Here is a 55,659-nt window from a genome sequence, read left to right as displayed (position 1 = left end):
GTCTTGCCCGAGCCGGAAGGGCCGATCAGCGCCAGCTTTTCACCCGGCATCACCTGCATCGACAGGTCGTCCAGCACCTTCAGCGCGCCGAAGCTCTTGCTGATCGCGTCGATCTTGATGATGGGCGAAGCCATGCATTCCCCATGTCCGTCAGGAGTTGCCCTTACGATGAGGAAGGCCAGAAATCATGTCAATTGGAAAAATAATATCATGACAATATTCCCGAATCCGCACAATTAACGGGCATGTCCGCCTAGATGGCGAGCAGCAGATGCTCGGGATCGGCAAGCAGAAGCTTCGCGACCACGCCAAGCCCGACGTTCAATTCCGCCTCGTCGGTGGAGCCCAGCGAGATGCGCACGGCCGGCGTCCATGGTGCGTCGGATGTGCGGAATGATACGCCGGGCGCGATCGCCACCCCCTGGAGCCTTGCCTGCGAGACGAAACCATCCTCGGCCCGCCCGCCGGGCAGCGGCAACCAGATATGCAGGCTCTCGGGATGCGAGCGGAAATCGACACCGCCCAGCACTTCGGCTGCAATGGCATGGCGGCGGCGGATTGCAGCGCGCTGCCATTCGACCAGTTCGAGCGCCGTGCCGTCCTGCACCCAGCGCGTCGCGATCTCGGCCACCATGGGCGTCGCCATCCAGTTGGACACGAGATGGCGGTTGGCGACCGAGGCGACGAAGCGGTCCGGCGCGGCAAGGTAGCCGATCCGAAGGCCGGGCACGGTGATCTTGGTGAAGCTGGTGACGTACAGCGTACGCTCCGGCGCCAGCGCGGCAACTGGAGGCGGACGATGCTCGATCAATGGACCAAGCACGTCGTTCTCGATGATGGCCAGATCGTGCTTGCGCGCCACCGCCACCAGTGCGGCCCTTCGCGCCTCGCTCATCAGCGTCGCGGTAGGGTTGATGACCGATGGCTGGAGGAAGACGGCGCGGATGTCGGCGTGCACGCACGCCTCGTCCAGCGCCTCGGGAACCAGCCCTTCCGCGTCGATAGGCAGTCCTTGGAGATGGAAGCCGAGATAGGTGGCCAGCGGCACCAGCGTATGGTGGCCGATGGCCTCGGTCGCCACCGTCGATCCGGGCGGCGCGGCGGCCATCAGCGCCACCGTCATGCCGGCGGTGGCGCCATTGGTGACGCTCACATTGAGCGCGGAGACCTGCAGGCTGCACAGCCGCAGCCATTCCACCGCCGCCGCGCGGTGGCGCGGGAACACGACGTTCGGCCGGAAGGACAGCGCCGAACTCGCCGGCAGGTTCTCGGCCAGCCAGCCAAGCGCCTGCTTCATCTTGTCGAGATGCATCGGCTCGCACACGGGCTTGAGGATCGACAGATCGATCACCTCGCCCAGCCTTTCGGGCAGATAGGGCGGGTCCGGTTCCGGCCGCTGCGTCTGCACGAACGTACCCCGCCCGATCTCGCCGGCGATCAGGCCGCGGCGGATCAGTTCCTCATAGGCGCGGCTCACCGTTTGCACCGAAAGCTTCAGGTCATCGGCAAGCCGCCGATGGGTGGGCAGGCGCGCTCCGGTCTGGAGGCGTCCGTCGTGGATCGCGCGGGCGATCTGGTCGGCGAGCGAAAGGTAGGCGGGCCTTCGGATGAGAGACGAATCTGGACGCCACATTGTCATGACTTCATTAGAGAACAGAATCAGTGCAATTGACAATCGAAATCGCGCCGTCATGGTGGCGGAAATGAAAGCGCGCGGACCATGACGGCACTCAAGCTCGACCCGATCGACCTCAGGATACTGGACGCGATCCAGCGCGACGGGCGCATCACCAAACTGGCGCTGGCAGAAAGGGTCGGTCTCTCGCCCACCCCGTGCTGGATGCGGCTGCGCCGGCTTGAAAAGGCGGGCATCATCTCGGGCTACCACGCGCGCGTCGAACCGCGGCTGGTCGCTCCGATCGCGACCGTGCTGATGGAGGTGACGCTCGCAAGCCATCGCCAGGCCGATTTCGACCGCTTCGAGCGTGCCGTGCGCGCCAGCCCCGAAGTGGTGGCCTGCTGGTCTGTCGGTGGGGGTATCGATTACATGCTCAAAGTGGTCGCGCGCGACATCGACGCCTACCAGCGCTTCGTCGACGCACTGCTGGAACGCGAGATCGGTATCGACCGCTACTTCACCTACATCGTCACGCGGACCGTGAAGGACGAGCCGGCGTTGCCCATGGATGCGCTGCTGCCCACCGGAAATGCGGCATAGAGAAACTCTCTCTCGCGGCCTTTGAGGAAAGACAGATTGTCTCTCTTGGGGCGCCGGAACAGCCTCGATCTCTCGAAAGGCTGACCTACGCTTCGCTGATCCTTCAATCGCGAGGCCCCGATGTCCGCCCAGCTTGCCCGCACACTTCGTCACGACGCGCTCGACGGTCTCGCCGACCGAAGGCTTCTTCGCGAACTCGCCTATGTCGGCGGAAACTGGAAGGCCGGCGAGACCGGACAAAGCTTTGAGGTGACCGATCCTGCCACTAGGGCAACCATCGCCTGGGTGGCGTCGCTTGGCGAAAGCGACACGACCCTCGCGGTCGATGCGGCCGCGGCTGCCTTTGCAGGTTGGCGCGGGCTACTGCCCCAGCAACGCTCGGCCATCCTGCGCCGCTGGTTCGACATGATCGTCGCGGCGAAAGACGATCTCGCACTGCTGATGACGCTGGAACAGGGCAAGCCGCTGAAGGAGGCGCTGGGCGAGTTCGACTACGCCGCCTCCTTCGTCGAGTGGTATGCCGAGGAGGCCAAACGCGTGAACGCCGAAAGCGTCACGAGTCACCTGCCGGGCGCGGAGATGATCGTGCGGCGGGAGGCGCTGGGCGTCGTAGGCCTAGTCACACCGTGGAACTTTCCCTCCGCCATGCTGACGCGGAAGGCCGCGGCCGCCCTTGCTGCGGGCTGCACAGTGGTGGCGCACCCATCATCCGAGACGCCGCTTTCCGCGCTGGCGCTTGCCGAGCTTGGTGAGCGCGCTGGCCTGCCTGCCGGTGTCTTCAACATCGTCACGGGCGATGCGAAAGTCATCGTCGGCACCCTGTGTGACGATGCGCGCGTCCGGGCAATGAGCTTCACGGGCTCAACCGAGATCGGCCGGCTCATCGCTGCGCAATGCGCGCCGACGATGAAGCGGCTGGTGATGGAACTGGGCGGCCATGCGCCGCTGATCGTGTTCGACGATGCCGACATCAACCGGGCGGTTGAGATCGCGATCGACGCGAAGTTCGCGACCTCGGGTCAGGATTGCCTCGCCGCCAACCGCATCTACGTGCAACGCGCCCTCTACCAGCGGTTCTGCGCGGCGTTCGCAGCCCGCATCGAAGAACTCAAGGTCGGCCACGGCCTCGAGGATGGGGTGGAGATCGGCCCCCTGATGCATGACCGCGCGGTCAGCAAGGTGGAAGAGCAGGTGGCCGATGCCCTTGCGCGCGGCGCGCGGCTTCTTGCAGGCGGTGGCTGTCACCCCGCCGGCCCGCGCTTCTATCGTCCCACCTTGCTTGCCGACGTTCCTGATGAAGCGCTCATCATGCGCGAGGAAACATTCGGTCCGGTCGCCGCTGTTGCGCCGTTCGATAACGAAGACGAGGTCGTCACCCGCGCGAACGCTACCGAATACGGCCTCGTCGCCTATGTCGTCACCCAGAACGGGGCGCGGCAGTTTCGCATGGGTCGCGCGCTGGACTACGGCATGGTGGCCGTCAACCGCATCAAGATCACCGGCGCGCCGATCCCGTTCGGTGGCGTCAAGCAGTCCGGGCTTGGCCGAGAAGGGGCGCGCCACGGCCTCGAAGCCTTCACCGAACTCAAATATCTCTGCCTCGATGCAGCCTGAAGAAGGAAGAACGACGATGCTCGACCGCTCCAACGAACTGACCGCGTGGGATCGCGACCATTTCTTCCACCCGTCGACGCATATGGGTATGCACGCGCGCGGCGAGAGTCCGACTCGCGTGATCGCGGGCGGCGAAGGCGTGTGGATCACCGACACGTCCGGCCGAAAGAGCCTGGATGCCTTCGCCGGTCTCTACTGCGTCAATGTCGGATATGGCCGCACGGAGATCGCGGATGCCATCGGGGAGCAGGCGCGGGAACTGGCCTACTACCACGCCTATGTCGGCCACGGCACCGAGGCCTCGATCACGCTCGCCAAGATGATTATCGACCGCGCGCCTGAAGGCATGAGCCGGGTCTATTTCGGCCTCTCGGGATCTGATGCCAACGAGACCAACATCAAGCTGATTTGGTACTACAACAACGTTCTAGGCCGGCCGGAAAAGAAGAAGATCATTTCGCGCTGGCGGGGCTATCACGGCTCGGGCGTCATGACCGGCTCGCTGACGGGCCTCGAACTGTTTCACAACGCGTTCGACCTGCCTCGCGCGCCGATCCTGCACACCGAGGCCCCATACTATTTCCGCCGCTCGGACCGCTCGATGAGCGAAGAGCAGTTTTCCCAGCACTGCGCCGACAAGCTCGAGGAAATGATCCTTGCGGAAGGTCCGGACACGGTCGCGGCATTCATCGGCGAGCCAATACTGGGCACTGGCGGCATCGTGCCGCCGCCTGCGGGCTATTGGCAGAAGATCCAGGCCGTATTGAAGAAGTACGACGTTCTTCTGGTCGCCGACGAGGTGGTCACGGGCTTTGGCCGATTGGGCACCATGTTCGGTTCGGATCACTACCGCATGCAGCCCGACCTCATCACAATCGCCAAGGGGCTCACCTCGGCCTACGCGCCACTATCCGGCGTGATCGTCTCCGACAGGGTGTGGCAGGTGCTCGTGCAGGGTTCCGACCAGCTCGGCGCGCTCGGCCATGGATGGACCTATTCGGCCCATCCGATCTGCGCTGCGGCTGGCGTCGCCAATCTCGAGCTCATCGACACGCTGGATCTCGTGACGAACGCCGGCGAGACGGGTGCGTATTTCCGCAAGGCGCTGGCGGATGCCGTCGGCAGCCACGCCAATGTCGGCGATGTGCGTGGCGACGGCTTGATGGCCGCGGTCGAGTTTGTCGAGGACAGGGACGACCGCCAATTCTTCGACCCGTCCCGCAAAATCGGCCCGCAGGTCGCCGCCGCGCTGCTGGAGCGCGGCGTCATCGGCCGCGCCATGCCGCAGGGCGATATTCTGGGTTTCGCGCCTCCGCTCTGCCTGACGCGCGAGGAAGCCGACATCGTGGTGGAGCATACCGCAGATGCCGTGAAGCACGTCTTCGCATCGCTGTAAGCCGGCGTCGGCGGCCCGCATCGATGCGCGGGCCGCTCATTGCGTTGCTACCGGTTTAGTCCCAGCTCAGCGCGCCGCCGTTCTGGTATTCGATGACGCGGGTCTCGAAGAAGTTCTTTTCCTTCTTCAGGTCCATTGCCTCCGACATCCACGGGAACGGGTTTTCGACCTCCGCAAACACCGGCGCGAGACCGAGTTGTGCGCAGCGGCGGTTGGCGATGAAGTGCATGTACTGCTCGCAAAGCGCGGCATTGAGCCCGAGGAAACCGCGCGGCATGGTGTCTCGTCCGTAGGCCGCTTCCAGTTCGGCGGCGTCGGCGATCATGCCGCGCACCTCGTCCTGGAACGCCCTCGTCCACAGATGCGGGTTCTCGATCTTGATCTGGTTGATCACGTCGATGCCGAAGTTCAGATGGATCGATTCATCGCGCAGTATGTACTGGTACTGCTCGGCGATACCGACCATCTTGTTGCGCCGTCCGAGCGACAGGATTTGCGCGAAGCCGGTGTAGAACCACATGCCCTCGAAGATGACGTAGAACGCGACGAGGTCGCGCAGGAACGACTGGTCGGCTTCCGGCGTACCGGTCTTGAAGTCCGGATTGTCGAGGTTCTGGGTATGCTTCAGCGCCCACGCCGCCTTGTCGGTGATCGACGGCACCTCCCGATACATGTTGAACAACTCGCCCTCGTCCAGCGCCAGGCTTTCCACGATGTACTGGAAGGTGTGCGTGTGGATCGCTTCCTCGAACGCCTGACGCAGCAGATACTGCCGGCATTCCGGATTGGTCAGATGGCGGTAGATCGCCAGCACGATGTTGTTCGCCACCAGCGATTCCGACGCGGCGAAGAAGCCGAGATTGCGCTTCAGCATCCGGCGCTCGTCCTCGGTCAGCCCGTCTTTGGATTTCCACAGCGCGATGTCCGCCTGCATCGACACCTCGGTCGGCATCCAGTGATTGTTGCAGCCGGAAAGATATTTTTCCCACGCCCAGCGATATTTGAGCGGCAGCAGCTGGTTCACGTCCGCGCGCGCATTGATCATGCGCTTGTCGTCCACCGACACGCGCGCCGCACCCCGTTCGATCTCGCCGAGGCCGGTGGCGTCGGTTTCAGGGACGTTGGCGAGCGGTGGGATGGATGGAGCGGCCTTTGGTTCTGACCAGTCGAGCATTTTTTTGTTCCTTCAAATCGTGTCCGAGGCGTGTTGGCCGCCTCAAGCGCCGAAAATGGCGAAATGTGTGTTATCGGCACCACACCCACCCCGTCCTCTCAAGGGGAGATTCTGAGGCGTTTCCGCCTCCCTCCCCCTTGTGGGGAGGGGTAGGGGGGTAGGTAGCGGCGAGGGCGTCCGCCCTACTGACAGGCCTCGCACTCGGGATCGTCTACGGCGCAGGCCTTGCCCCACGCCGCATCGGGATTGATCGCGATGGGAGCCGCAGCCACCGTTGAAGACACGGCATTGAGCTTGCCGTCCGTGCCTTTCAGCGTCGATTTCTCGACATGCGTGGCCGAGCGAGAGCGGAGGTAGTAGGTCGTCTTGAGACCCTTCTTCCATGCGAAGCGATAGAGTTCGTCCAGCTTCCTGCCGCTCGGATTGGCGATGTAGAGGTTGAGCGACTGCGCCTGGTCGATCCATTTCTGCCGGCGCGATGCGGCCTCGATCAGCCAGGCTGAGTCGATCTCGAACGCGGTCGCATAGATCGCCTTCAAATCGTCGGGAATACGGTCGATCTGGCCGACGGAGCCGTCGAAATATTTCAGATCCGACACCATTACCTCGTCCCACAAGCCGCGCTGCTTCAGGTCGTGAACCAGCTGAGCGTTCACCACGGTAAAGTCGCCCGACATGTTCGATTTGACGAACAGGTTCTGGTAGCCGGGCTCGATAGACTGCGACACGCCGCAGATATTGGAGATGGTCGCCGTCGGCGCGATCGCCATCGTGTTGGAGTTGCGCATGCCGGTTTTCTTCACCCGTTTGCGCAAGGCGTCCCAGTCGAGGGTCGAGCCTGCATCCATCTCGACACCCGGCCGCGCGTCCTCCAGCAGCTTGATCGAGTCGATCGGCAGAATGCCCTTCGACCACAGCGAGCCCTCGAAGCTGGCATAGCGTCCACGCTCGGCGGCGAGTTCCACCGAGGCAGAGATCGCATGGTAGCTGATCGCCTCCATCGAGCGGTCGGCAAATTCCACCGCTGCATCCGAAGCATAGGCGATGCGCAGCTTCTGCAAGGCATCCTGGAAGCCCATCAGCCCGAGGCCGACCGGCCTGTGCTTGAGGTTCGAATTGCGTGCTTCGGGGATCGTGTAGAAATTGATGTCGATGACGTTGTCCAGCATCCGCATCGCGGTGCCGACGGTCCTCGCCAGCCGGTCGAGATCGAGGCCGTTTTCGCTGATATGGTTCAGAAGATTGACGGAGCCGAGATTGCACACCGCCACTTCGTCCCGCGAGGTGTTGAGCGTGATCTCGGTGCACAGGTTCGACGAATGCACCACGCCGATGTGTCCCTGCGGCGAGCGGATGTTGCACGGGTCCTTGAAGGTGACCCACGGATGCCCGGTCTCGAACAGCATGGTCAGCATCTTGCGCCACAAATCGAGCGCGCGAACCTTGCGGAACACCTTCAGCCCGCCGGAAGCCGCCTTTGCTTCATAAGCCTCGTAAGCCGCCCTGAAAGCCTTGCCGTAGAGGTCGTGCAGCTCAGGCGTCTCGTCGGGCGAAAACAGCGTCCACTCGCCGTCGCTTTCCACACGCTCCATGAACAGGTCCGGCACCCAGTTGGCGGTGTTCATGTCGTGGGTGCGACGGCGGTCGTCGCCGGTGTTTTTGCGCAGGTCGAGGAATTCCTCGATATCGACGTGCCACGTCTCCAGATAGGCGCAGACCGCGCCCTTGCGCTTGCCGCCCTGGTTGACGGCAATGGCCGTGTCGTTGGCGACCTTCAGGAACGGCACCACGCCCTGGCTCTCGCCGTTGGTGCCATTGATGTGGGCGCCGAGACCGCGCACCGGTGTCCAGTCGTTGCCGAGCCCGCCGGAATATTTCGCCAGCAGCGCGTTGTCCTTCACGCCCTTGAAGATGGCGTCGAGGTCGTCGCCGATCGTCGTCAGGAAGCATGAGGAAAGCTGCGGCCGCGTCGTGCCCGAGTTGAACAGCGTCGGTGTCGAAGCCATGAAGTCGAACGACGAAAGCAGGTCGTAGAACTCGATGGCGCGTGCTTCGCGGTCGATCTCGCGGATCGCCAGCCCCATAGCAACGCGCATGAAGAACGCCTGCGGCAGCTCGAAACGCTTGCCTTTCGTGTGCAGGAAATACCGGTCGTAGAGTGTCTGGAGGCCGAGATACTGGAAGTTCAGGTCGCGTTCCGGCTTCAGCGCCGCACCCAGCCGCGCAAGGTCGAACCGCGCCAACTCGGGATCGATCAGTTCGGCATCTATGCCGGTTTTCACGAAATCGGGGAAGTAGCTCGCATAGCGCGCGCTCATATCCGCCTGCGTTGCCTGTTCGGAGCGGCCCGAGACGAACGACAACGCCTCGCGGCGCAGCCGGTCCATCAGCAGGCGCGCGGAAACGTAGGTATAGTTCGGCTCCTGCTCCACCAGCGTGCGCGCCGCCAGGATCGACGCAAGCGAAAGCTCGTCCAGCGTGATGCCGTCATAGAGGTTTCGCTTCGCCTCCGTGACGATCGGAGCGGCCGAAACTGCGTCCAGCCCCTCGCAGGCTTCCTCCACAATGCGCGCCAGACGCAGCTCGTCCAGCGGCAGAAGCGTCCCGTCCTCGGCCTTCACACGCAGCGATGGCAGGGCGGGTTCAGCCGCCGCCGCCTTCTCCGCCGAGCGCTCGCGGGCGCGTTCCTCGCGGTAGAGCACATAGGCACGCGCGACCTTGTGGTGCTCGCCGCGCATCAGCGCGAGTTCCACCTGGTCCTGCACATCCTCTATATGGAAGAGGCGGCCCTCGCCGACCCGGCGGGTGAGGGCGGAGAAAACCTGCTCGGCAAGATCCTCCACCACATCGTGCACACGCCGCGAGCCTGCCGCGGTCGAGCCCTCGACGGCCAGGAACGCCTTGGTCAACGCAACCGTGATCTTGGTCGCATCGAACGGCGTGACCGCGCCGTTGCGGCGTATGACGCGATAGCCCGGCTGTGTAGGCGCGGCTTCCCGCAGGTCGATCGAAAACGGAGCCGTTGCGGCCCCGCTGGCTGGGTGGGTGGAAGTTGCAGGCATCATGTCCCCGTGGCGTTGTGGACGGGGATTGCGAGGGACGCATGCCGACGCGTGACGGCAGGGCCGCCACGCCAGTCAAGCGCACCTTCGGGACACCCCGCCCGAGGTTCGTTCATGTCGCGTCACGGCAGGTCTCCTGGCTCGCAGGTCGCCGCTTTCGTCGGCCTTCCCGATGCTGAAGCATCAGTGGCGTCACTCGACTCAAGCTCACTGCTTACAGTTGCGGGGGCAGCGCCGGTGTCGCACCGGCTTCCCTCTTAGCCTCCTCGCCGAACCCGACTCGGAAGACCATGACGACTACATCTAGTATGCCGATCGATCTGAATGTCAAATGGATGTGGTTGGGAAAAGCGCTCTCCCACAGCCCAAGAAATTGGGTGGGATTTTTCGGGACGCGCGAAGGACGGCTGGGCAGCAATCAAATGGCGGAGAGAGAGGGATTCGAACCCTCGATACGGTTTCCCGTATACACGCGTTCCAGGCGTGCGCCTTCAACCACTCGGCCACCTCTCCGCAGCACGTCCCCGCAGGTGCGGGGCGGTCGATGGCGCTCATCTAGTCGATCCTCGGCGGAATGCCAAGCCGTCAAAGCACTCTTTCGTTGCTTCATCACACGGGGTTGTCCGCAGCGGACGCGTCATGGGCCCACCGGGTGATTGCCAAGCGGCCCCGGGATGCCTATCTGATGGGACAAGAAGCCCGCTGCCGTGCCGGATCGGGCCAATGGTCGAGCCTTGCATGTTCAGAGCCCTGCTGCGCCTGCTTTCCATGGTCCTGCTAGCGGTTGCCGTCATCATGGCGGTGCTGGACGCGACGCGGTCCATCGCGGCCAATTCGATCGTGGCGACGCCTCTGTGGGCGTCCTGGGCGACGACGTCGCCGACGACGCTTCAGAGTTTCGAGCAGTCGGTGAGCGAGCGTCTGCCCGCTTTCGTACAGGACACGGTAATCGACGGGATACTGACGCTGCCCGGCTTCGCGGTGTTCGGCGCGCTGGCCCTGCTGTTTTACCTCGCAGGGCGCAGGCCCTCGCGCCGGGAAAACCGGTTCGCCGTGCAGCGCTGAAACGGCCCGGAAGGGCGGAAGGAGAGACGACATGTTCTTTCTGAGCGACATGCTGAACAAGAAGCTGAAACTGCCCACGCCGCAGGAGGCGCTGCCCGGACGCGACCGGCCGATACCGACTGCCACGAAGCACCACGTATCGAAGCGCCCGCTGCTCGGCCCCTACCCGGACGGGCTGGAGGCGGCTTATTTCGGCATGGGCTGCTTCTGGGGGGCGGAAAGACTTTTCTGGGAGACGCCGGGCGTGTGGGTAACGGCCGTCGGCTATCAGGGCGGGGTCACGCCCAACCCGACCTATCAGGAAACCTGCACCGGCCTGACCGGCCATGCCGAGATGGTGCTCGTCGTCTACGATCCACGGGAAGTGTCCTACGGCGAGTTGCTGCGCATTTTCTGGGAAAGCCACGATCCTACGCAGGGCATGCGGCAGGGCAACGATGTCGGCACGACCTACCGCTCCGCGATTTACACCACCTCCGATGCGCAGCTTGCCGAGGCGCTGGCCTCGAAGGAAGCCTACGAGGCGGCGCTGGGTGCGGCTGGCCGCTCGCGCATCACCACCGAGATCGCGCCGGCGGCCCAGTTCTACTTCGCCGAGGCCGAGCACCAGCAATATCTCGCCAAGAACCCGTTCGGCTATTGCGGGCTGAAGGGAACCGGCGTCGCATGTGCAGTGCCGGCATCCGCATCGGCATAGGCCTGACCGGCGGAGCTGTTCGCCCCGTCCGGCGCCGGGCTGTCCATGTTTTCCAAAGGGTCAAAATTCCGCGTGAATTTTCCCTTCGCCCGTGCAACAGTGAAATCTGAGCGGGGGCTCAAACCCCTGCCGGACGGGGCTCGGCGGCTTCCACGGCGGCTGCAGACCTTCGTTGCCAAACCAAAAAGCAACCGACAGGGTGTGGATCACATGAAGCGTTTTGTTCTCGGCCTTCTGGCCGCCACCGCGATGACCGCTACGGCCTTCGCGCAGGAAGATATCAAGCCGGGTCTCCTTTTCGACCTCGGCGGCAAGTTCGACAAGTCGTTCAACGAGGCCTCCTTCAACGGCGCCGAGCAGTTCAAGAACGAAACCGGCATCGAATATGTCGAGTTCGAGATTTCCAACGACGCCCAGCGTGAGCAGGCGCTGCGCCGCTTTGCAGAGGATGGCCGCAACCCGATCGTCATGGCCGGCTTCTCCTGGGCGTCCGCCCTCGAGGTCGTGGCCGAGGAGTTCCCGGAGACCAACTTCGCCATCATCGACATGGTCGTCGACAAGCCGAACGTTCGCTCGGTCGTCTACAAGGAGCAGGAAGGCTCCTACCTCGTGGGCGTGCTGGCCGCGATGGCGTCCGAAACCGGCACCGTCGGCTTCGTCGGCGGCATGCAGATCCCGCTGATCGGCAAGTTCGAGTGCGGCTACGCATCGGGCGTGATGGAAACCAACCCCGAGGCGACCGTCATCCGCAACTACACCGGCGATACGCCGGCTGCATGGAACGATCCGACACGCGGTGGCGAAATCACACGCTCGCAGATCGACCAGGGTGCAGACGTCGTCTATCACGCAGCCGGCGGCACGGGCGTTGGTGTCCTTCAGGCTGCTGCCGACGCAGGCAAGCTCGGCATCGGCGTCGATTCCAACCAGAACGGCCTGCACCCCGGCTCCGTTCTGACCTCGATGCTCAAGCGCGTGGACGTCGCCGTCTACAACGCCTTCACCGACGCGAAGAATGGCGAGTTCACGCCCGGCTTCAACGTACTCGGCCTGGCCGAGGACGGCGTGGGCTACGCGGTGGACGAAAACAATGAATCGCTCATCACCGAAGAGATGAAGGCTGCGGTCGAAGAGGCCAAGGCGAAGATCATCGCGGGTGAGATCGAGGTCCACGACTTCATGAGCGACAATTCCTGCCCCTACTGATAGGCAGCGACATTGGATCGAACCGCCGGGCATTGCCCGGCGGTTTTTCTTTGGCGCATGGCGTTCGGGTCGACCGGCTGTGCTGCCACGCAAGTTGATTTATGGTCCGCGCCATGACCGCTGATTCTGCCGCCATACCCGACCGCTCCGCGCGCCTCGCCGCGATCGTCCTGATCCTGCTCGCCGGTGTGCTCACCGGCGCGCAACTCGGCAAGATCGCGCCGCTGATACCGTGGTATCAGGCCGAGCTGGGCCTTTCGCTGGTGGCATCCGGCTGGCTGGCCGCGATCCTCGGTATCTTCATTGCGGTCGCCGCACTTCCGGCCGGCTGGGCGATCGATAGGCTGGGCCTTGCGCGCTCTATCCAGATCGGCGCCGTGGCGCTCGCCATCGGTGGCATTGCGCTGTCGGCTTCCGCGTCGCCGGCTGCCATCTTCGCCGCCCGGCTGGTCGAGGCCATTGGCTATCTGGCGCTGTGCGTCGGGCTCCCGGCAGCACTCAACGCGATCTCGCCCGTCAACTGGAAAGGCCCGGTTCTGGCGATCTGGTCCGGCTTCGTGCCGCTCGGCTTCGCCACGTCCGATTTTCTCGCCGCCTCGATGCTGCCCGCAGCGACGCCTCCGGGCTTCCTTCTGACCATCGTGCTGGTGTTCGCCGTCTTCGCGACGGCCGCTCTCATCCTGCTGCGCGGCTTCGACCTCAACGTTTCGGCCGGTGCCGCCGGCGGCATCAGGCAGACGCTGTCGCGTGAGGTGGTGCTGCTGGCGGTCTCGTTTGGCGCCTTCGTCGTCCTGTCGGTATCCATGTTCACCTTCCTGCCGTCCTTCGTGGCGGGCGAGGGCGCGCACTACCTTGTTTCGGCGGGCGCGGTGGCGCTGTCGGTACCGCTCGGCAACGTGGCGGCGAGTGTGCTGGTGCGCGGCAAGGGGCCGGCGCAGATGGCTCGGCTTGCGATCTTCGGTTTTGCGATCAGCGCGCTGACGGCGGTGCCGGCTTTCACGCTGGCAAGTCCGCTTCTGGCGACCCTCAGCGCGCTGCTGCTCGCCATCTCGGGCGCGCTGGTGGCCTCGGCGCAGTTTGCCGCGATCCCCTTTCTGACCCCGCGCGGCGGCTCGGTGTCGGTCGCGTTCGGCCTTGTCGCTCAGGCAGGCGGCATCGGCACGGTTTTCGGCCCGCCACTTGCCGCCGCCGTTGCCGAGAGCTTCGGCTGGGCGGGTTTCGGCTGGTTCCTGGCGGCTACCGCGCTGGTCGGCCTGGCCTGCATGCTGCCGATTGCGGGACGCCGCACCCTCAGCGCGGCGGGGTGATCGCCTCGCCGCTCAGCAGCGTGACGCCGGCGGGCTGCCCGGTCGTTGATCCCGGCGCATATTCCAGCGTGATTTCGTACACCTGACCAGCCACGGCGGCCGGAAGCTCGGGCCCCTGAAAGGTGATTTCGCTCGATCCGTCGAATGTGCCCAGCGGGGCCGGCGCGCCGTTGCGCCATGTCCACAGTTGCAGCACCTTGCCGGCGGGAACGTCCAGTGCGCTCAGCGGCAGGAAGCGCAGCGAGTAGTTGCCGTAGGTTTCTAGCATCGCGCTGCGCGCGCCGTTCTCGTCCTGCAGCAGCGTGACGGCTACGGGTTGCGGTGCCGGTGCGGAAGCCTGCCCGGCGAGATAGCCGACGACCATGGCCGCAACCAGCGCACCTGCCACCACGGTTCCCCGCCATCCGGCAAACTGGTGCGCGCCCGGCCGCTTGATGCGCAACAGGCCCTTCCGGTCGTCGTCGGGCGAAGGCACGCCCATCGCGGCCATGCGTGCCGCGACCTCCTTTCGGCCCATCTGGGGCATGTCGGAGATGCGCGCCGTGATCTCGTCCCACGTGTCGTCGGACATGGGCATCGGCCCCTTGGCGCGGTGCAGCTTGCGCAGCCTTTCGCCAAGCACCATCACGCAGTCGCGAAACTCGGCATCCACCTCCATGTCGCGCTCGGCGCGTGCGCGCTCGTGCTCGTCCATCAGTCCGAAGACGTAGTCTTCCGCGCGCGCCATGCGATCCTTGAAGCTCATCGCTTCCACTCCCCTGCGCCACGTTACCAGTGCGGCGGTTTCGTTACCGGCACGTCGGGCGCCGACTGCTCCTCCAGCGCCAGAAACCGCGTTGTCAGTGCATCGAGCTTGCGCTGCATTCTTTCCATGGTCTTCCATTGCTCGGCGATCTGCTCGGACAGCTCGGCAATGGTCTTTTCCTGCTCGGCAGCAAGCATCTCCAGTTGCACGATGCGTGCGTCGTCACTCATGCGGCGATGCCTTCCAATGCGCTGCGCAGCTTTGCGCCCAGCGGCTTCGGCTTTCTGGTTTCGCTGTCTACATAGACATGGATGAAGAAGCCTTCGGCTGCCGCGGTTTTCTCGTCATTGCGAAACAGCCCGACCTCGTAGCGCACCGAGGACGTACCCAGCCTGGCGACGCGAATGCCGGCGGTTACGACGTCTGGAAACGCCATCTCCGCGAAGTAGCGGCAACCGGTCTCGACCACAAGGCCGATCTGGTCGCCCCGATGGATGTCGAGCACGCCCTGCTCGATCAGCCAACCGTTCACTGCGGTGTCGAACAGCGAGTAATGGACCACGTTGTTCATGTGGCCGTAGGCGTCGTTGTCCATCCAACGCGTCGCGATGGTGCGGAACGCGCGATAGCCCTCGCGGGCCGATGGGGTTGCGCGGTCGTTCACCATGCGGCCCTGTAGATCGCGAGCGCATCGGCCTCGCCCACCTCGCGCGGGTTGTTGACCAGCAGGCGCTGCTGCTTCATCGCATCGGTCGCCATCTTGGCCAGCGCGTCCTCGCCGATGCCGACATCGCGCAGGCGCGGTTGCAGGCCGACGCGCGCGGACAGGGCCGCCATTTCCTCGATGAACGCCGCACAGCGCCCCTGCACGCTCTCTTCCCGCTCCAGATGCGGGAAGGCGTCGGCGGCGATCTCGGCATAGAGGTGTGCTGCGTCGGGCGCGTTGAAGCGCAGCACATGCGGCAGCACCAGCGCATTGGAAAGGCCATGCGGGATGTGAAACGTGCCACCGATGGGATAGGCAAGCGCATGAACGGCCGCCACCGGCGAATTGGCGAAGGCCTGTCCCGCCAGCATAGAGCCAAGCAGCATCGCGCCGCGCGCTTCCATGTTCCGCCCGTCCGATACGGCCGTCTCAATGTTGGCGCCCAGCAGTTGCAGCGCCTGTCTTGCCAGCATCCTCGACAGCGGATTGTTGTTTGCATTCTTCGATGCGTATGCCTCGATCGCGTGCACCATCGCGTCGATGCCGGTTGCTGCCGTGATGGAGGGCGGCAGGCCGAGCGTGAGTTCCGCATCCAGCACCGCCAGATCGGGCAGGATCACCGGGCTCGACACGCCGCGCTTTTCTTCCTCGCCCACGGTGATGATGGAGACTGGCGTCACCTCTGAGCCCGTGCCGGCCGTGGTGGGTACCAGAACCAGCGGCAGACGCGGCCCCTTGGCCTGCGCCACGCCCCACGCTTCGTCCAGATCCTCGCCCGACCCGATGAGCAGCGCCGCAAGCTTGCCCACGTCGAGCGACGAGCCGCCGCCGAAGCCGATCACGCCTGTCACACTTGCTGCGCGGCCGGCTTCCACCGCCTTCATCAGCGTCGAGCGGGAAGGGTCCGCCTCCACCTCGTCGAACACTGTGGCGATGATGCCGGACGCCTCCAGCGACGCAAGCGCCCGGTCGCATAGGCCCAGCCTTCGAAGCCCCGGATCGGTCACGAACAGCACGTTCGCGCCGAGCCTTTTCCCCGCAATCGTGCCGAGACGCTTGGTCGCGCCCGGCTCGAAGACCACCGACGGGGTCGTATTGAACGCGAAGGGAGCAAAAGCCTGTGTTTTCATGGCGGCGAAATTGACAAGCGCGCGCGCATTTGTCGAGAGTGAAGCGGGAGGGCGCATGCGGGTCGGATTGGCAAGCGCGAAAGCGCCATGCTAGATGTCTTGACCAAACGATAAAAACAAGAGTTCAGAGGGGTTGATCGGGCATATGGCAGACGCTGCGATCGAGCTTGCAGGCATAAACAAGAGTTTCGGCGCGGTTCACGCCAACCGCGACATTCATCTCGAAATCCCGCGCGGCACCATCCACGGCATCATCGGCGAGAACGGCGCGGGCAAATCGACGCTTATGTCGATCCTGTACGGGTTCTACCAGGCCGATAGCGGCGAAATCCGCGTCAACGGCAAGCCGACGACCATCAGCACCCCCAACGACGCCATAGCCACCGGCATCGGCATGGTTCATCAGCACTTCATGCTGGTTCAGAACTTCACGGTTCTGGAGAACGTCATGCTGGGCGCCGAGGGCGAGGCGCTGCTCAAATCGTCCATCGCCAAGGCGCGCTCCGAGTTGATCCGGCTGGAGAAGGAATACGGCCTTGAGGTCAACCCCAACGCCATCATCGAGGAACTGCCTGTCGGTCTCCAGCAGCGCGTGGAAATCCTCAAGGCGCTCTATCGTGGCGCCGACATTCTCATCCTCGACGAGCCGACGGGCGTGCTTACGCCGGCAGAGGCCGACCACCTGTTCCGCATCCTCGCCCAGCTCAAGGACGAGGGTAAGACGGTGGTCCTCATCACCCACAAGCTGCGCGAGATCATGGCGATCACCGACAACGTGTCGGTCATGCGGCAGGGCCAGATGGTCGCCACCCGCAAGACATCGGAAACGACGGTGGAGGAACTGGCCGAACTGATGGTCGGCCGCCGCGTGCTGCTGCGGGTGCAGAAGGACGAGGGCAAGCCCGGCGATTTCAAGCTGTCGGTGAAGAATCTGACTGTGAAGGATTCGCGCGGCGTCACCATGGTCGATGACGTGTCGTTGGATGTGCGGGCGGGCGAGATAGTCGGCATCGCGGGCGTGGCGGGCAACGGACAGTCCGAGCTGCTGGAGACGATCGCCGGCATCCGCCGGGCCGAATCCGGCACGGTGCTTCTCGACGGCAAGCCCATCGACGTCACCGGAACGGCCGATCCCGGCGAGCTTCGCGATCGCGGCCTGGCCCACGTGCCGGAAGACCGCCACTATGTCGGTCTCGTGCTGCCGTTCGAGGAGTATGAAAACTCCATCCTCGGCTATCACGACCACGCGCAATATCTGAAGGGCCCTTTTCTCGACATCGAGGCGATCCGGGCCGATGCGCGCGACAAGATCGAGAAGTACGATATCCGCCCTTCCAACGAGCGGCTGAAGACGGCCAACTTCTCCGGCGGCAATCAGCAGAAGATCGTGCTGGCGCGCGAGATCGAGAAGGATCCCGGCGTCCTCATCGTTGGTCAGCCGACGCGCGGCGTCGATGTGGGCGCGATCGAGTTCATCCACAAGCGGCTCATCGCCATGCGCGACGCCGGCAAGGCCGTGCTTCTGGTTTCGGTCGAGCTAGACGAGATACGTTCTCTGTCCGACCGCATTCTCGTGATGTTCGACGGCCGCGTCGTCGGCGAGCGTGACGGTGAAGCCAGCGAAGGCGAACTCGGTCTTCTCATGGCAGGTGTCGAGCGGCAGGAGGCGGCGCAATGAGCACGCCTTACGCCAGACTGCCCGCCTGGGCCGATTACGGTCTCATCCCCGTCATCAACCTCATCGTCGCTTTCGCGGTCGCCGGCCTCGTCGTGCTGCTGGTCGGCGAAAACCCCTTCCGCGCCGCCGCCATCATGGTGGAGGGCGCGTTCGGCTCCGGCCGCAACATCGCCTACACGCTCTACTATTCGACTTCCTTCATCTTCACCGGCCTGGCGGTGGCGGTCGCCTTCCATGGCGGGCTCTTCAACATCGGCGGCGAGGGGCAGGCCTATATCGGCGGGCTGGGCGTGGCGCTGGTGTGCCTAACTTTCGATTCCATCCTGCCGTGGTGGCTCACCTTCCCGCTCGCCATCATCGGTGCCGCCGCAGTCGGCGCTGCCTGGGCCTTAGTGCCGGCCTATCTTCAGGCAAAGCGCGGTTCGCACATCGTCATCACGACGATCATGTTCAACTTCATCGCGGCCAGCCTGATGGTCTACCTGTTGGTCGGGCCGCTCAAGCCGCAAGGCTCCATGGCCCCGCAGACCCGCACCTTCCTCGAGGGCGGCCAGCTCCCCAAGCTGAACTGGCTGATGGAATCCTTCGGCTTCGCCGTGCGATCCTCGCCCTTCAACATCTCGTTCCTGCTGGCTCTCGTCTGCGCCTTCCTCGTCTGGCTGCTCATCTGGCGCACGCGGCTCGGCTACGAGATCCGCACGCAGGGTTTCAGCCCGAAGGCCGCGCGCTATGCCGGCATCGGCGAGGCGCGCATCATCATCATCACCATGATGATCTCCGGCGCGCTGGCCGGCATGATGGCGCTCAACCCCGTGATGGGCGACCAGAACCGCCTGCAACTCGACTTCGTGACCGGCGCCGGCTTCGTCGGCATCGCGGTCGCGCTCATGGGGCGCTCGCATCCCGCCGGCATCGTGCCCGCGGCCATCCTGTTCGGCATGCTCTATCAGGGTGGTGCGGAACTCGCCTTCGAGATGCCTTCCATCAGCCGCGACATGATCGTCATCATCCAGGGTCTGGTAATCCTGTTTGCGGGCGCGCTGGAGCACATGTTCCGGCCCTCCATACAGGCTCTGTTCGCGAGCATCAGTCCACGGTCGGCGGGCGTCGTCGCCGCCAAGCGCGAGGGGGCGTGAGATGGAGTATTTCAATGCCCTCGTCGTCATCCTCGACTCCACAATCCGTCTGTCGATCCCGCTGCTTCTGGCCTGCCTCGCAGGTCTCTATTCGGAGCGCGCCGGCGTGTTCGATATCGGGCTCGAAGGCAAGATGCTGGCCGGCGCGTTTGCTGCCGGCGCGGCCGCGGCGGTCTATGGTTCCGCATGGTACGGGCTGGGTGCGGCCATTCTCGTGTCCGGCTTTCTGGCGCTAGTGCACGGCTTTGCCTCGATCACCCATCGCGGCAACCAGATCGTGTCCGGCGTGGCGATCAACTTCATCGCCGCCGGCTCCACCATCATTCTGGGGCAGGCATGGTTCAGCCAGGGCGGGCGCACGCCGTCGCTCGGCGCTGACAGCCGCTTCGGCGCGATCACGCTTCCCTTCGCCGAGGCCGCCCGCGACATACCGATCGTCGGCTACATCTACTACGAGCTGATTTCGGGCCACTCGATCATCGCCTATTTCGCCTTCTTCATGGTGTTCGCGACATGGTGGGTGCTGTTCCGCACCCGTTTCGGCCTGCGGATGCGAGCGGTCGGCGAGAACCCGTCGGCGGTGGACACGGCGGGCATTTCGGTGACGTGGCTGCGCTATCGCGCCGTCCTCATCACCGGCGCGCTGTGCGGCTTTGCTGGCAGCTACCTGGCGCTCACGCAGAATGCCGGCTTCGTCAAGGACATGACGGCCGGCCGCGGCTTCATCGCGCTTGCCGCTCTCATCTTCGCCAAGTGGCGGCCGGTGCCTGCCATGTTCGCCTGCCTGCTCTTCGGCTTCCTCGACGCGCTGGCGATCCGGTTGCAGGGAACGCCGCTGCCGCTGGTCGGCCGCGTTCCGGTGCAGTTCTTCCAGGCGCTGCCCTATGTGCTGACGGTGATCCTGCTTGCCGGCTTCATCGGCAAGGCCATCCCGCCGCGTGCCGGCGGTGTGCCCTACGTCAAGGAGCGTTGAGCATGACCCCGAAAAGTGCAGGCCGGTTTTCGGACCGGATCATGCGGAGGAAATAGCCATGTCGCACGATCTGTTCGAGGCCGCCACGGCGGCGATGGCGAAGTGCTATGCGCCCTATTCGAAGTTCCCGGTCGGAGCGGCGATCCGTACCGAGGATGGCCGCATCTATTCGGGCGCCAACATCGAGGTCGCGTCCTTCCCCGAGGGGTGGTGCGCCGAGACGACCGCGCTCGGCCACTACATCATGGGCGGCGGCGGCAGGATCACCGAGATCGCCGTCGTGGCCGAAAAGATGGCGCGGATCACGCCCTGCGGCGGGTGCCGTCAACGTCTGGCTGAGTTCGCCGGACCGGACGCGAAGCTGCATCTCTGCGACGAGACGGGCATCGTCGAGACATGGACCATGGGCGAGATACTGCCGCTCGGATTTGCCGGAGACACTTTGAAATGAATCGCACCATAGCGAAGATTACCGAAATGCTCGAAGGCCGGACGCCCAAGACGGCGCTGGTTCTCGGCTCCGGCCTCGGCGGGCTGGTGGATGAGGTGACGGATGCGGTGCGTATCCCCTACGGCGAACTGCCTGTGTTCCCGCAAAGCGGGGTCACCGGCCATGCTGGCCAGCTCGTCGCAGGCGATCTGGCCGGAACGCCGGTCATCATGCTCGCAGGCCGCGCGCATTATTACGAGCACGGCAACCCGGCCGCCATGCGGCCCGCGCTGGAAGCGCTGGCGGGCATCGGCATCGAGAAGCTGATCCTCACCAATGCGGCCGGCTCGCTGGAACCCGACATGGGCCCGGGCTCGGTGATGCTGATTACCGACCACATCAATTTTTCGGGCACCAATCCGCTCTTCGGCGAGCCGACCGACAAGCGCTTCGTCGGCCTCACGGAAGCCTACGATGCCGGCATCCGCGCCGCCTTCGAGAAGGCCGCCGAGGCCACCGGCACGCCGCTGCACCAGGGTGTCTATATGTGGTTCTCCGGGCCTTCCTTCGAGACCCCGGCCGAAATCCGCATGGCGCGGGTGATGGGTGCGAACGCGGTGGGCATGTCCACCGTGCCCGAAGTGATCCTTGCCCGTTTCCTCGGCCTGCGGGTCGCGGCCTGCTCCGTCGTCACCAATCTTGCCGCCGGCATGACGGGACAGGAGCTGTCGCATCAGGAAACCAAGGACATGGCCCCGCTCGGCGGAAAGCGGCTGGCTGCGATATTGAAGAAGATGTTCGCCGACGGAATGCTGGACGAATAGGCATAGCGATGCTGCCGCAGGAAATCGTCAGGAAGAAGCGCGATGGCCAGCCGCTGTCGAAGGCGGATATTGCGGCGTTCGTGACGGGCCTTAGCAAGGGTTCGTTCTCCGAAGGGCAGGTAGCCGCGCTCGCCATGGCCGTTTTCCTGAATGGCATGGAGCGCGACGAGGCGGTGGCGCTGACGCTGGCGATGCGCGATTCCGGCACGGTTCTCGACTGGTCCGACCTTCCGGGGCCGGTTACCGACAAGCACTCAACGGGCGGCGTCGGCGACAACGTCTCGCTGATGCTGGCGCCTATCGTCGCCGCCTGCGGTGCTTACGTGCCGATGATTTCGGGCCGGGGGCTGGGGCACACCGGCGGCACGCTCGACAAGATGGACGCGATACCGGGCTACGTAAGCCAGCCCGACAAGGCGCTGTTCCGCAAGGTAGTCCGCGAGGTTGGCTGCGCCATCATCGGCCAGACAGCGGATCTCGCTCCTGCCGACAAGCGGTTCTACGCGATCCGCGACGTGACCGCGACGGTCGAGTCCATCCCGCTCATCACCGCCTCGATCCTGTCGAAGAAGCTGGCGGCCGGCCTGCAGTCGCTCGTGCTGGACGTGAAGGCCGGCAACGGCGCGTTCATGGCGACCACCAAAGGCGCGGTCGCACTCGCTTCCAGCCTCGTCGAGGTGGCCAACGGCGCAGGCCTGCCGACCACGGCACTGATAACCGACATGAACCAGCCGCTCGCAAGCGCCGCCGGCAACGCGGTCGAGGTGGCCAACGCGGTCGATTTCCTGACCGGCCGCTTCCGCGACGCACGGCTTGAAGAGGTGACGCTGGCGCTGGCCGCCGAGATGCTGATGTCGTCAGGCATTGCCGGCACCCAGAAGGACGGCCTCGCGATGGCCCGCAACGCGCTGAATAACGGCCGGGCCGCCGACGTCTTCGGGCGCATGGTTGCCGCACTCGGCGGGCCCCGCGACTTCGTCGAGAACCACGCGAAATATCTGCCAAGGGCCGCTGTCGTTCGCCCGGTCAAGGCGCGCGAAGCAGGCTTCGTCACCGCGATCCGGTCGCGCGACATCGGCATCGCGGTCGTCGCACTGGGTGGCGGACGCACCAGGCCGGAAGATGCGATCGACCATTCCGTCGGCATCACCGCCCTGCTGCCCATACGCGCGGAGGTCGCAAGGGGCGAGACGCTGGCAATTGTTCATGCCGCGAATGAGGACCAGGCAGCGGCGGCGGAGGCCGCGGTGCTCGACGCTTATACGCTTGGCGACGCCCGGCCCCGTGCCGGCAAGACGGTTTTGCGGCGCGTGACGCCGTAGCTTCCCATCATCCCCAGCAACGCATCCGAGGTTACCGGAAAAGCACCTATCCTCGCCAAACCGTAAACCGAACGGTTGACTATTTTCGTGGCGACCCTTAATTAAACCGAATGGTTGAGATTGATCCCGTTCGGCTCGACGCCGTCTTCCACGCTTTGTCGGATACGACCCGTCGCGCGATGTTGCGGCAGCTGGCGACGGGCGAACGCAGTGTCGGCGAACTTGCTGCCCCCTACGCCATGTCGCTGGCCGGCGCTTCAAAGCATGTGAAGGTGCTGGAGGCGGCCGGTCTGGTACGCCGCGAGGTTAGGGGACGCACCCATCTGTGCCGGCTGGACGCGGCGCGGCTGGCGGAGGCGGAAGCGTGGCTCAGCTATTACGAGCGCTTCTGGACCCGCCATCTCGATGCGCTGGAAGGCCTGTTGCGCGCGGAAGATGCCGAAGGAGAAAAAGGATGACCCAAAACACCGTCTCTTTGCAGGTGACGCGACGTTTCGATGCAGCGCCCGAGCGCGTGTTCGACGCATGGCTGGACGTGGAGGTGGCGCGCCACTGGCTGTTCAGGGACGAAACCGGCGAGATCGTCGCGGCGCGAGCCGACCCGCGCGTGGGCGGCACGTTCAGCTTCGTCAGGCGCGATGCCGAAGGCGCGGATCTGGAGCATGTCGGCGAATATCTGGTGATAGACCGGCCGCGCAGGCTCGTCTTCACCTTCGCCGTACCGTCGATCAGCCCGGAATATGACCGCGTGACCATCGACATCGAGCGCCTGGACCGCGGCTGCGAACTCACGCTGACCAGCGAGATGTCGCCGGAAATCTTCGCCGAATGGGGCGAGCAGACGAAGGAGGGCTGGACGAAGTTGCTCGGCGGTCTTGCAGCACAGGTCGAAGGCTGATGTCGATGCGTGATCCTGAGAGCGACGGTCAGGGCATCGTCACCGAGCCCCGCACCGTGCGCATAGAGCGCCTGCTCCCCGGTCCCGCCGAGCGCGTGTGGGATTATCTGACGGATCCGCAAAAGCGCGGGCAGTGGCTGGCTGCGGGGCCCATGCAGGCTCATGCCGGCGGCCGCGTCGAGCATCTGTTTCGCCATCGCGAGCTTTCGCACGAGGAAACGCCTGCGCGCTACCGCGGCTTCGAGAACAGCCCGCCGATGTTCGGCGAGGTGACGCAATGGGACCCACCGCGCGTGCTCGCCTACACATGGCCGGGCGACAACGGATCGAGCGAGGTGACGTTCGAGCTCTACCCCGAGGGGCGCGACGTGCTGCTGGTGCTGACCCACAGGCGGCTCGCCGACAGCGACACGATGGTCAGCGTTGCTAGCGGCTGGGATGCGCATCTGGGCATCCTGATCGACCGCCTGAAAGGCGACACGCCACGCGGCTTCTGGAGCGCGCATGCCCGGCTCGAAGGCGTCTATCGCTGCCGCTTCCGTTTCCTGTCCGAACAGGGAACGACCCCGCAGCACGCGGTTCGGGTCGAGCGCGAATTCGATGCCACGCCCGCCGCACTTTATGCGGCATGGACGGACCTCGCAGTCATGAACCTCTGGTTCGGCCGCGTCGAGGCCGACATTCGCGTCGGCGGCAGCTATCGTGTCGAAAGCGACGGCGACGACGGCGAAGTCTTCGCCCACAAGGGCAAATATCTGGCTCTGGAGCCCGGCCGTTTCGTCAGGATGACTTTCGCGGTCGATACCGATGAGCCGAATCCGTACCTCGACGAGTTCATCCTGATCTCGTTTCACGGGAGGTCCGAGGGCCGCACGCTGCTGCGTCTCGACAATGGCTGGGATGGCCTAGGGCCGACCGAGCAGGATGTGGAGGCGGCAAGGGAGGGTTGGTCGATGTGGCTCGATCTCCTCGACCGGATGTTCGATCATAAACCCGAATTGAGGCAGCTACTGTGACGACGAATTTCGAAGGCGGGCGCAACATCGCGCTCAAGGTGCCGCCCCATCAGTATGACGACACCGTCCGGTTCTATCGCGAGACGCTGGGGCTCAGGATGATCGAAGGACACGAGCCGGCGGTTGGCTTCCACTTCGGCGCCAACCAGCTCTGGATCGACCGGATGCCGGGCATGAGCCAGGCCGAACTCTGGCTCGAGATCGTCACCGACGACATGGACACGGCAGCGGCTCATCTCGAACAGGCCGCCGTGGTGCGTTGCGACGAGATCGAGCCGTTGGGACCGAATTTTCGAGGGTTCTGGGTATCGAGCCCGTCCTCCATCATCCATCTCGTGGACGAGAAGGCGGGAGCCTGGTGAAATCGAGGGAGTAAGGCAATGATACGGTGCAACCTGTCCGACGTGATGGTTCTCGACCAGCAGAAGGCGGAAGACTTCTACGTCGGCAAGCTGGGTTTCGTGAAGAAGCACGACGTGCCTGCCGGCGGCGCGCGCTGGCTCACGGTGCAGGCCGCCGACGGTTCGGGCGTGGAACTGTTGCTGGAACCTGCGGGCATGGATTTCGCGCGGGAATACCAGAAGGCGCTCTACGATCGCGGCATCCCTTTCACCCAGCTTGGATGCGACGACGTGCAGGCAGAATACGAGCGTCTGACGAAGCTGGGTGTCACGTTTCGCAGCGAACCTGCCGCGCCGGCGCCGGGCTTGCCGGTGATGGCGACCTTCGAGGATGGCTGCGGCAACCTCATCTTGCTGGTCGAGGGCTAGAAATGCGGGCGGCGGCGGAAGTGGATCACCGTCGAGCCCAGATGCGGGCCGCGCGCTGTCTCGCGAAAGCCCAGCCGGTCGGCGAGGCTTATCGAGGCCGTGTTGCCTTCGCTGATGATGCAACTCTGCGGCGTTTCCGGATGGTGCGCATCGGCCCATCCCAGCACTGCCGTCATCGCCTCCCGTGCCAACCCGCGCCCGTGGGTGGAGGGAAGCAGCGCCCAGCCCGCTTCCAGCGTCCCGTCCAGCGAAGGCGTCATGTCCCGCTTGGCATCCATGATGCCGGCCTCGCCGATCACCTTGCCGCTTTGCCTGTGCTCGATGATCCAGAAACCGTAGCCGATTACCGCCCACATGCCGCGAAAGCGCAGGATGCGCGTCCAGCATTCCGCCCGGTCGAGCGGCTTGCCGGTGATGAACCGGACCACCTCGTGGTCGCTCCACAGCGCGGCATAGTCCGCTAGATCGTCCTCGCGATGCTCCCGCAGCACCAGACGTTCTGTGTCGAGAACGGGGACCGCGCTCATTCGCCCGTCAGCCGCTCTGCGATCAGCGCTGCAAGCCGCGCGGCAACCTCGTCCTTGGTCATTTCGGGCCACTCCTCGACACCATCGGCAGACACGATGCGGACGAGATTGCGGTCTCCTCCCATGACGCCGGTCGCGTTGACGCCGCTGTCGTGGGACACGTCGTTGGCGACGATGATGTCGGCTCCCTTCTTCGCCAGCTTTCTGCGTGCGTTGTCGACGAGGTTCTGCGTCTCGGCGGCAAAGCCGACAATCAGCCCGGGCCTTTGCGGGTGGTGGCCGATGGTGGCCAGTATGTCGGGGTTCTCGACCATCTGAAGGGCAGGTGGGGCCTTGCCCTCTTCCTTCTTGATCTTCTGGCCGGTCTCGCCCTCGGCTCGCCAGTCGGCGACGGCTGCGACGAAGACGCCTGCATCGGCAGGCAGTGCCGCTTCCACGGCGTCCTTCATCTGGCGGGCCGTCTCGACATGGGCGACCTTCACGCCGGCAGGATCGGGAACGTTGACCGGGCCGGCGACGAGCCGGACGTCTGCGCCCAGTCTCGCAAGCGCTGCCGCGATGGCGTGGCCCTGCTTGCCCGACGAGCGGTTGGCGATGTAGCGCACCGGGTCGATAGGTTCGTGGGTGGGGCCGGAGGTCACGACGATCCGCCTGCCGGCCAGCGGCCTTGCCGAAGGCGCCAGCCGCCCCTCAATGGCCGCTACGATGTCGAGAGGTTCGGCCATGCGGCCTTCGCCCGCCTCTCCGCTTTCGGCCATTTCACCGCGCGCAGGTCCGACGAAGGCGATGCCGTCGGCTTCCAGTGTCGTGCGGTTGCGCGCGGTCGCAGGATGGGCCCACATGCGCGGGTTCATCGCCGGCGCAACGAGCACCTTCTTGTCCGTCGCCATCAGCACGGTCGAGGCGAGATCGTTGGCAAGCCCGTTCGCCATCTTGGCCATCAGGTCGGCCGTCGCGGGCGCGACGACCAGCAGGTCGGCCTCCCGCGACAGGCGGATATGGCCGATATCGTGTTCGTCCTGCCGGTCGAACAGGTCGGTGAAGACGTGGTCGGCCGAAAGTGCACCGACCGCCAGCGGGGTGATGAACTCCTGAGCGGCGGATGTCATCACGCAGCGCACCGAAGCCCCGCGCTCGCGCAGGCGGCGGATGAGGTCGAGGCACTTATAGGCCGCGATGCCGCCACCGATGATGAGCAGGATGCGTTTGCCGGAAAGGGTCATGTCTGCGCCGCCTCAGGCCGGTTTGAGGGCCGGTTCGATGTCGGTATGGACGAAATCGTCGCCCTTGAACAGGAGCGGCAGGTTTCGCGATTTCGCCAGCGCGTAGGAGAAGCAGTCTCCGAAGTTTAGGCTGGCCGGATGTCCGGAACCGCGACCGTAGCGGCGATGTGCCTCGACACCGAGCAATGCCTGCCGTTCGTCGACTGGGACGAGTTCCACCCGCAAGTGTGCGAGGAGCGCGCGAAACTCCTTCATGCCCCGGTCGCCGAGCTTGGAGCCGATAACTATCGCGCATTCGATGTACGAACCGACGCTCATAAACAGTCGACGTTCTTCGGCAAGGGCTCGCGCGATCAGACCCGCATCCGACTCCTGCTTGAGGATTGCAACAATCGCAGAAGAATCAAGTGCGATCATTCGCGCTCAAGATATTCATAGAGTTCGTCGAAAACCTGCTTCTGGTCGAATTCGACGTTGGGTAGGCGCCGACCGAATGCAAGGATTTCATTGACCCTCGTCTGAACATCCACACTGTCGGAAGTAGGCACCTCGGCTTTCTCCGACTCCTGCAGCGGTCTGCGCAGACGGTCGCGCGCTTCCTGTTCCATGGATACGCCGCGCTTTGCCGCGCTGATCCGCAGGTCGCGCATCACCTCGTCATCGATCTTTCGAACGGTCATGCTGCCCATGGCTGCCTCCTGTCGATCGACAAGATATGACCGATAGGGTTTGATTGCAATGCTATCAATGATGGCGTTGCAATCACGTGATCTGCCAGGCAATGAACACGAGCGTCGCGGCAATGACCCAGAGCGCCACGCGTCCGGAGCGGGTGTGGCGTGCCTCGGCCTTGCCGATCCGCGCCGCCGTGTCGTCGTCGAAACGTAGCCCGTTTTCCGCCATCGCATCGATCTCGCGCGACAGCCTTTCGGTGCGCGCGGCGATCTCCGGGGCCTGGCGGGCGAGAGACAGAAGCGCTCCCGCACCATCCCTTGCATCCTCAAGAAGACCGCGGGGACCCAGATTGGCCCTGATCCAGTCGCCCACGACCGGCTCCGACGCCTTCCACATGTTGAAGGCCGGGTCCAGCGTGCGCGCCACGCCCTCCACCACCACCATGGTCTTCTGGAGCAGCACGAGTTCGGGCCGCGTCGCCATGTCGAAGAGTTCGGTTACCTCGAATAGCAGGGTGAGCAGGCGCGCCATCGAGATCGTCTCGGCAGGCTGCCCGTGGATCGGTTCGCCGATGGCGCGGATGGCCTGCGCGAAGGCGTGCACGTCATGGCTGCGCGGCACGTAGCCGGCCTCGAAATGCACCTCTGCCACGCGCAGATAGTCGCGCGTGATGAAACCGTAGAGGATTTCGGCGAGGAAGCGGCGCTCCTTCTTGCCCAGCCGGCCGGCGATGCCGAGGTCCACCGCCACGATGGTGCCGTCGGCTTCCACGAACAGGTTGCCGGGATGCATGTCGGCATGGAAGAAGCCGTCGCGCAGCGTGTGGCGCAGGAACGACTGGATCAGCGACGCCCCCAGTGCCTTCAGGTCGTGCCCTGCCGCTCGCAGCCCCTCGATGTCGTTCATCTTGACGCCGTCGATCCACTCCATGGTGACGACGTCGCGGCCGGTGCGCTCCCAGTCCACCCATGGCACGCGAAAACCGGGATCGTCCTTCGTGTTCTCGCCGAGCTCGGACAGGGCGGCCGCTTCCAGCCGCAGATCCATTTCGATCTTGGTGGTCTGCGCCAGCGTCTGGGTCACCTCCACCGGCTTCAGCCGCCTGGTGGCCGGCAAGAAACGTTCCTGCAGCCGCGCGGCGAGGAAGTAGCTTTCGAGATCGTTGTAGAAGCGCCGCCGCACGCCGGGACGGATGACCTTGACCGCCACCTTCTGCGGCGCCCCGTCGCGCGCAACCGAGGCCGGATGCACCTGCGCGATGGAGGCGGCCGCGATTGGCTCGTCGAAATGCGCGAAAAGCTCGCTCATCGGCCGGCCCAGCGATTCCTCGATCTCGGCCACCGCTTCCGCCGTCGGGAAGGTCTTCATCCGGTCCTGAAGGTTGGCGAGGTCGGTTGCCACCTCGGCGCCCACCACGTCGGGCCGCGTGGCGAGGAACTGCCCCAGCTTGACGTAGGACGGGCCGAGCTTGTCGATGGCGCGCGACATGCGCAGGCTGCGCTCGCTGCCCTTGGCTCTTCCCCGGGCAAGCAGCTTCGCCATCCGCCAGCCGGACTTGGGAAGGCCGGTGAGCTGGTCTCCGGGCAGGGAGGCGAAGACGCCCTCGCGTGTCAGGATCCAGCCGGCGCGGGCCAGCCGGAAATAGGCTGCTGGTGTGCTCATAGGGCCGGCCGCCTCACAGCTTCCAGCCGGAATGAAGCGCTGCGATGCCGCCCGAATAATCCCGCCACGTCACCCGGTCGAAGCCGGCCTTGCGGATCATCGCGGCGAAGTTCTGCTGGTTGGGGAAGCGAGCGATCGATTCGACCAGATAGCGGTAGGGCTCGCCCTCGCCGGCAACCATTTCGCCGATGCGCGGTATGGCGTTGAAAGACCAGGCCTCGTACGCCTTGTCCAGAAGCGGCATCTGGACCTCGGAAAATTCCAGGCACAGGAAACGCCCGCCGGGCTTGAGCACGCGATAGGCTTCTTCCAGCGCCTTTTCGATGCGCGGCACGTTGCGGATGCCGAACGCGATCGTATAGGCGTCGAAGCTGCGATCCTCGAACGGAAGCTCCTCGGCATTCGCCTCCACGAAGTCGATATTGTCGGCCAGCCCGCGCTTTTGCGCGCGCTCCTCGCCCACCCCAAGCATCGATCCGTTGATGTCGAGCACGGTCGCATGTCCGTTACGGCCGGACGCCTCGATCATGCGAAACGCGATGTCACCGGTGCCGCCGGCTACGTCCAGCACGCGCCAGCCCGGCTGCTTCGGCGGGTTCAGCCATGTCACCATGGCGTCCTTCCACAACCGGTGCAGCCCGCCCGACATCAGGTCGTTCATCAAATCGTAGCGGCCTGCGACCTTGTGGAAAACCTCGTTGACGAGGCCCTGCTTCTCGCCCGCGCCGACCTCGCGAAAGCCGTAGGCCGTTTCCATGCCGCCCGTGGCGGTCGTGCGCTGTTCCGACATATCTTCACCCGTTCGAATTTCGGCGGGACCATAGCCGATCGGGAAACGGGGCGCTATTGTCGATGCCGCGATGAACGGCCGCGCCTCGCGGCAGACGACACTGGAGACTGCGATGGCGCTGAAGGCCGAACTGCATTGCCACATCGAGGGGGCCGCCGCGCCCGAGCTGGTTATCCAGCAGGCGCGAAAATACAACCAGTCTACCGAGCCGTTCATCAAGGATGGCTCGTTCGTGTGGCACGACTTCACGTCCTTTCTGGCCGCCTACGACTTTGCAGCAGACCTTTTTCGCACCGAGGAAGACTATGCCCGGCTTTCCGAGCACTACCTTACCAGCCTTGCCCGCGACGGCGCGATCTATTCGGAGGTCTTCACCTCGCCCGACCATGCGATGAAGGCGGGCCTGTCGCCCAAGGCCTACACCGACGCGCTTGGCGAGGGCATGGCCCGCGCCAAGGCCAAGACCGGCATCGAGGGCAGGATGATCGTGACCGGCGTGCGCCATGTCGGCGTCGAATCGATCGAGAAGGCGGCGCGCTTTGCCGCCACCTGCGGCCATCCGCTGGTCACCGGCTTCGGCGTGGCGGGCGATGAGCGCATCGGTACTATGGAGGACTACGTCCGCGCCTTCGAGATCGCGCGCGAGGCTGGGCTGGGCATCACGATCCACGCGGGTGAGTTCGGCGGGGCGGAAAGCGTTCGCGACGCGCTGGACCATATCCGCCCGTCCCGCATCGGCCACGGCGTCCGCGCCATCGAGGATCCCGATCTCGTCAGGCGCATCGCGGAGGAGGGGATCGTGCTGGAGGTCTGTCCGGTCTCCAACATCGAGCTGAAGGTCTTTCCTTCGTTTGCCGAACATCCGTTCCCGGCCCTGCGCAAGGCGGGCTGCAAGGTCACGCTCAACTCCGACGACCCGCCCTATTTCTGGACGACGCTGAAACGCGAATACGAGGTCGCGGCCGAGCATTTCGGCCTGTCGCAGAAGGATTTGCATGCGGTGACGCGCACCGCCATCGAAGCCGCCTTCGTGGACAGGAAGACGCGCACCGCCCTGCTCGCCAGGCTGGACGCGGCCGCGCCCAAAGCCTGACAAAACTGTGGTTGCGGCAGCCGGCGCGGTATCTCGCCGGCGCATCTGCCGCTACTATCGCGCCGATCAATCTGTTCGGAGAGAAAGAAACATGAAGGGCGTCACGGTCGTCGATCACCCGCTTGTCCAGCACAAGCTCACCATCATGCGCGACAAGGAGACCTCGACGGCCGGCTTCCGGCGGCTGCTGCGCGAGATATCGCTGCTGCTGTGCTACGAGGTCACGCGCGACCTGGATTTGACGACGCGCACCATCGAGACCCCGCTGATGCCGATGGAGGCGCCCACCCTGGAAGGCAAGAAGCTGGTCTTCGCCTCGGTGCTTCGCGCCGGCAACGGGCTGCTTGACGGCATGCTCGATCTCGTCCCGGCGGCGCGCGTCGCCCATATCGGGCTTTACCGCGACCACGATACGCTTCAGGCGGTGGAGTATTTCTTCAAGGCGCCCAGCAATCTGGAAGATCGCCTCGTCATTGTGGTCGATCCCATGCTGGCGACCGCCAACTCCGCCATAGCAGCCATCGACAAGCTCAAGGAGCGCGGCGCGACCAACCTGCGCTTCCTGTGCCTTCTGGCCGCACCGGAGGGTATCGAGCGCTTCACGAAGGCGCATCCGGACGTGCCGGTCTTCACGGCGTCGATAGACGAGAAGCTCAACGAGAAGGGCTATATCGTGCCGGGCCTCGGCGATGCGGGCGACCGCATGTACGGCACCAAATAGCTTCAGGCCACGTCGCTGACCTTGGCGGGGCCGTGCGCCTCGCGGTCGTATACGACCATGCGGTTGCGGCCTTGCCGCTTGGCAGCATAGAGCGCGAGGTCGGCCTTGCTCGCCGCACTTTCCAGCGTATCGGCCGGCTCCACCAGATGCGCGCCGATCGACGTGCCGATGCGCAGCATCGTGCCGTCGAGAAGCTCGACCGGGCGGGCGCGGATCGCGTCGAGGATCTTGCTGCCGATGCCGGCCAGCGCGCGCGCATCGCAGGATTTTACGATCACGACGAACTCGTCGCCACCCCAGCGCGCGCACAGATCCTGCTCACGCGTGACGTCCAGCAGGCGCCTGGCTACCTCGGCGATCACCTCGTCGCCGACGATGTGGCCATGGTTGTCGTTGACCGTCTTGAAGTTGTCGATGTCGAGGATCAGGAGACCGGGCAGGGCCTCGTCGATGGCGAGGCGTCGCTCTTCCTGCGTATAGGCCTCGATGAAGCCGCGGCGGTTCAGCACGCCGCTCAGCTGGTCGACATAGGCGATGCGCTCGAGCTGTTCCGTGCGCTGGCGCACGGCCTCTTCCAGCTCTGCGCGATCCGTGCCGACGGCGAGCGCCATCCGGTTGAGGGCACGCGACAGCCGGGCGATCTCGTCCGTCCCCCGTTCCTCGACCGATTGCGAGAAGTCGCCTGCCTCGATGCGCTGCATCGACGCCTCCGCCCGTTGCAGCCTGTCGAGCACGCTGCGCTTGAACAGCAGGGTCACCAGTGCCGCTGCGGCCAGCATCATCAGGCCCAGCAGGCACGCGATGGGGCCGAACAGGCGGCGATCGATGATCTGGTCGACATCCATGATGGTGACGTTGTACCAGCCCAGCTCGCGCAGATGGCCGATCCCCACCAGCATCTTCGTGCCGTTGACGTTCATGAAGCGCGCCGACGCGGCATCGGTGCCCTGGTCGGTCACCTCGCGCATCATAGCCGCGAAGGCCGTGCGGTCGCCGGCGTTTTCGAGCAGCTGGAAGAAGGTCGTCTTGGCGTCGTCCTCCTTGGTCAGGCTGCGAAAGTCGATGAGGCTCTCGTCGCGGCTGGCCTGCACCGCGCCCGACCGGTCCACGAACATGCTCTCGACGCCGTTCTGGTCGGTCTCGACCACGTTGCGCAGGAACATCGTCAGGTCGATGCCGGTGCCCACGAGCCCGAGTATGCGCCCCTCATGCTCGACGACGCAGTTCATCCACACCTTGGTCACGCTCAGCACGTCGTCATGGTTGACGTTGAGGTGGCAGCCGGGGCCTGCCGCCAGCGTCTTGTAGTACCACTCGTCGTTGGGGTTGGCGGGCGAGACGGCATAGCGCCGCTGCGCGCCGGTATAGGTGCCGTCATGGTCGTTGAAATAGTAGTTGCCGGAAGCGCCGACGACAAAGAAGTAGCTGCGATCCACGAAGGTGCGTCGGAAATGCTCCAGCTCCGCGATGCCGCGCGCGTAGCGGTCGCGGTCGAATTCGTCGAGCGCCCAGTCGATGATGGTGGGTGAGCGCATCAGCGTCTCGGCCAGCGCCACCTCGCGGCGCAGCACCTCCAGCCCACGATAGCGGTCATAGAGAATCTGGCGCTCGGCGAACATGGTGCCCAGCGTCACCACCGTACGATCCACGATCCACACGAAGGCCGCAGCGGCCGGAACGGCAACCGCCACGAAGGCGGCAAGCGTGAGCATCAGGACGCGCAGGCGCAGGCTTGAACCGACTCTGCGGCTGATCGACGTGGTTATGCTGCCTGCCATGTGTTGCCTGTCATGTCGGCGACGATGCGCCACCCGCAACCGCCTAGCTCATTTAGCTGGCCGGAATCTTACGTCGGGTTAAGAAAGTCGGTGCTGGTACATGATCGCGGCCGCTCTGGCAACGCCTCGCGCTTGACGAAACGCGGCGGTGGGAGCAGATCGAAGATGCGCAAGCGTCGCATGCGCCGTCCTGTTCTGCCGGAGATACCGTGACCTATTCGGGCCTGCTTCAACTCGGTGCATCGACCGTGATTTTCGTTCTCGCGGCCAGCGCTGCCAAGGGCTGGACGATGGCGCCCACCCACTGGCGGCTTGCGCTCGTTCTTGCCCTCTACACGGCCGGAAACCTCATCATGCTGCGTCTGATACGCGAGTTCGGCATGGGCGTGGCGTTGAGCCTGTCGGCGGTCATCCAGCTGGTCGCGGTCAACCTCGTCGCCTTCCTGTGGTTCGGCGAGAAGGTGCATACGCTGCAGGGCCTCGGCATCCTCGCAGCCATCGTGGCGATAGGGCTCATCACGGTGGGCCCCTATCTTTCGGCTCGCTGACCGACGCTCACTTGCTGCGATAGAGCAGCCAGCTCTTGGAAAACGCACCCTCGTTGATCGACGAGAACCGCGTGACGCGGTTGCGTCCGGCCGCCTTGGAGGCATAGAGCGCCCGGTCGGCCTTCACGTAGAGATCGTCCGGCCCGCGCGCCTGCGTGGCCATGCATATGCCCAGCGAAACCGTGATCGGGCCGTAATTGGTGCCGTTCGACACGTTGACGAAGGGCGCTTCCATGATGGCCTGCCGGATTTCGTCGGCCAGCCTGTGGGTCGCGTCCTCGCCTGAGCCTTCCAGGATGACGGCGAATTCCTCGCCGCCCGTCCGCGCCACGAACGTCCCATCCTTGACGGTCGAGCGAATGATGCTCGCGACGATCTGGATGATGCGGTCGCCTACCGGATGGCCGAAACGGTCGTTGACGGTCTTGAAGCTGTCGATGTCCGCGAGGATCAGCGCGCCGAAGGCTATGCCCCGATTGCTTTCGTAGATCGCAGACACGGCACGGTCGAAAGCACGGCGATTCTGGATCTGCGTGAGTGCATCGGTGTCGGCCAGCCGCTTGTACTCCTCAAGCTTCGACTTGACCTCGTGCAGCTCCTGCGACTTGTCGGTTATAGACGAAACGATGTTGCTTTGGCTTTCGATCGAGGTGCGGGTGGCCGTGGCCGTCACGCTGACGATCTTTTCCAGGAACTCGCGGGTGATGGCCTGCCGGCCCGTCAGTCCGTTCGAGGTTTCGCCCAGGATTTTGCCGTAGGTCTCCATCGAATTGCGCTCTTTCTTGAGCAATCCGAGGATTTCGTCGAGCTTGGTGCTGATGGTGTCGCGCGCCTCATCGGCCGCATGCTCGTTGCCGCGATTGAGGAAGCGGTGCGCCACCTCGTCGATCTGCTTCTGGGTCGGCCGGCCGCCCAGTGCGGAAAGCGCGTCGGTTAGCTCCCGGTTTCCCGTGGTGACGGCTTCGTAGAACAGCTCGTAGTTGCGCGGCAGCGGCACGATGCCAAGCTGCCTCATGGTGAGCACGACGGTCGTGGCCGTGTCGGGACGGTTGACCATCGTGTCCGCACGGCGTGGTTCAGGCTGTTCCGAGGCCTGCATCATCAGTCTACCTATGCCCAACCCAGTTCCCCGCCACGCAGGGCCTACAGCCCGAGCGCAGACGTTCCTTTGCGCGAGCCCGATCCAGCCGAGCTGCGCCGTTCCATTAAAGCTAACCCTACGTAATTAAACGCTGGTTAAACAGTGAGGCGGGAATGCGATGGCAGGTTTCGCCGTGCCGATCCCGCGCCTCTGTAAGCAGCCTCTAATGCCCCAATCTTTACCAATTGGTATAGCCACTCCCATTTGGCACGTGCCAGGCGGGGCAGCGAGCCTGTGGCCATAGGTCATCACAATAGCGGGTCAACATTCCGTGAGGGGGAACCCCTGCGCCGCGGCCGCCTTACCTGTCTGCCTATCGAACGACAAAATAACAAAAGGACATTGACGATGTTGCGATCCGCATTCCTCATCACCGCTGCGCCGATGGCGCTTATGATCGCCAGCCCCGCCCATGCCGTGGACGAAACATTCGAAACCGAGCGCGGCACGATCCAGGTATCGACGGTCGTCGATGGGCTCGCAAATCCATGGGCCATTGCGTTCCTTCCGGGCGATGAGGGCATGCTGGTGACCGAGCGGGCCGGCGCGCTGCGGCTTGTGGATGCGGAAGGCAATCTGTCGGAGCCGATCGAGGGCGTGCCGCAGGTCGACGCGCGCGGGCAGGGCGGCCTGCTCGACGTCGCCCTCGACCCCGACTTTGCCGACAACCGGCTGGTCTATCTCTCATTTGCCGAGGCTGGCGACGGCGGCAACAGCACCGCGGTCGCACGCGGCCAGCTCAACGAAGATGCCACCGCGCTCGAAGAGGTCGAGGTCATCTTCTCCCAGCAGCCCAAGGTCCAGAGCACTGCCCATTTCGGCTCGCGCCTCGTCTTCGACAATGATGGCCATCTCTTCGTCACCATGGGCGACAGGAGCTCGCGCCAGTTCCGCGACATGGCGCAGGATACGGACTCGCACATCGGCACCATCGCGCGCATCAATCCCGACGGCTCGGTTCCGCAGGACAATCCCTTTGTCGGGCAGGATGGCGCGCTACCCGAAATCTGGGCCTATGGCGTGCGCAACGTGCAGGCGGCAGCCCTTCATCCCGAGACCGGCGTGCTCTGGGAGATCGAGCATGGTCCGCGCGGCGGTGACGAGCTGAACGTGATCGAGCCGGGCGCTAATTATGGCTGGCCGGTTGCCAGCTTCGGAGTGGAATACAGCGGCGACACCATCGGCGAAGGCATCAGCTCGGCCGAGGGCATGGTCGATCCGATCTACGAATGGACCCCGGTGATAGCCCCGTCCGGCATGGCTTTCTACTCCGGCGACGCGTTTCCGGAATGGCAGGGCAATCTTTTCGTCGGCGGCCTCGCCTCGACCGCGCTCGTGAGGCTCGAACTGGACGGCGACAGCGTCACCCACGAGGAGCGGCTGCTGGAGCCGCTGGGCCTGCGCATCCGCGATGTCGCGCAGGGTCCCGACGGGGCGATTTACGTCGCCACCGACGAGGCCAATGGCGGCATTCTGCGGGTCGCGCCGCAGACGGACTGAGCATTCAGTCGCGCAGTGCCGGGTCGCCTGCCTCCGGGCCGCCATGCGTGGCGGCTCCGGCTGGCGGCAAAGGTTCCGGGGCATCGCTCGCCCAAACCACCGCCTTGTAGTCGAAGCCGTAGACCAGCGTCGGCTTCACGATCTGGAAGTAGGGCGACAGGTCGAAATCGCGCGGGGTGTAGAGAGAGTGATGCCGTATGTGCATGATCTCGGCGCGCGAATAGTTCGACTGCGCCGAGGCACGGCCCGGCGCGCGGGTGATTTCGGGCAGGATCGGATAGCCGATCTCGCCATAGGCCTCCGCGATCATCGAGGAGCAGATCGCCCGTGTCGGGTCTCCAGAGCCGAAGGCCAGCATGCGCCTGCGCCAGCGCACCGGCACCGGCGGCGTCGGCAGGAAATAGCGCAGCATGTCGATGATGTTCTTGGTGTCGTATCGCAGGCCCAGCCGCGACACCATGAAATCCACGATGTGCTTCCTGTCCTCGGGCGTCAGGCCGGAGGCGCGGCAGATGCGCGTGTTGTAGCTGCGGTATTTGGATAGCGGGACGGCGACGCAGCCTTCGCCCAGATTGACCTCGACGAGACGCGGCCTCTCCGAGCCGTCCTCCGGCTCGGGCAGCGTGTCGCCGACATAGAGCGCTGCATGCGACCACGTGGACTGCGTCAGGTACTTGATCGCGGCGGAAATCTTCTGGTTGCCCTCGATCAGGAGGATGTCGCCCGATTGCAGCGTCCTGCGCAGCGTGTCCGGATCGGACGGCGTATAGGGCTCGTAACCCGACGATTCGCTTTGCAGCCGGCGTGCGAGGGAACGACCGAGACGGTCGAGCAGCGTGTCCTTTTTCGATGTCATCGATGGCGCGGTCGGTCTTGCTTCGGAAGCGCGGCACGCTATCAAGAGCCGTGGACAAGCGCAAAGCCCAAACGCCCCGTTTGCGGCGGACCTTGATATACGGCCCGGTCTGGTTTATATCAGCGTCAAATTCTTGGTCGGTAAGGCGAAGAGTGGGTCCACCCGGTCCCGCTCTTTTTTGTTAGCCGCCGGCCCTCTGGAGACGAGATGGCTGAACTGCAACAGGGCGACGACCGCCTTATTCGCGAAACCGGTATCGATGCGCGCGTTGCCGCGATCGTCGCGCCCGTGCTGTCTGCGATCGGTTTTCGCCTGGTGCGCGTGCGGCTGTCGGGCCAGAACGGGCTGACGCTGCAGATCATGGCGGAACGCCTCGACGGCACCATGGATGTCGAGGGCTGCGAAGAGGTCAGCCGCGCCGTCTCGCCGGTGCTGGACGTGGAAGACCCCATCGAGAAGGCGTATCATCTCGAGGTTTCGTCAGCCGGCATCGACAGGCCGCTCGTGCGAAAGAGCGATTTCGAGGCGGCTGTCGGCCATCTGGTGAAGATGGAGACCGCGGTCATGGTGGCGGAGCGCAAGCGCTTTCGCGGCAAGATCGCCGCGACCGACGAGGACGGCCTGACGATAGAGCGCGATCAGGCCAGCTACGGCGACGAGCCCGTCGTGCGGGTGCCGTGGGATGCCATCGCGGATGCCAAGCTGATCCTGACCGACGACCTCATCAGCGAGACGCTGAAGAAGGACAAGCAGGCCAAGAAGATGCGCGTGGAGGCCGAGGCCGACGTGCAGGACGAAGACGAAAACGCAAGCTAACGAGCAACCGGCCGCAAGGCCGGCGGAAATGCCCGAGGAGACCGAAATGGCAGTCAGTGCAAACAGGCTGGAGCTTCTGCAGATCGCCGATGCGGTCGCGCGCGAAAAGTCGATCGACAAGCAGATCGTCATCGCCGCGATGGCCGACGCCATCCAGAAGGCGGCGCGCTCGCGCTACGGCCAGGAGACCAACATCCGCGCCGACATCAACCCGAACACCGGCGAGATGAAGCTTCAGCGCCTGATGGAAGTGGTGGAGAACGTCGACGAATACGCCCGCGAGATTTCGCTGGTCGATGCCCGCACGCGCAACCCCGACGCGCAGGTCGGCGACTTCATTGCCGAGCAGCTGCCGCCGATGGATTTCGGTCGCATCGCCGCGCAGTCGGCCAAGCAGGTCATCGTGCAGAAGGTGCGCGAGGCCGAGCGCGACCGCCAGTATGACGAATACAAGGATCGCATCGGCGAGATCGTCAACGGCACGGTCAAGCGCGTGGAATACGGCAACGTGGTGGTCGATCTGGGCCGCGGCGAAGCCATCATCCGCCGCGACGAGCTGATCCCGCGCGAAAACTTCAAGTATGGTGACCGTGTCCGCGCCTATGTCTATGACGTGCGCCGCGAGCAGCGCGGCCCGCAGATTTTCCTGTCGCGCACCCATCCGCAGTTCATGGCGAAGCTGTTCACCATGGAAGTGCCGGAGATTTACGACGGCATCATCGAGATCAAGTCGGTGGCCCGCGATCCGGGTTCGCGCGCCAAGATCGCCGTGATCTCGCGTGACAGCTCGATCGACCCCGTGGGCGCCTGCGTCGGTATGCGCGGTTCGCGCGTGCAGGCAGTCGTCGGCGAGCTCCAGGGCGAGAAGATCGACATCATCCCGTGGTCGCAGGACGCGGCAGCCTTCATCGTCAACGCCCTGCAGCCGGCGGAAGTCGCCAAGGTCGTGCTGGACGAGGATGCCGAGCGCATCGAGGTGGTGGTGCCAGACGACCAGCTTTCACTGGCCATCGGCCGTCGCGGCCAGAACGTGCGTCTCGCCTCGCAGCTCACCGGCTGGGATATCGACATCCTGACCGAGGAAGAGGAATCGCAGCGCCGCCAGAAGGAATTCGTCGAGCGCTCGAACCTCTTCATGGACGCGCTCAACGTCGACGAGATGGTCGGCCAGGTGCTGGCCTCGGAAGGCTTCACCTCCGTCGAGGAAGTGGCTTACGTCGATGCCGACGAGATTTCCTCCATCGACGGTTTCGATGAGGGCACCGCCGAGGAAATCCAGATGCGCGCCCGCGAATATCTGGACCGGATTGAAGCCGAGCACGACGAGAAGCGCCGCGCGCTGGGCGTCGAGGACGAGCTTCGCGAAATCCCCGGCGTAACCACCGCGATGATGGTCACGCTTGGCGAGGACGGTGTGAAGACCATCGAGGACTTCGCCGGCTACGCGGTCGACGATCTCGTCGGCTGGAAGGAGCGCAAGGACGGGGAAACCAAGTTCTTCCCGGGCGTTCTGGCCGATTTCGGCGTCAGCCGCGCCGATGCCGAGCAGATGGTCGTCGCCGCCCGCCTGAAGATGGGCTGGATTTCCGAGGAAGACCTCGTCGCCGAAGGCGAAGAGGAAGAGAACGCAGAGGAAGCGGCCGGGGCATGATTATGCGTCCGGCCGGGAGACCCCTTGAACGAGATGAACGAACGCACATGTATAGTGACGCGCCAGGCGGGCGAGCCGGAAGGCTTGCTGCGCTTCGTCGCGGGTCCCGACATGTCCGTCGTTCCCGACCTCAAGCGGAAACTTCCCGGACGGGGCTGCTGGGTCACGGCTGACCGGCTTCACGTCGAGGAAGCCGCCCGAAAGAACCTGTTCTCCCGCGCCTTCAAGGCCAAGGTGACGCTGCCCGACGATCTGGGCGGCATGGTCGACATGCTTCTGGCGCGCGCGGCGCTGGGTTCGCTGGGGCTTGCGCGTAAGGCCGGGCAGGTCGTGCTCGGCGCTGCCAAGGTCGATAGTGCGGTGCGCACCGGCAAGGCGGCACTGGTGCTTCACGCCGTGGAGGCTTCGCCCGATGGCGTGCGCAAGATCGACCAGGCGCGGCGTGCCGTTGTCTGGCAGGAAGGGCCTTCCATCCCCTCATACAAACTCTTTTCGGAGGCCGAATTGGGTTTGGCATTGGGGGGTACAAATGTGATACATGCAGCCGTGCTCGCCGGAGATACGGGCAAGGCTGTGCTCAAGCGCGTGGTGGCGCTTGACCGATACAGGGGCGGTTCCCCCGAAGACCGGACGATGATTGCGGCAACCGGCGATCTCGATGACGCCGCAGAGGATACGGAATGAGCGATACCAAAGACGACAAGACGCTGAGCGTAAACCCGAAGAAGACGCTGACGATGAAGCGCCCAGGCATGGAGCAGGGCACGGTCCGGCAGAACTTCTCGCACGGGCGGACGAAGGCTGTCGTCGTCGAGACGAAAAAGCGCAAGTTCTCGATGCCCGGCGAGAAGCAGGAGACACCTGCGCCGGCCATCGCGTTGAAGCCGCGCGCCCCGCAGCCCGCCGCTGCTCCTGTTGTCGCCGCACCGCAGGCGCCACAGCCGGCTCCGCGCCCCGCCCCGCCTTCGTCGCGTTCGGGCATGGTTCTCAACGAGCTCTCCACCGAGGAGATGGAGGCGCGCCGCCGCGCGCTCCAGGACTCCAAGGTGCGCGAGGTCGAGGAGCGCAAGCGCGCCGCCGAGGACGCGCAGCGCCGTGCCGAGGACGAAGAGCGCCGCCGCCGCGAGCGCGAGGAAAGCGCGCGCCGTCAGGCCGACGAGGAAGCCCGGCTTCAGGCCGAGGCTGAATCGCGCCGCCGCGCCGAAGAGGAAGCCCGCCGCCGGGCGCCGGCTGCTGAGCCGGTTGTTGCCGAAGAAGAAGACGAGAAACCCAAGGGCGGCGCGGTCAAGCGCGGTCCCATCAAGCCCGAGGTCGCGGCGCCTAAGCCGGTCAAGACCAAGGGCGAGGATGACCGTCGCCGTGGCAAGCTCACCCTGAACGCCGCACTTTCCGGTGACGAGGCTCGCGGTCGCTCGTTGTCGTCGATGCGGCGCAGGCAGGAGAAGTTCAAGCGCGCCATGCATGGCGAGACGCGCGAGAAGATCCAGCGCGAGGTGATCCTCCCAGAGACGATCACCATTCAGGAACTCGCCAACCGTATGGCCGAGCGCGCCGTCGATATCGTCAAGTTCTTCATGAAGCAGGGCCAGATGATGAAGCCCGGCGACGTGATCGATGCCGACACCGCCGAGCTGGTCGCGTCCGAGTTTGGCCACACCGTCAAGCGCGTGGCCGAGTCCGACGTCGAAGAAGGCATGTTCAACATTGAGGACAAGTCCGAGGATCTGAAGTCGCGCCCGCCGGTGGTGACCATCATGGGTCACGTCGACCACGGCAAGACCTCGCTTCTGGACGCGATCCGCAACGCCAACGTGGTTGCCGGCGAAGCTGGCGGCATCACCCAGCATATCGGCGCCTATCAGGTCGAGCAGGACGGGCAGAAGATCACCTTCATCGATACGCCCGGCCACGCCGCCTTCACCCAAATGCGTGCCCGTGGCGCGCAGGCGACGGATATCGCGATCCTCGTGGTCGCCGCCGACGACAGCGTGATGCCGCAGACGATCGAGTCCATCAACCACGCCAAGGCGGCCGGTGTGCCGATCATCGTGGCGATCAACAAGATCGACAAGCCTGCCGCCAACGCCCAGAAGGTGCGCACCGAACTGCTCCAGCACGAGGTGTTCGTGGAATCGATGGGCGGCGAGGTGCTCGACGTCGAGGTTTCGGCCACCCAGAAGCTCAACCTCGACAAGCTGCTCGAGGCGATCCTGCTGCAGTCGGAAATTCTCGATCTCAAGGCCAATCCCGACCGCACCGCGGAAGGCGTGGTCATCGAGGCCAAGCTCGACAAGGGTCGCGGCCCGGTCGCGACCGTGCTGGTGCAGACCGGCACGCTCAAGACCGGCGACATCCTCGTGGCCGGCAACGAGTGGGGCCGCGTGCGCGCCCTGGTCGACGACCATGGCGGCCAGGTCAAGGAGGCCGGTCCCTCCATGCCGGTCGAGGTTCTGGGCCTTCAGGGCACGCCGCAGGCGGGCGACCGCTTCGCGGTGGTCGAGAACGAGGCACGCGCCCGCGAGATTTCCGAGTATCGCCAGCGTCTCGCCCGCGAGAAGTCGGTTGCCCGCCAGGCGGGTCAGCGCGGCTCGCTCGAACAGATGATGTCGCAGCTCCAGACCTCCGGTCTCAAGGAGTTCCCGCTTCTCATCAAGGGCGACGTGCAGGGTTCGATCGAGGCGATCGTCTCTGCACTCGACAAGCTGGGCACCGATGAGGTGCGTGCGCGCATCGTCCATTCGGGCGCAGGCGCCATCACCGAAAGCGATGTGTCGCTGGCGGAGACCTCGGGCGCGGCCATCATCGGGTTCAACGTTCGTGCCAACAAGCAGGCACGCGACGCATCCGAGCAGGCCGGCATCGAAATCCGCTACTACAACATCATCTACGATCTGGTGGACGACATCAAAGCGGCCATGTCCGGCCTGCTGTCGCCGGAGCGCCGCGAGACCTTCCTCGGCAACGCCGAAATTCTCGAGGTGTTCAACATCACCAAGGTCGGCAAGGTTGCGGGTTGCCGCGTCACGGAAGGCAAGATGGAGCGTGGTGCGGGCGTCCGCCTCATCCGCGACAACGTCGTCATCCACGAGGGCACGCTCAAGACGCTCAAGCGCTTCAAGGACGAAGTGTCCGAAGTGCCGGTGGGTCAGGAATGCGGCATGGCATTCGCCAACTACGAGGACATTCGCGCCGGCGATGTTATCGAGGCATTCCGCGTCGAGATGGTGAAGCGCACGCTCTAGCGCTGCCGCACGATACGCATTGCAAGGCGGCGGGGCGACCCGCCGCCCCGCAGGCGTGGAAGGGATGACCGGTTCAAGCCCGGACGCCACGACCGAGGATACCAAGACCATGTCCCGCTTCGACAGTTCAGGACCATCCCAGCGCCAACTCCGCGTCGGCGAGCAGGTGCGCCATGCGTTGTCCGACGTGCTCCAGCGCGGCGAGGTGCGCGACGATCTTCTGGAGACGACGGTGATCTCCATCTCGGAGGTGCGCATGTCGCCCGACCTGAAGATCGCCACGGCTTTCGTCACGCCGCTCGGCGCTGCCGACGACCAAGCCATCATCAAGGCATTGGCAAGAAATGCGAAATTCATCCGCGGCCGGGTTTCGGGTGCGCTGAGACAGATGAAATACATGCCGGAGTTCCGTTTCCGGCTCGACACCAGCTACGACAACATGGCCCGGATCGACGATCTGCTGCGCTCGCCCGAAGTAGCGCGCGATCTCGACACCGACGGCGACGAAAAGGAATAAGGATGGCCCGCCATCGCAAGAAGAAGGGCCGGCCGGTTTCCGGCTGGATGATCCTCGACAAGCCGCTTGGCATGGGCTCCACCGAGGCCGTGTCCAAGATCAAATGGCTTTTCGGCGCCGACAAGGCCGGCCATGCCGGCACGCTCGACCCGCTCGCCTCCGGCATGCTGCCGATCGCGCTGGGCGAGGCGACCAAGACCGTGCCCTACGTGCAGGACGGCGCGAAGGTGTATCGCTTTACCGTGACGTGGGGCGAGGAGCGTTCGACCGACGATCTCGAAGGCGAGGTCACGAAGCGTTCCGACACGCGGCCTACCGAGGCGGAAATCCGCGCGACCATGCCGAAATATACCGGCGTCATCATGCAGACCCCGCCGCAGTTCTCCGCCATCAAGATCGCCGGCGAGCGCGCTTACGATCTGGCGCGAGGGGGAGAGACGATCGAAATCCCCGCCCGCGAGGTCGAGATCGGACGCTTCGACCTGATCGAGATGCGCGGCGACGAGGCCACCGTGTTCGAGATCGAGTGCGGCAAGGGCACCTATGTGCGCTCGCTGGCGCGCGACATGGGCCGCGACCTCGGCTGCTTCGGGCACATCTCCGAGTTGCGCCGCACCGAGGTCGATCCCTTCACCACGGACGATCTGGTCACCCTGGCGGAAATCGAGGAGGCGATGGCCTCCGTGCCGCAGGAAGCCGAACCCGCCGCCGAGGGCGAGGAGCCCCGCAAGCCGCGCCCTGGTCCCGACCAGTGGAAGGTGATGGACGCGCTTCTCATCGACACGGGAGCCGCGCTTGATTGCCTGCCGCAGGTTGTCGTCAACGACGATGCGGCGGCCCGCCTGCGCCTGGGCAATGCGGTGATCGTGCGCGGACGCGATGCGCCGGCGCAATCCGACGAGGCCTGCGCCTTCGCGCGCGGCCGGCTCGTCGCCATCGGAGCCATCGAGGCGGGCATGTTCAAGCCGAAACGGGTCTTCACGGCTTGATTTTTTCTGGCGGCGCACGGCATGTGCGGGCATTGTTTCCACATGACGTGCATCGACGAGCCATGAGATGAGCGCGACCACAGGACAGAGCCCCGACGGGCAGCCCACCGCGCAGCGCGCCCCGGCCAGCGCCTCCCGTCGCTATGGGCATGTTTCCATCAGTGCGATGCTGTCCCTTTTGATGGCGGCGATTATCATTCCCGCCCTCGTCTTCGCCGTCGTTCTCCTGCAGCGCAACAACCAGGCCCAGCAGGCCATGGTGACCACGCTTGCCGAAGCAACCGCCGGGTCGATTACCGAGACGGTTGACCGGCAATTGACCGGTATGCTCACGACACTGCGCGTTCTGGCGACCTCGCGGTCGCTGGGGCAGGGCGACCTGCGCGACTTCTACATGAGGGCCAACAAGGCGCTGGAGGGCACGGACGCCTATCTCATCGCCGTCGATGGCGACATGAACCAGTTGATGAACACGCGCGTCCCGTTTGGAACGCCGCTTCAGCCGATCTCGGATATCGAGACCGCCGAACGTGCGCTGGCCACCGGTGAGCCGGCAATTTCGGACGGGTTCCTCGGGCAGACGGCGCAAAGGTGGGTGTTCAACGTCTTGCTGCCGCTGCCCGACGACGAAAGCCGAGTGCGGCTGCTCATCCTGACACAGGATGCGGAGCGGCTGTCGGGTTCGCTGGCCAGCCAGAACCTGCGCGGCGGCTGGAACGCGGTGCTTGTGGATCGTGCGGGCGCGGTTCTGGCCTCGTCCTACATGTCCTCCGACATCGGCAAGCCGTTCTTCCTCTCGGAAGCGGTCCAGCCCACGGAAACCGCAGTGCGCAGGACGGTTCGGTTCGATGGCCGCGACTACGACACGATACGCGCTTCTTCCCCCACCAGCGGCTGGGAGACCATCGTCTGGGCGCCTACCGCCGTGGTGCAGGGTCCGATGGTGCGGTCGCTTCGGGTGCTGGCGCTTGGCGGGCTGGCCATCATTGCCTTGGGAGGCCTCTTGGCGTGGGTGCTCGGGCGCCAGATCGCCCGGCCCATCCGCAGGCTGGCACGCGATGCCCAGCGTCTGGGCGCCGGCGAGAAGGTGGACGCGATCGAGTATCCGGTCGTGGAAATCGCAACCGTCTCGCATGCACTGGCGCAGGCTTCCAGCGACCGGCAGGCGGCCGAGAACGAAATCCGCTTCCTGATGCGCGAAGTCGCCCATCGCTCCAAGAACCAGCTTACGGTCGTGTCGTCCATCGCCAAGCAGACCGCGCGCCACGCCCGCACATTCGCCGCCTTTCAGGATGCGTTCCAGAAGCGCGTGCACGGACTTGCCCGCTCCACCGACCTGCTGATCGCTGGCGGCGTGGCGGGCGTCGAGCTGCGCGAATTGCTCAGCGTGCAGATAGGACCGTTCCGCCCCAGCGACGCGAGCCGACTGGAGATCGATGGCGAGCCGTTCCGCCTCTCCAATCAGGCAGCCCAGACCATCGGTCTGGCGCTTCACGAGCTGGCGACCAACGCGGCCAAATACGGCGCGTTCGCCTCGACCTCCGGCAGGCTCAAGGTCACGTGGACGCGTGCTGGCGACAATCTGGAACTCGTCTGGCGGGAGGTCGTCCCGCGCCTGCGCCGGCGTGCCGTCACCACCGGCTTCGGCACCGAAGTCATCGAGCGCATGCTGGGCGGCACGCTGGACGCCGAGATCGAGCGCATCTTCCATCGCGACGGGCTGGAATGCCGCTTCACCATGCCGGTGGCCAAGCTGGAGCCTGAAATGGTCGAGAGCGCGGAACCCGAACACGCGTCCTGAGCCGGCGCCGGCGCAATCCTGCGATTTTGCTGGCAATCGCGCCGCTTTTACACTATATGCCGCGCAACATTCGCTCTTGAGCGCATGTTCACCGGCCCCCGCTGGACGACATCCTGGCCGTGGGCGACCCGTTTCCTCAAACATAAAAGGAAAAGCGCGATGTCGATTACCGCAGAGCGTAAGCAGGAACTGATGGGCGAATTCGCGACCCAGAAGGGCGACACCGGTTCTCCGGAAGTCCAGGTCGCGATCCTTTCGGAGCGCATCAAGAACCTGACCGAACACTTCAAGGATCACAAGAAGGACAATCATTCCCGTCGTGGTCTGCTTGCCCTCGTCTCCCAGCGCCGCAGTCTGCTTGATTACCTCAAGCGCAAGGACGAAGGCCGCTACCAGACGCTGATCGAGAAGCTCGGCTTGCGCCGTTAAGACAGTTTGGCCGGCGGGCGCTGCAAAGCCTCGCCGGCCGATCATATGGGCCGCTGAGGCCCGACGGCTCCGCATCGACAAAGGTAGTATCGCGGAGCAGCCCCAGGACAGGGTCATGGGGCAGGATTGCAGGGCGCTTTCGGCGGTTGACCGTCGCCCCGTTCAGAGCATCGTTCCGAAAGGTGGAAGCCGGTTTTCGGACGAAGCGGTGCTCAAATGAAGAAGAGAAGCGTCCCGTTGTCTTGCCCGTGGCTCGTCCTGCAACGAAGCCAGGGATCGTCCCGTGCCGCAACGCGGCGCGGCGCTTTCCCGCATTGAAGGACAAGACATGTTCAATCACCACAAAGTGGAAATCGAGTGGGGCGGCCGTCCGCTCATTTTGGAAACCGGCAAGGTCGCGCGTCAGGCTGACGGCGCTGTGCTGGCGACCTACGGCGAGACCGTTGTGCTTGCCACGGTCGTTTCCGCTAAGGAACCCAAGCCCGGCCTCGACTTCTTCCCCCTGACCGTCAACTACCAGGAAAAGACCTTCGCGGCCGGCAAGATCCCCGGCGGCTACTTCAAGCGCGAAGGCCGTCCGAGCGAGAAGGAGACGCTGGTCTCCCGCCTCATCGACCGTCCGATCCGTCCCCTCTTCGCCGACGGCTACAAGAACGACACCCAGATCGTCGTCACCGTTCTCCAGCATGACCTGGAGAACGATCCGGACGTTCTGGCCATGGTCGCCACCAGCGCTGCGCTGACGCTTTCCGGCGTGCCCTTCATGGGCCCCATCGGCGCTGCCCGCGTCGGCTACATCAACGGCGAGTACGTCTTCAACCCGCACATCGACGAGATGCCAGAGTCGAAGCTCGATCTGGTCATCGCCGGCACCTCCGACGCGGTGATGATGGTCGAGTCGGAAGCCCATGAGCTTTCCGAGGAAGTCATGCTCGGCGCGGTCATGTTCGGCCACAAGGCGTTCCAGCCGGTGATCGACGCGATCATCAAGCTGGCGGAAGTTGCCGCCAAGGACCCGCGCGATTTCACCTCGCCCGACTATTCCGAGCTCGAGGGCGAGATGCTCAAGCTCGTCGAGGGTGAGCTGCGCGAAGCCTACAAGAACACGCAGAAGGCCGAACGCTACGCTGCCGTCGACGCCGTGAAGGCGAAAGTCAAGGCGCACTTCGCGCCTGCCGAAGGCGAGACGCCCAAGTGGTCGCCCGAGCAGGTCGGCACCGTGTTCAAGGAGCTTCAGGCGAAGATCGTTCGCTGGAATATCCTCGACACCAAGAGCCGCATCGACGGCCGCGACCTGTCGACCGTTCGCCCCATCGTGTCGGAAGTCGGCATCCTGCCGCGCACCCATGGCTCGGCCCTGTTCACCCGCGGCGAGACGCAGGCGATCGTTGTCGCCACGCTCGGCACCGGCGAGGACGAGCAGTACATCGATGCCCTGACCGGCACCTACAAGGAAACCTTCCTCCTCCACTACAACTTCCCGCCCTATTCGGTGGGTGAGACCGGCCGCATGGGTTCGCCCGGCCGTCGCGAAATCGGTCATGGCAAGCTTGCATGGCGCGCCATCCGCCCGATGCTGCCGGCGGCAGAGCAGTTCCCCTACACGCTGCGTGTCGTCTCCGAGATCACCGAGTCGAACGGCTCGTCCTCGATGGCAACCGTCTGCGGCACCTCGCTGGCTCTCATGGATGCCGGCGTGCCGCTCCAGAAACCGGTTGCGGGCATCGCCATGGGCCTCATCAAGGAAGGCGAGCGTTTTGCCGTCCTGTCCGACATCCTGGGCGACGAGGATCACCTCGGCGACATGGACTTCAAGGTGGCGGGCACGACTGCCGGCATCACCTCGCTGCAGATGGACATCAAGATTTCCGGCATCACCGAGGAAATCATGAAGATCGCTCTCGAGCAGGCGAAGGGCGGTCGCGAGCACATTCTTGGCGAGATGGCCAACGCCATCACCGAGGGCCGCTCCGAGCTGGGCGAGTTCGCTCCGCGCATCGAGGTGATGCAGATCCCGACCGACAAGATCCGCGACGTGATCGGCTCGGGCGGCAAGGTCATCCGCGAGATCGTGGAAAAGACCGGCGCCAAGATCAACATCGAGGACGACGGCACGGTCAAGATCGCTTCTTCCAACGCCAAGGAGATCGAGGCGGCGAAGAAGTGGATCCACACCATCGTTGCCGAGCCGGAAGTGGGCGAGATCTACGAGGGCACGGTCGTCAAGACCGCCGACTTCGGCGCCTTCGTCAACTTCTTCGGTCCTAAGGACGGTCTGGTCCACATTTCCCAGCTGGCCGCCGACCGCGTCCAGAAGACCACCGACGTGGTCAAGGAAGGCCAGAAGGTCTGGGTCAAGCTGATGGGCTTCGACGAGCGCGGCAAGGTCCGCCTGTCCATGAAGGTCGTCGATCAGGAGACCGGCAAGGAACTCGTCAGGGAAAAGAAGAGCGCCGACGCCGAAGAGGCTGACGCCTGATTTTCTGACGCTTGAAATTTAAGGGGGCGGGCGCAGCCGAAAGGCTTGCGCCCGTTTCTCATGAAGGAATGCCCATGAACGACGGATCGCTCAAGACGCTCTTCCATCCCTTCGAGGCAGGCATGCTCGAAGGTCCCGGCGCCGAAGCGAAAGTGCTCTTCCTCAACGCAGCTCCCGGCTTTGCTCTCCCGGAAGCCTTTCCCGCCGTGCTCACGCTGCAGCAGGATTTCCGCCCGGCCTTCAGGGCGCTGGAGGGTGAGACCCACGCGCTTGCCCCGCAGGCGGAAGGCGAGGGCTACGATCTTGCGATGGTGCTGGCGGGCCGCCACAGGGGGCAGAACGAGTTGTGGGTGGGCGAGGCGCTGAAGCGCACGCGGCCCGGCGGCCGCATCATGGTGGCCGGCGGCAAGACCGACGGCATCGCAAGCCTGCGCAAGCGCATTGCCGGCCTGCTTCCCGGCGACGACCATGCCTCCAAGAACCATGGCGTCGTCTTCTGGCTGACGCGGCCCAACGATGCCGACGCTTTCGTCGAGGCGCTTGAAGCGGCCAACCCCCCGCTTATTCTTGACGGCGGCTTTCTCACGGTTCCGGGCGTCTTCTCGCAGGATCATGCCGACGAAGGCTCGAAGCTGCTCGCCGAGCATTTGCCGGCCGGACTCAAGGGCCATGCCGCCGATTTCGGCGCCGGCTGGGGCTATCTGTCGGTCAAGCTTGCCGAACGTGCTCCGGGCATAAATTCCATCGACCTGTTCGAGGCGAGCTTTCCTGCTTGCGTGGCGGCCAAGGCCAACATGAACACGCTGGTGCGCGACGTCGAGAGCAAGGTGCAGTGGTACGATCTGCTGGGCGAGCCGGTGGAGCGCCGCTACGATCTGGTCGTGATGAACCCGCCCTTCCACCAGGGGCGTGCCGCCGAGCCTTCCATAGGCGAGGGCTTCATCCGTGCGGCGTCCGCAGCGCTTAAGCCGGGCGGCAAGCTCTACCTCGTCGCCAACCGCTCGCTGCCCTACGAGGCCACGCTCGAAACAGGCTTCGCGCGCCACGGCGAACTCGTCCGCGACGAGCGCTTCAAGGTTCTCTGGGCGGTGAGGTAGCTGTAGCCTGGGAAGAGTTAGTGCAGGGCGGCCCTGCGCAGCGGTTCCAGCTGTTCCTTGTTCACCACCAGCGGTCCCGGCTTGCCGAAGAGATAGCCCTGCACGACCTCGCACCCGGCGGCCTTCAGCAGCGTCGCCTGGTTCTCGGTCTCCACGCCCTCGGCGATGGTGTGCACGCCCAGCGCACGCGACAGGCCCACGATCGTTGACACGACCGCGCCCGAGTTGGCGTCGGTTTCCAGCCTTTTGACGAACGACTGGTCGATCTTCAGCTTCTTGAACGAGAAGTCGATCAGATAGGAAAGGTTTGAGTAGCCGGTGCCGAAATCGTCCACCGCGACGGAGATGCCCATGCTGGCAAGCTCGTCGAGTATGTAGGCGGCGCGGACGCGATCCTGCATCATCGCCGTCTCGGTCACTTCCAGTTCCAGCCGATGCGGCTCGATCCCGGTCGCCTCGATCACGTTGCGCACGAGTGCCAGAAAATCCTTGGTCATGAACTGGACCGGCGAGATGTTGACGGCCACGAAGCAGTCGGCCGGCAGCAGGTGCGCGTCCGAGCAGGCCTTGCGCAGCACCCATTCGCCGATGGGGCCGATCATGCCGGTCTCTTCCGCGATGGGCACGAACTCCTGCGGCGGGATCATGCCGCGTTCCGGGTGCCGCCAGCGCACCAGCGCCTCGTAGCCCACGGTCTTGCCCTTCAGCAGGTCGAGCTGCGGCTGGTAGTGCACGACGAAATCGCCCCGCTTGAAGGCGATGTGCAGTTCGGATTCGATCCACTGCCGGTATTCGGCGACCAGCCCCATTTCCTGATGGAACACCGACCAGTTGCCGATTCCGCCGGCCCGCGCGTGCTGGAGCGCGAGGTTGGAGCGGCGCAGCAGGATCACCGGGTCGAGCCCGTCCTTCGGCATGGCGACGATGCCGACCGACAGGTTCACCGACTGCAGGTGAGAGGGAAGCTGATAGGGCTGCATCAGCTTGTCGATCATGTCTTCGACCAGCCGGTCGACAGGGCCCATCTCGGGCGTATCGTGCACCATCACCGCAAACTCGCCGGCGCCGATGCGGCCCATCTCGGTGCCTTCCGGCATGATTTCCTTCAGCCGCTTGGCGAAGGCGCGGATCAGCTGGTCGCCCTGGCTGTAGCCGATGGAATCGTTGATCTGCTTGAAGCGGTCGATGTCGATGTCGATCAGGAAAACGGGTTCGCCCGTGCGGATCGTCGCGGATGCCGCTTCTGCGATCTTGCCGACCATCGCGGTGCGTGCATGCAGCCCGGTCAGCTTGTCGATCTGGGTTTCCTGATAGACATAGCTGGCGGATTCGTCGATGCCTGCAAAGAACGACATGGCGGCCAGCGACGCCGCCAGCGCACATAGCGCGGAGAGCATGCCGCCGATGATCTCGGCCGGCATGCCGGCGATCTCGTTTCCGAAGCCGCCCTTGATGGCCCACAGGCACAGGATGAAGCTGCCAATGCCGGAGACGGCAATGGTCAACAGGCGGAATGCCGCGCTGCGCTTCGGGTTGACGTTTGCATCCATGTCAGGCCGGGGAATCCATTCAACCCTGCCATGATATATCTGCCAGTCCTTAAGAACCGTTTCGATTGATGGTTACAATTCTCGAAACGTGTTCAGCCTTCGTCGGTGCGCTTCAGCTCGTCCAGCGTCGGCATCGAAACGATGTGATAGCCAGAATCGACATAGTGGATTTCGCCCGTCACGCCTGAAGACAGGTCCGACAGGAGGTAGAGCGCCGAGCGGCCCACCTCCTCGTGCGTCACGGTGCGGCGCAGCGGCGAGTTGCGCTGCTGGTAGGAGTACATCAGCCGAGCATCCGAGATGCCCGCGCCGGCCAGCGTGCGCACGGGGCCCGCCGACAGCCCGTTGACGCGGATGCCGCGCGGGCCGTAGTCGTTCGCCAGATACCGCACGCTTGCTTCCAGTCCAGCCTTGGCCACGCCCATCACGTTGTAGTTGGGCATGACGCGCACCGAGCCGGCATAGGTCAGCGTAATCATCGACCCGCCTTCCGCCATCAGCGGCGCGGCCGCGCGCGCCACTTCCGTGAACGAGAAGCACGAGATCACCATCGTGCGCACGAAATTCTCGCGGCTGGTGTCGGCGTAGAGGCCCTTGAGCTCGTTGCGGTCGGAGAAGCCGATGGCGTGTACGACGAAGTCGAGCGTGCCCCACTCCGCCTTCAGCGTGTCGAACGCGGCGTTCACGGTGGCCAGGTCTTCCACGTCGCAGGGCAGCACCAGCTTCGCGCCGACCTGCTCGGCCAGCGGCTTGACGCGCCGGCCAAACGCGTCGCCCTGATAGGTGAAGGCCAGTTCCGCGCCGTGCTCGGCGAGCTGGCGTGCGATGCCCCATGCGATCGAATGGTCGTTGGCGACCCCCATGATGAGGCCGCGCTTGCCTTTCATCAGTCCGTCCATGCGAGATATCCCGATCAGGCGTTGTAGCGCTGGAACACCAGCGTTGCGTTGGTGCCGCCGAAGCCGAAGGAGTTGGAGAGCACCGTGTCGATCTTTGCATTGTCGATGCGCTTGCGCACCACCGGCATGCCCTCGAACTCGGGGTCGAACTCCTCGATATGGGCGCTCTCGCCGATGAAACCGCCCTGCATCATCAGGATCGAATAGATCGATTCCTGCACGCCTGCAGCGCCCAGCGAATGGCCGGTCAGCGACTTGGTCGACGAGATGTTCGGGATCTTGTCGCCGAAGACCTCGCGGATCGCGCTCATCTCCTTGGAATCGCCCACCGGCGTCGAGGTGCCGTGCGTGTTGATGTAGTCGACATCGCCCTTCACGGTCGACAGCGCCTGCTTCATGCAGCGGATCGCGCCTTCGCCGGACGGGGCGACCATGTCGTAGCCGTCCGAGGTCGCGCCGTATCCGACGACTTCGGCGTAGATCGTCGCGCCGCGTGCTTTCGCATGCTCCAGCTCTTCCAGCACCAGCACGCCCGCGCCGCCTGCGATCACGAAGCCGTCGCGGTTGACGTCATAGGCGCGCGAGGCCACGGCAGGCGTGTCGTTGTACTTGGACGACATCGCGCCCATGGCGTCGAACAGGTTGGACATGGTCCAGTCGAGGTCTTCGTGGCCGCCTGCGAAGATGATGTCCTGCTTGCCCCACTGGATCAGCTCGTAGGCATTGCCGATGCAGTGCGCCGAGGTGGAGCAGGCCGACGAGATCGAGTAGTTCACGCCGTGGATCTTGAACGAGGTGGCGAGCGTTGCCGACGCGGTCGAAGACATCGCCTTAGGCACGGCGAACGGCCCGATGCGCTTGGGCGAATTGTTCTTCTCGGTAATCTCAGCCGCCTCGACGATGGTCTTGGTCGAGGGGCCCCCCGAGCCCATGATGATGCCGGTGCGCTCGTTGGTGATGTCGCCTTCCTCGAGGCCCGCCGAGGCGATCGCCTGCTGCATGGCGACATGGTTCCACGCGCCGCCCTTGTGCAGGAAGCGCATGGCGCGGCGGTCCACCAGTTCGGACGGGTCGAGCGTCGGAGCACCCCATACCTGGCACTTGAACCCGTGCTCGGCGAAGTCGGGCGAAAAGCTGATGCCGGATTTGGCGTCGCGCAGCGATGCCTGCACTTCGTCAGCGTTGTTTCCGATGGAGGAAACGATGCCCAGCCCGGTAACGACAACCCGTCTCATATGGCGCTCCTTGAATTGCGTGTGTGCGGATGCCGCTCAGGCGGCTTCCTGCTTGGACAGGCCGACGCGCAGGTCGGTCGCCTTGTAGATCTGCTCGCCGTCGGCCTTGAGCCAGCCGTCGGCCGTGCCGAGCACGAGGCGGCCGCGCATCACGCGCTTGAAATCGACGCCGTACTCCACCTTCTTGACCGAAGGCGTCACCATGCCCTTGAACTTAACCTCGCCGGTGGAAAGCGCCATGCCCTTGCCGGGCTCGCCCAGCCAGCCGAGGAAGAAGCCGGTCATCTGCCACATGGCGTCGAGGCCGAGGCAGCCGGGCATGATCGGGTTGCCCGGGAAATGGCAGGGGAAGAACCAGAGGTCGGGATGGATGTCGAGCTCGGCGCGGATGAAGCCCTTGTCGAACTCGCCGCCCGTCTCGCTGATTTCCGTGATGCGGTCGAACATCAGCATCGGCGGAGCCGGAAGCTGGGCATTGCCGGGGCCGAAAAGCTCCCCGCGCGAGCACGCCAGCAGTTCCTCGTAATCGTAGCTCGACTTCTGTTCGAACATATTGTCTCCGTCCCCTTCGGCCGCTCGCGGCCCGGTCTGGCCGCCTTTCGAGGTCATCCCCTATCACAGTCTGTTTCTGACAGGAAACTGCCGCAGCGCTCTATATCGCACCTTCGGCGGGGTCAATGTGCCGCTATTGATCGCATATCGGCTACCGAATATATATTGACAAGGTGGCGGCACGAAGGTTCTCGCGAATCGTCGGCTGACAGAGGCAAGGAAAGCGCATCGGCTTGATGGAATCTCACGGCAAGCAGGCACCCTGCGTGGAGCAGCGGGTACGCGACGCGGGGCTGAGACCCACGCGTCAGCGCGTGGCGCTGGCCGATCTCCTCTTCGCCAAGGGCGACCGTCACCTGTCGGCGGAAGAGCTGCACGAGGAAGCGGTGGTTGCTGGCGTCGCCGTTTCGCTGGCGACGGTCTACAACACGCTGCACCAGTTCACCGATGCAGGCCTGTTGCGCATTCTGGCGGTGGAAGGGTCGAAGACCTACTTCGACACCAACACGTCGGACCACCAC

At 64.6% G+C, this 55,659-nt stretch carries 54 protein-coding genes, 1 tRNA gene and 1 riboswitch (2 of these 56 only partly in view); of the genes, 33 read left to right on the top strand and 22 right to left on the bottom strand.

The window, feature by feature from the left end; genetic code table 11:
• Positions 1 to 134, bottom strand: partial view of an ectoine/hydroxyectoine ABC transporter ATP-binding protein EhuA gene (gene ehuA / locus FY036_RS23590; protein ID WP_148917124.1) — the 5' portion only. It extends 655 nt beyond the left edge of the window; the window shows 134 of its 789 coding nt (coding positions 1-134); it begins with the start codon at positions 132 to 134; its stop codon lies beyond the left edge, outside the window.
• A 119-nt stretch (positions 135 to 253) separates the two neighbouring features.
• Positions 254 to 1,639 carry a MocR-like ectoine utilization transcription factor EhuR gene (gene ehuR / locus FY036_RS23585; protein WP_148917123.1) on the bottom strand — a complete coding sequence of 462 codons (1,386 nt, stop codon included), beginning with the start codon at positions 1,637 to 1,639 and terminating at the stop codon, positions 254 to 256.
• An 81-nt stretch (positions 1,640 to 1,720) separates the two neighbouring features.
• Between ehuR and FY036_RS23580 the strand changes: the two genes are divergently transcribed.
• From FY036_RS23580 to FY036_RS23570, 3 genes are all read left to right on the top strand, one after another.
• A complete protein-coding gene (locus FY036_RS23580; RefSeq protein WP_148917122.1) occupies positions 1,721 to 2,218 on the top strand; it encodes an Lrp/AsnC family transcriptional regulator in 498 nt (165 codons plus the stop codon).
• Positions 2,219 to 2,338: 120 nt separating this feature from the next.
• The gene (locus FY036_RS23575; protein ID WP_148917121.1) at positions 2,339 to 3,832 is read left to right on the top strand and encodes an NAD-dependent succinate-semialdehyde dehydrogenase; all 1,494 of its coding nucleotides are present in this window, start codon (positions 2,339 to 2,341) and stop codon (positions 3,830 to 3,832) included.
• A 16-nt stretch (positions 3,833 to 3,848) separates the two neighbouring features.
• Entirely contained in the window at positions 3,849 to 5,228 is a 1,380-nt protein-coding gene (locus tag FY036_RS23570; protein WP_148917120.1) for an aspartate aminotransferase family protein, read from the top strand.
• A 55-nt stretch (positions 5,229 to 5,283) separates the two neighbouring features.
• Here FY036_RS23570 and FY036_RS23565 read toward each other — a convergent pair whose 3' ends face one another.
• The 3 genes from FY036_RS23565 to FY036_RS23555 form a co-directional block, all read right to left on the bottom strand.
• Positions 5,284 to 6,402: a ribonucleotide-diphosphate reductase subunit beta gene (locus FY036_RS23565; RefSeq protein WP_148917119.1), complete on the bottom strand. Its 1,119-nt coding sequence runs from the start codon at positions 6,400 to 6,402 to the stop codon at positions 5,284 to 5,286.
• A 182-nt stretch (positions 6,403 to 6,584) separates the two neighbouring features.
• Positions 6,585 to 9,464: a ribonucleoside-diphosphate reductase subunit alpha gene (locus FY036_RS23560; RefSeq protein ID WP_148917177.1), complete on the bottom strand. Its 2,880-nt coding sequence runs from the start codon at positions 9,462 to 9,464 to the stop codon at positions 6,585 to 6,587.
• A gap of 109 nt (positions 9,465 to 9,573) precedes the next feature.
• Positions 9,574 to 9,772: riboswitch (cobalamin riboswitch) on the bottom strand.
• A gap of 115 nt (positions 9,773 to 9,887) precedes the next feature.
• A tRNA-Ser gene (locus FY036_RS23555) sits at positions 9,888 to 9,977 on the bottom strand.
• A 225-nt stretch (positions 9,978 to 10,202) separates the two neighbouring features.
• Between FY036_RS23555 and FY036_RS23550 the strand changes: the two genes are divergently transcribed.
• The 4 genes from FY036_RS23550 (at position 10,203) to FY036_RS23535 (ending at position 13,739) form a co-directional block, all read left to right on the top strand.
• Entirely contained in the window at positions 10,203 to 10,529 is a 327-nt protein-coding gene (locus FY036_RS23550; RefSeq protein WP_148917118.1) for a hypothetical protein, read from the top strand.
• A gap of 31 nt (positions 10,530 to 10,560) precedes the next feature.
• Positions 10,561 to 11,226: a peptide-methionine (S)-S-oxide reductase MsrA gene (gene msrA / locus FY036_RS23545; protein WP_148917117.1), complete on the top strand. Its 666-nt coding sequence runs from the start codon at positions 10,561 to 10,563 to the stop codon at positions 11,224 to 11,226.
• A 210-nt stretch (positions 11,227 to 11,436) separates the two neighbouring features.
• On the top strand, positions 11,437 to 12,432 hold the full coding sequence (locus tag FY036_RS23540; RefSeq protein ID WP_148917116.1) for a BMP family lipoprotein: 996 nt from the start codon (positions 11,437 to 11,439) through the stop codon (positions 12,430 to 12,432).
• Between the two features lie 113 nt (positions 12,433 to 12,545).
• Positions 12,546 to 13,739 (top strand): MFS transporter, encoded by a 1,194-nt coding sequence (locus FY036_RS23535; protein WP_161601192.1) that lies wholly within the window; start codon positions 12,546 to 12,548, stop codon positions 13,737 to 13,739.
• Here FY036_RS23535 and FY036_RS23530 read toward each other — a convergent pair.
• From FY036_RS23530 to FY036_RS23515, 4 genes are read right to left on the bottom strand one after another with little or no spacing between them, the layout of a single operon-like run.
• Positions 13,723 to 14,484 (bottom strand): anti-sigma factor, encoded by a 762-nt coding sequence (locus tag FY036_RS23530; RefSeq protein WP_161601191.1) that lies wholly within the window; start codon positions 14,482 to 14,484, stop codon positions 13,723 to 13,725. The two genes, FY036_RS23535 and FY036_RS23530, sit on opposite strands and share 17 nt — an antisense overlap.
• Before the next feature lie 23 nt (positions 14,485 to 14,507).
• Positions 14,508 to 14,714 (bottom strand): SlyX family protein, encoded by a 207-nt coding sequence (locus FY036_RS23525; RefSeq protein ID WP_148917113.1) that lies wholly within the window; start codon positions 14,712 to 14,714, stop codon positions 14,508 to 14,510.
• Positions 14,711 to 15,151 carry an acyl-CoA thioesterase gene (locus FY036_RS23520; RefSeq protein WP_148917112.1) on the bottom strand — a complete coding sequence of 147 codons (441 nt, stop codon included), beginning with the start codon at positions 15,149 to 15,151 and terminating at the stop codon, positions 14,711 to 14,713. Before FY036_RS23520 ends, FY036_RS23525 begins: the two co-directional genes overlap by 4 nt.
• Positions 15,145 to 16,320, bottom strand: coding sequence for an iron-containing alcohol dehydrogenase (locus FY036_RS23515; RefSeq protein ID WP_148917111.1), 1,176 nt, complete (start codon positions 16,318 to 16,320; stop codon positions 15,145 to 15,147). Before FY036_RS23515 ends, FY036_RS23520 begins: the two co-directional genes overlap by 7 nt.
• 145 nt (positions 16,321 to 16,465) lie before the next feature.
• Here FY036_RS23515 and FY036_RS23510 point away from each other — a divergent pair, with 145 nt between their 5' ends.
• From FY036_RS23510 to FY036_RS23460, 11 genes are all read left to right on the top strand, one after another.
• Positions 16,466 to 17,998 (top strand): ABC transporter ATP-binding protein, encoded by a 1,533-nt coding sequence (locus FY036_RS23510; protein ID WP_148917110.1) that lies wholly within the window; start codon positions 16,466 to 16,468, stop codon positions 17,996 to 17,998.
• Positions 17,995 to 19,134, top strand: a complete 1,140-nt coding sequence (locus FY036_RS23505; RefSeq protein ID WP_148917109.1) for an ABC transporter permease — start codon at positions 17,995 to 17,997, stop codon at positions 19,132 to 19,134. Before FY036_RS23510 ends, FY036_RS23505 begins: the two co-directional genes overlap by 4 nt.
• 1 nt (position 19,135) lies before the next feature.
• Positions 19,136 to 20,107: an ABC transporter permease gene (locus FY036_RS23500; RefSeq protein ID WP_148917108.1), complete on the top strand. Its 972-nt coding sequence runs from the start codon at positions 19,136 to 19,138 to the stop codon at positions 20,105 to 20,107.
• A 58-nt stretch (positions 20,108 to 20,165) separates the two neighbouring features.
• On the top strand, positions 20,166 to 20,558 hold the full coding sequence (locus tag FY036_RS23495; protein WP_148917107.1) for a cytidine deaminase: 393 nt from the start codon (positions 20,166 to 20,168) through the stop codon (positions 20,556 to 20,558).
• On the top strand, positions 20,555 to 21,361 hold the full coding sequence (locus FY036_RS23490) for a purine-nucleoside phosphorylase (RefSeq protein ID WP_148917106.1): 807 nt from the start codon (positions 20,555 to 20,557) through the stop codon (positions 21,359 to 21,361). The genes FY036_RS23495 and FY036_RS23490 overlap by 4 nt, the downstream gene beginning before the upstream one ends.
• Before the next feature lie 8 nt (positions 21,362 to 21,369).
• On the top strand, positions 21,370 to 22,683 hold the full coding sequence (gene deoA / locus FY036_RS23485) for a thymidine phosphorylase (RefSeq protein WP_148917105.1): 1,314 nt from the start codon (positions 21,370 to 21,372) through the stop codon (positions 22,681 to 22,683).
• Positions 22,684 to 22,793: 110 nt separating this feature from the next.
• Positions 22,794 to 23,141 (top strand): ArsR/SmtB family transcription factor, encoded by a 348-nt coding sequence (locus FY036_RS23480; RefSeq protein WP_148917104.1) that lies wholly within the window; start codon positions 22,794 to 22,796, stop codon positions 23,139 to 23,141.
• Complete coding sequence (locus FY036_RS23475; protein ID WP_148917103.1) at positions 23,138 to 23,581, top strand: SRPBCC family protein; 444 nt, start codon at positions 23,138 to 23,140, stop codon at positions 23,579 to 23,581. The genes FY036_RS23480 and FY036_RS23475 overlap by 4 nt, the downstream gene beginning before the upstream one ends.
• Positions 23,581 to 24,597: an SRPBCC domain-containing protein gene (locus FY036_RS23470; RefSeq protein WP_148917102.1), complete on the top strand. Its 1,017-nt coding sequence runs from the start codon at positions 23,581 to 23,583 to the stop codon at positions 24,595 to 24,597. Before FY036_RS23475 ends, FY036_RS23470 begins: the two co-directional genes overlap by 1 nt.
• A complete protein-coding gene (locus FY036_RS23465) occupies positions 24,594 to 24,959 on the top strand; it encodes a VOC family protein (protein ID WP_148917101.1) in 366 nt (121 codons plus the stop codon). Before FY036_RS23470 ends, FY036_RS23465 begins: the two co-directional genes overlap by 4 nt.
• An 18-nt stretch (positions 24,960 to 24,977) precedes the next feature.
• Entirely contained in the window at positions 24,978 to 25,367 is a 390-nt protein-coding gene (locus FY036_RS23460) for a VOC family protein (protein ID WP_148917100.1), read from the top strand.
• On the opposite strand, the gene FY036_RS23455 is transcribed toward FY036_RS23460, so the two are convergent.
• From FY036_RS23455 to ubiE, 6 genes are all read right to left on the bottom strand, one after another.
• On the bottom strand, positions 25,364 to 25,894 hold the full coding sequence (locus FY036_RS23455; protein ID WP_148917099.1) for a GNAT family N-acetyltransferase: 531 nt from the start codon (positions 25,892 to 25,894) through the stop codon (positions 25,364 to 25,366). The two genes, FY036_RS23460 and FY036_RS23455, sit on opposite strands and share 4 nt — an antisense overlap.
• Positions 25,891 to 27,117 carry a bifunctional phosphopantothenoylcysteine decarboxylase/phosphopantothenate--cysteine ligase CoaBC gene (coaBC, locus tag FY036_RS23450; protein ID WP_148917098.1) on the bottom strand — a complete coding sequence of 409 codons (1,227 nt, stop codon included), beginning with the start codon at positions 27,115 to 27,117 and terminating at the stop codon, positions 25,891 to 25,893. The genes FY036_RS23455 and coaBC overlap by 4 nt, the downstream gene beginning before the upstream one ends.
• Positions 27,118 to 27,129: 12 nt before the next feature.
• On the bottom strand, positions 27,130 to 27,534 hold the full coding sequence (locus tag FY036_RS23445) for a type II toxin-antitoxin system VapC family toxin (RefSeq protein ID WP_148917097.1): 405 nt from the start codon (positions 27,532 to 27,534) through the stop codon (positions 27,130 to 27,132).
• Positions 27,531 to 27,806: a FitA-like ribbon-helix-helix domain-containing protein gene (locus tag FY036_RS23995; RefSeq protein ID WP_201744845.1), complete on the bottom strand. Its 276-nt coding sequence runs from the start codon at positions 27,804 to 27,806 to the stop codon at positions 27,531 to 27,533. The genes FY036_RS23445 and FY036_RS23995 overlap by 4 nt, the downstream gene beginning before the upstream one ends.
• Before the next feature lie 73 nt (positions 27,807 to 27,879).
• The gene (gene ubiB / locus FY036_RS23435) at positions 27,880 to 29,454 is read right to left on the bottom strand and encodes a 2-polyprenylphenol 6-hydroxylase (RefSeq protein WP_148917096.1); all 1,575 of its coding nucleotides are present in this window, start codon (positions 29,452 to 29,454) and stop codon (positions 27,880 to 27,882) included.
• Between the two features lie 13 nt (positions 29,455 to 29,467).
• Positions 29,468 to 30,244: a bifunctional demethylmenaquinone methyltransferase/2-methoxy-6-polyprenyl-1,4-benzoquinol methylase UbiE gene (ubiE, locus tag FY036_RS23430; protein ID WP_148917095.1), complete on the bottom strand. Its 777-nt coding sequence runs from the start codon at positions 30,242 to 30,244 to the stop codon at positions 29,468 to 29,470.
• Between the two features lie 112 nt (positions 30,245 to 30,356).
• Here ubiE and FY036_RS23425 point away from each other — a divergent pair, with 112 nt between their 5' ends.
• Positions 30,357 to 31,337, top strand: coding sequence for an adenosine deaminase (locus FY036_RS23425; RefSeq protein WP_148917176.1), 981 nt, complete (start codon positions 30,357 to 30,359; stop codon positions 31,335 to 31,337).
• A gap of 91 nt (positions 31,338 to 31,428) precedes the next feature.
• Entirely contained in the window at positions 31,429 to 32,058 is a 630-nt protein-coding gene (upp, locus tag FY036_RS23420) for a uracil phosphoribosyltransferase (protein ID WP_148917094.1), read from the top strand.
• A gap of 2 nt (positions 32,059 to 32,060) precedes the next feature.
• Here upp and FY036_RS23415 read toward each other — a convergent pair whose 3' ends face one another.
• Positions 32,061 to 33,836, bottom strand: coding sequence for a diguanylate cyclase (locus FY036_RS23415; RefSeq protein WP_148917093.1), 1,776 nt, complete (start codon positions 33,834 to 33,836; stop codon positions 32,061 to 32,063).
• 209 nt (positions 33,837 to 34,045) lie between these two features.
• Here FY036_RS23415 and FY036_RS23410 point away from each other — a divergent pair, with 209 nt between their 5' ends.
• The gene (locus FY036_RS23410; protein ID WP_148917092.1) at positions 34,046 to 34,384 is read left to right on the top strand and encodes a hypothetical protein; all 339 of its coding nucleotides are present in this window, start codon (positions 34,046 to 34,048) and stop codon (positions 34,382 to 34,384) included.
• Positions 34,385 to 34,391: 7 nt separating this feature from the next.
• On the opposite strand, the gene FY036_RS23405 is transcribed toward FY036_RS23410, so the two are convergent.
• A complete protein-coding gene (locus FY036_RS23405; protein WP_235897780.1) occupies positions 34,392 to 35,486 on the bottom strand; it encodes a GGDEF domain-containing protein in 1,095 nt (364 codons plus the stop codon).
• A gap of 387 nt (positions 35,487 to 35,873) precedes the next feature.
• Here FY036_RS23405 and FY036_RS23400 point away from each other — a divergent pair, with 387 nt between their 5' ends.
• The gene (locus tag FY036_RS23400; RefSeq protein WP_148917091.1) at positions 35,874 to 37,025 is read left to right on the top strand and encodes a PQQ-dependent sugar dehydrogenase; all 1,152 of its coding nucleotides are present in this window, start codon (positions 35,874 to 35,876) and stop codon (positions 37,023 to 37,025) included.
• Positions 37,026 to 37,029: 4 nt separating this feature from the next.
• Here FY036_RS23400 and FY036_RS23395 read toward each other — a convergent pair whose 3' ends face one another.
• Complete coding sequence (locus FY036_RS23395) at positions 37,030 to 37,881, bottom strand: YiiX/YebB-like N1pC/P60 family cysteine hydrolase (RefSeq protein WP_148917090.1); 852 nt, start codon at positions 37,879 to 37,881, stop codon at positions 37,030 to 37,032.
• 207 nt (positions 37,882 to 38,088) lie between these two features.
• On the opposite strand from FY036_RS23395, the gene rimP reads away from it, so the two are divergent.
• The 10 genes from rimP (at position 38,089) to FY036_RS23345 (ending at position 50,902) form a co-directional block, all read left to right on the top strand.
• Positions 38,089 to 38,697: a ribosome maturation factor RimP gene (gene rimP / locus FY036_RS23390; RefSeq protein WP_148917089.1), complete on the top strand. Its 609-nt coding sequence runs from the start codon at positions 38,089 to 38,091 to the stop codon at positions 38,695 to 38,697.
• Between the two features lie 46 nt (positions 38,698 to 38,743).
• A complete protein-coding gene (gene nusA / locus FY036_RS23385; RefSeq protein ID WP_148917088.1) occupies positions 38,744 to 40,348 on the top strand; it encodes a transcription termination factor NusA in 1,605 nt (534 codons plus the stop codon).
• Between the two features lie 33 nt (positions 40,349 to 40,381).
• Positions 40,382 to 41,032 carry an RNA-binding protein gene (locus FY036_RS23380; protein ID WP_148917174.1) on the top strand — a complete coding sequence of 217 codons (651 nt, stop codon included), beginning with the start codon at positions 40,382 to 40,384 and terminating at the stop codon, positions 41,030 to 41,032.
• Positions 41,029 to 43,590, top strand: coding sequence for a translation initiation factor IF-2 (infB, locus tag FY036_RS23375; RefSeq protein ID WP_148917087.1), 2,562 nt, complete (start codon positions 41,029 to 41,031; stop codon positions 43,588 to 43,590). Before FY036_RS23380 ends, infB begins: the two co-directional genes overlap by 4 nt.
• Before the next feature lie 64 nt (positions 43,591 to 43,654).
• Positions 43,655 to 44,107, top strand: coding sequence for a 30S ribosome-binding factor RbfA (rbfA, locus tag FY036_RS23370; RefSeq protein WP_407941202.1), 453 nt, complete (start codon positions 43,655 to 43,657; stop codon positions 44,105 to 44,107).
• A gap of 2 nt (positions 44,108 to 44,109) precedes the next feature.
• Positions 44,110 to 45,096 (top strand): tRNA pseudouridine(55) synthase TruB, encoded by a 987-nt coding sequence (gene truB / locus FY036_RS23365; protein ID WP_148917086.1) that lies wholly within the window; start codon positions 44,110 to 44,112, stop codon positions 45,094 to 45,096.
• Between the two features lie 67 nt (positions 45,097 to 45,163).
• Positions 45,164 to 46,897, top strand: coding sequence for a sensor histidine kinase (locus FY036_RS23360; protein WP_148917085.1), 1,734 nt, complete (start codon positions 45,164 to 45,166; stop codon positions 46,895 to 46,897).
• Between the two features lie 84 nt (positions 46,898 to 46,981).
• Positions 46,982 to 47,326, top strand: coding sequence for a 30S ribosomal protein S15 (gene rpsO / locus FY036_RS23355; RefSeq protein WP_328593115.1), 345 nt, complete (start codon positions 46,982 to 46,984; stop codon positions 47,324 to 47,326).
• A gap of 328 nt (positions 47,327 to 47,654) precedes the next feature.
• Positions 47,655 to 49,805, top strand: coding sequence for a polyribonucleotide nucleotidyltransferase (pnp, locus tag FY036_RS23350; RefSeq protein ID WP_148917083.1), 2,151 nt, complete (start codon positions 47,655 to 47,657; stop codon positions 49,803 to 49,805).
• Positions 49,806 to 49,879: 74 nt separating this feature from the next.
• The gene (locus FY036_RS23345) at positions 49,880 to 50,902 is read left to right on the top strand and encodes a class I SAM-dependent methyltransferase (protein ID WP_148917082.1); all 1,023 of its coding nucleotides are present in this window, start codon (positions 49,880 to 49,882) and stop codon (positions 50,900 to 50,902) included.
• 17 nt (positions 50,903 to 50,919) lie between these two features.
• Here the strand turns inward: FY036_RS23345 and FY036_RS23340 are convergent, their stop codons facing one another.
• The 4 genes from FY036_RS23340 to fabA all read right to left on the bottom strand — a co-directional run bounded on the left by FY036_RS23340 (position 50,920) and on the right by fabA (position 55,138).
• A complete protein-coding gene (locus tag FY036_RS23340) occupies positions 50,920 to 52,452 on the bottom strand; it encodes a putative bifunctional diguanylate cyclase/phosphodiesterase (RefSeq protein ID WP_148917081.1) in 1,533 nt (510 codons plus the stop codon).
• Positions 52,453 to 52,544: 92 nt separating this feature from the next.
• A complete protein-coding gene (fabI, locus tag FY036_RS23335) occupies positions 52,545 to 53,351 on the bottom strand; it encodes an enoyl-ACP reductase FabI (RefSeq protein ID WP_148917080.1) in 807 nt (268 codons plus the stop codon).
• 14 nt (positions 53,352 to 53,365) lie between these two features.
• On the bottom strand, positions 53,366 to 54,586 hold the full coding sequence (fabB, locus tag FY036_RS23330) for a beta-ketoacyl-ACP synthase I (RefSeq protein WP_148917079.1): 1,221 nt from the start codon (positions 54,584 to 54,586) through the stop codon (positions 53,366 to 53,368).
• 36 nt (positions 54,587 to 54,622) lie between these two features.
• Positions 54,623 to 55,138 carry a 3-hydroxyacyl-[acyl-carrier-protein] dehydratase FabA gene (gene fabA / locus FY036_RS23325; RefSeq protein ID WP_148917078.1) on the bottom strand — a complete coding sequence of 172 codons (516 nt, stop codon included), beginning with the start codon at positions 55,136 to 55,138 and terminating at the stop codon, positions 54,623 to 54,625.
• Positions 55,139 to 55,374: 236 nt separating this feature from the next.
• On the opposite strand from fabA, the gene irrA reads away from it, so the two are divergent.
• Positions 55,375 to 55,659 carry the 5' portion of an iron response transcriptional regulator IrrA gene (gene irrA, locus FY036_RS23320; RefSeq protein WP_148917172.1) on the top strand. The gene runs 141 nt beyond the window's last position, so 285 of the gene's 426 nt are visible here — the first part of the coding sequence; its start codon is at positions 55,375 to 55,377; its stop codon lies off the right edge, out of view.

It is taken from the genome of Neoaquamicrobium microcysteis (genome assembly GCF_008180155.1).
GTDB lineage: Bacteria > Pseudomonadota > Alphaproteobacteria > Rhizobiales > Rhizobiaceae > Aerobium > Aerobium microcysteis.
This window is presented reverse-complemented; position numbering and strand designations above follow the sequence as displayed.

Bases quoted from the DNA above. Each gene is read 5' to 3' on its own strand.
- truB (WP_148917086.1), top strand. From the start codon at position 44,110: ATGGCCCGCCATCGCAAGAAGAAGGGCCGGCCGGTTTCCGGCTGGATG.
- FY036_RS23360 (WP_148917085.1), top strand. From the start codon at position 45,164: ATGAGCGCGACCACAGGACAGAGCCCCGACGGGCAGCCCACCGCGCAG.
- deoA (WP_148917105.1), top strand. From the start codon at position 21,370: ATGCTGCCGCAGGAAATCGTCAGGAAGAAGCGCGATGGCCAGCCGCTG.
- FY036_RS23535 (WP_161601192.1), top strand. From the start codon at position 12,546: ATGACCGCTGATTCTGCCGCCATACCCGACCGCTCCGCGCGCCTCGCC.
- ubiE (WP_148917095.1), bottom strand. From the start codon at position 30,244: ATGTCGGAACAGCGCACGACCGCCACGGGCGGCATGGAAACGGCCTAC.
- FY036_RS23395 (WP_148917090.1), bottom strand. From the start codon at position 37,881: ATGACATCGAAAAAGGACACGCTGCTCGACCGTCTCGGTCGTTCCCTC.
- FY036_RS23570 (WP_148917120.1), top strand. From the start codon at position 3,849: ATGCTCGACCGCTCCAACGAACTGACCGCGTGGGATCGCGACCATTTC.
- nusA (WP_148917088.1), top strand. From the start codon at position 38,744: ATGGCAGTCAGTGCAAACAGGCTGGAGCTTCTGCAGATCGCCGATGCG.
- FY036_RS23380 (WP_148917174.1), top strand. From the start codon at position 40,382: ATGAACGAACGCACATGTATAGTGACGCGCCAGGCGGGCGAGCCGGAA.
- rimP (WP_148917089.1), top strand. From the start codon at position 38,089: ATGGCTGAACTGCAACAGGGCGACGACCGCCTTATTCGCGAAACCGGT.
- FY036_RS23550 (WP_148917118.1), top strand. From the start codon at position 10,203: ATGTTCAGAGCCCTGCTGCGCCTGCTTTCCATGGTCCTGCTAGCGGTT.
- FY036_RS23400 (WP_148917091.1), top strand. From the start codon at position 35,874: ATGTTGCGATCCGCATTCCTCATCACCGCTGCGCCGATGGCGCTTATG.
- FY036_RS23540 (WP_148917116.1), top strand. From the start codon at position 11,437: ATGAAGCGTTTTGTTCTCGGCCTTCTGGCCGCCACCGCGATGACCGCT.
- msrA (WP_148917117.1), top strand. From the start codon at position 10,561: ATGTTCTTTCTGAGCGACATGCTGAACAAGAAGCTGAAACTGCCCACG.
- FY036_RS23995 (WP_201744845.1), bottom strand. From the start codon at position 27,806: ATGGGCAGCATGACCGTTCGAAAGATCGATGACGAGGTGATGCGCGAC.
- FY036_RS23510 (WP_148917110.1), top strand. From the start codon at position 16,466: ATGGCAGACGCTGCGATCGAGCTTGCAGGCATAAACAAGAGTTTCGGC.
- FY036_RS23495 (WP_148917107.1), top strand. From the start codon at position 20,166: ATGTCGCACGATCTGTTCGAGGCCGCCACGGCGGCGATGGCGAAGTGC.
- FY036_RS23580 (WP_148917122.1), top strand. From the start codon at position 1,721: ATGACGGCACTCAAGCTCGACCCGATCGACCTCAGGATACTGGACGCG.
- fabB (WP_148917079.1), bottom strand. From the start codon at position 54,586: ATGAGACGGGTTGTCGTTACCGGGCTGGGCATCGTTTCCTCCATCGGA.
- FY036_RS23565 (WP_148917119.1), bottom strand. From the start codon at position 6,402: ATGCTCGACTGGTCAGAACCAAAGGCCGCTCCATCCATCCCACCGCTC.
- FY036_RS23340 (WP_148917081.1), bottom strand. From the start codon at position 52,452: ATGGATGCAAACGTCAACCCGAAGCGCAGCGCGGCATTCCGCCTGTTG.
- FY036_RS23470 (WP_148917102.1), top strand. From the start codon at position 23,581: ATGTCGATGCGTGATCCTGAGAGCGACGGTCAGGGCATCGTCACCGAG.
- FY036_RS23405 (WP_235897780.1), bottom strand. From the start codon at position 35,486: ATGATGCAGGCCTCGGAACAGCCTGAACCACGCCGTGCGGACACGATG.
- FY036_RS23515 (WP_148917111.1), bottom strand. From the start codon at position 16,320: ATGAAAACACAGGCTTTTGCTCCCTTCGCGTTCAATACGACCCCGTCG.
- FY036_RS23460 (WP_148917100.1), top strand. From the start codon at position 24,978: ATGATACGGTGCAACCTGTCCGACGTGATGGTTCTCGACCAGCAGAAG.
- fabA (WP_148917078.1), bottom strand. From the start codon at position 55,138: ATGTTCGAACAGAAGTCGAGCTACGATTACGAGGAACTGCTGGCGTGC.
- FY036_RS23445 (WP_148917097.1), bottom strand. From the start codon at position 27,534: ATGATCGCACTTGATTCTTCTGCGATTGTTGCAATCCTCAAGCAGGAG.
- ehuR (WP_148917123.1), bottom strand. From the start codon at position 1,639: ATGACAATGTGGCGTCCAGATTCGTCTCTCATCCGAAGGCCCGCCTAC.
- FY036_RS23455 (WP_148917099.1), bottom strand. From the start codon at position 25,894: ATGAGCGCGGTCCCCGTTCTCGACACAGAACGTCTGGTGCTGCGGGAG.
- coaBC (WP_148917098.1), bottom strand. From the start codon at position 27,117: ATGACCCTTTCCGGCAAACGCATCCTGCTCATCATCGGTGGCGGCATC.
- FY036_RS23475 (WP_148917103.1), top strand. From the start codon at position 23,138: ATGACCCAAAACACCGTCTCTTTGCAGGTGACGCGACGTTTCGATGCA.
- FY036_RS23490 (WP_148917106.1), top strand. From the start codon at position 20,555: ATGAATCGCACCATAGCGAAGATTACCGAAATGCTCGAAGGCCGGACG.
- FY036_RS23345 (WP_148917082.1), top strand. From the start codon at position 49,880: ATGAACGACGGATCGCTCAAGACGCTCTTCCATCCCTTCGAGGCAGGC.
- FY036_RS23500 (WP_148917108.1), top strand. From the start codon at position 19,136: ATGGAGTATTTCAATGCCCTCGTCGTCATCCTCGACTCCACAATCCGT.
- FY036_RS23505 (WP_148917109.1), top strand. From the start codon at position 17,995: ATGAGCACGCCTTACGCCAGACTGCCCGCCTGGGCCGATTACGGTCTC.
- FY036_RS23425 (WP_148917176.1), top strand. From the start codon at position 30,357: ATGGCGCTGAAGGCCGAACTGCATTGCCACATCGAGGGGGCCGCCGCG.
- rpsO (WP_328593115.1), top strand. From the start codon at position 46,982: ATGTTCACCGGCCCCCGCTGGACGACATCCTGGCCGTGGGCGACCCGT.
- fabI (WP_148917080.1), bottom strand. From the start codon at position 53,351: ATGGACGGACTGATGAAAGGCAAGCGCGGCCTCATCATGGGGGTCGCC.
- FY036_RS23525 (WP_148917113.1), bottom strand. From the start codon at position 14,714: ATGAGTGACGACGCACGCATCGTGCAACTGGAGATGCTTGCTGCCGAG.
- FY036_RS23480 (WP_148917104.1), top strand. From the start codon at position 22,794: ATGGTTGAGATTGATCCCGTTCGGCTCGACGCCGTCTTCCACGCTTTG.
- FY036_RS23575 (WP_148917121.1), top strand. From the start codon at position 2,339: ATGTCCGCCCAGCTTGCCCGCACACTTCGTCACGACGCGCTCGACGGT.
- FY036_RS23415 (WP_148917093.1), bottom strand. From the start codon at position 33,836: ATGGCAGGCAGCATAACCACGTCGATCAGCCGCAGAGTCGGTTCAAGC.
- rbfA (WP_407941202.1), top strand. From the start codon at position 43,655: ATGACCGGTTCAAGCCCGGACGCCACGACCGAGGATACCAAGACCATG.
- upp (WP_148917094.1), top strand. From the start codon at position 31,429: ATGAAGGGCGTCACGGTCGTCGATCACCCGCTTGTCCAGCACAAGCTC.
- infB (WP_148917087.1), top strand. From the start codon at position 41,029: ATGAGCGATACCAAAGACGACAAGACGCTGAGCGTAAACCCGAAGAAG.
- FY036_RS23530 (WP_161601191.1), bottom strand. From the start codon at position 14,484: ATGAGCTTCAAGGATCGCATGGCGCGCGCGGAAGACTACGTCTTCGGA.
- ubiB (WP_148917096.1), bottom strand. From the start codon at position 29,454: ATGAGCACACCAGCAGCCTATTTCCGGCTGGCCCGCGCCGGCTGGATC.
- pnp (WP_148917083.1), top strand. From the start codon at position 47,655: ATGTTCAATCACCACAAAGTGGAAATCGAGTGGGGCGGCCGTCCGCTC.
- FY036_RS23560 (WP_148917177.1), bottom strand. From the start codon at position 9,464: ATGCCTGCAACTTCCACCCACCCAGCCAGCGGGGCCGCAACGGCTCCG.
- FY036_RS23520 (WP_148917112.1), bottom strand. From the start codon at position 15,151: ATGGTGAACGACCGCGCAACCCCATCGGCCCGCGAGGGCTATCGCGCG.